We start from the raw sequence: 57671 nt of genomic DNA on the forward strand, positions 1-57671 counted from the left end.
TTTCTAATCTGAGTAGACTCACAGTGTGGACAATGCATAGTATAACACCTCAATTCCTCCCTATATTATGCAACGCCGATATTTGCACTTCTAAGGTACTGGGTTCGCGCTTAACATTTGCTGTCAGATGTGCAACTTGACCAAACTCCGTATGCGTGCCCGTAGCATAAACGACTGCAAGTCCCCGACCGGCGGCAACAGTGGAACCAGCAAATACTAAGTTAGCAGCATCCGAGGCACGTATATTTTCCGAAGCAACGGGTTCAGGCGATCGCTGAACAGGTAGCGACTCCCCAGTCAGAACGGAAACATCCACATAAAAAGACTGGCTTTCGACCAGTCGCGCATCGGCAGAGATTTTATCTCCCTCCTCTAACTGAATCACATCACCTGGAACTAACTCCCGTGCAGGTATGAGACACAGCCCACCATCACGATAAACTTTCACTTGAGCAGGTAATACCTGTTTTAATGCAGATAATGCTTTTTCTGCTTGAAACTCCTGCCAAAAACTGAAAATCGCATTAATCCAAATTACCGCCCAGATTGCCCAACCTAATTCAGGGTTTTGGGAAATAAAAGCTAAAATTCCTGCCACCCATAATAAAAATGCCATGAAATGAGTTAATTGGTCGATGAAGCGCAGTATTAAAGGGCGTGTTTGCGGTTTGGGTAATTCGTTGTAACCATATTGTTTGATGCGTAAATTAGCTTCAACCTCACTCAACCCTTGGAGAGTCGTTGTTAAGTTGTTGTAGACTTCTTCAGGTGTAAGTGACCAAATCGGATGATGTGAGTTCATGGCTGCATTCATTAGTTTACGAAGCTAGTCAAACCAATCGTTTCCGGTGTTGAAATGCTTGCGCTAATTCAATTCCTTGGTATCAAATTAGGAAAAATTTTTGAGGAACTTGTGAAGTACAAATCGGGGTGAGATGATTTTTAACTCGCAATCTTCACAAAATCCTCAAATACTTTCGATAAGTTGAAGCTGGAGCTAAGGAGCTAACTATGCAAAAGACAACGCAATTGGGAAGCGATCGCGCCTACGATATTTTACGTTCCGAACATCAACCCTTAGACGCAATCTTTGCTCCCCAAAGCATCGCCGTGATTGGTGCTAGCGAACATGAAGGTAGTGTGGGTAGAACCGTCCTCTGGAATCTCATCAGCCATCCATTTGGGGGAACGGTTTTTCCAGTTAACCCGAAACGTCACAGCGTCCTTGGTATTAAAGCTTACCCTAATATTGCTGCTGTGCCAGAACCAGTAGATTTAGCGATTGTAATCACACCTGCACCCACAGTTCCCAGTGTCATTGGCGAATGTGTAGATGCTGGAGTAAAAGGGGCGATCGTGATTTCGGCTGGCTTTAATGAAGCAGGCGATCGCGGGGCGGAATTAGAACAGCAATTATTACAGCATTTGCGTCGTAGCAAACTACGCTTAATTGGCCCTAACTGCTTGGGCATCCGTCCCGAAGACGAACCGCTGATGATTCAGTTTCATCAGACATTATCGGAGGAAAGCGTCTATTTTCGTTACTTTCACTTAATTAAACTCAGTCAACGAGTTGCCCACGAACGATTAACTCGTATATGTTTCATCGACTACGATCGCGAGATGGCACTGATAGCCGACTACAGAAATCCGCAAACCGAACAACATGAAATTCTTGCAGTCGGGCGATTGAGCAAATTGCACGGCACAAACGCAGCTGAATTTGCCATGCTAGTTAGCGATCGCTTTCAGTGTCGCGGATTAGGGACTCAGTTATTACAACAATTGCTGCAAGTAGGTCGTGACGAACACCTCGAGCGCATCTGTGCGGAGATTCTGAGCGATAACGGGGCAATGCAAAGGGTGTGTGAAAAACTTGGCTTTCAAATTTATCGTGCCCAAGATGCTTCTGTAGTCAGAGCAGAGATCGTTCTGTAATTTGTATCCCTCATAAGTTTCTCAAATTGTTTTCTTATAACAAAACCAAAGGAAAGACATTAAGGGCTATCTATGAAACCTTACGCCAACACGAATGTCTTCTCCACTTGTTTGGTGGCAAAAGAGTTTCCGGAGCATCGCCCCAGACTCCTGGACTATCTGCTAGGAAAACTGCATCGAACGATTAATGAGTGATTAGTTTAGTATTTTTACATAAGATATAGATAGAAGATAACCTCTTTGCAAACAAAATATATGTAAAGCTAAAAATATTTATAACTAATAATTAGATATACTAAATATAATTATCCTATTTGATTTGTGAAATATACGTAGAGCGGGCAATGTCCACCAAGTGCAGTAAGAGTTATCCTCAAAGAAATGAACAATGTGGGCAAATAGTTAGGAAAGATAAAGATGGCACATTTATTTGAACCACTCACTATTGGTACAGTCACTTTTCCCAATCGCATTGCTGTCTCACCGATGTGTCAATATTCCAGTACAGATGGTTATGCTAATGATTGGCATTTGGTTCATCAGGCAAGTCGTGCAGTTGGTGGTGCGGGTATAGTCTTGACAGAAGCAGCAGCAGTGGAACCACGCGGACGCATAAGTCCACAAGATTTAGGGATTTGGTCTGACGGACATATTGAAGAGCTTGCTAAAATTGTGACAGTAATTCATAACTTGGGTGCGATAAGCCGGGTACGGCTTGCGCTTCGCGAACGCGGGCATTCAACTCGCTCACGCAGGGAGAAAAGCGAGCACAGCAGCACCTTGGTTGGAGCGAAAAATTTTAGATGAATCAAATGGTGGTTGGCATCCTGTGGTTTCTAGTAGTGCGATAAGCTGGGTACAGCTTGCGCTTCGCGAACGCTTTTAATGAAAATCATCCCGTTCCTGAAGCTTTAGATACTGTTGGTATTCAAGAAATTACCACAGCTTTCGTACAAGCCGCCAAACGTTCTGTTGAAGCAGGGTTCAAGGTAATTGAAATTCACGCTGCTCACGGCTACCTCTTACACCAGTTCCTCTCACCTCTGAGTAACCACCGCGACGATGACTATGGAGGTAGTTTTGAAAACCGGACTCGTCTTCTGAGAGACATTGTGCGATAAGCCGGGTACGGCTTGCGCTTCGCGAACGATACGAGCAGTTATACCAGAAGGTTACCCCTTGTGGGTACGAATATCAGCAACTGATTGGGCTGAGAATGGTTGGGAGATCGAGCAAAGTATCGCGCTTACAGACAAACTCAAGTCACTAGGCGTAGACTTAATTGATTGCTCGAGTGGCGGTACTTTACCAAACGTAAAAATCCCCTTTGGACTTGGTTATCAAACTCAATTTGCTTCCAGAATCCGCAATGAAGCAAATATCTTAACTGGGGCTGTAGGTTTGATTACAACAGCAGAACAAGCCGACCATATTATCCGCACGGGTCAAGCTGATATTGTTTTAATAGGGAGAGAGTTTTTACGCAATCCTTACTGGGCATCCGACGCTGCTAAAAAGTTAGGACAAGATAAAGTTTGGCCCGTACAATACGATCGCGCTTGGTTATAAGCGCTCGCGAACATTAATACAGCGGTTCTCACTAGAATGAAGTACAGATTTATCTGCGTTTGTCTGCTACAGGGTGCGATTCCATAAAATTTCAAGGACAGAGTCGATGCCAACTTTTAAAATTCAAACAATATTATACTTAAACTACTTCGTACTTTCTATTTTTACAAGTAGTTTGAGTATTGTTATTCTTCAGTTAGTTGTTAACAATGGTGTTGACGAAGTTATAGCTGGAAATTTAATCAATTTCAAAAGTATTTTCGTCATAGTCATCTCTTTAGGAAGTTCCTATGTTGTGAAATTAGGTTATAAGAATTCAATGCTACTTGGTTTAATAGGTTTAACCACAGCTAGTGTACTCATGGCAACAGTCAGAGATTTTTGGGCTGTACCCATCCTGTTTGCTCTTACAGGTTTAAGTCATACATTCATAAAACTTTCAGTTTATTCAACCATTGGTTTAATTACCGACGAGCAGAAAAAGCATACTGGTTTAATGAATAGAGTAGAGTGAGCTTATATTATTGGAGGATTGGTTGGATCACTATTATTTTCATGGATGATTCAATGGTATCATTGGTATGATGCTTATTGGACGATCTCTATATTGACAACGCTAGCATTTTTGTTACTACTAATTACTAATATAGATGAAACAGCTGTAAATAAAGAATCAGAAAAACCTAGCTTATCACAAATATTGATGCTACTGAATTATCCCTTATTGTGGGTTTTGGTTATTTGCGTTTTACTATATGGAATGCTAGAGTTAGGTTTCAAAACTTGGTTACCGACATTTAATACGGAAGTTTTTAAGTTATCTGAGTCACAATCTGTTGTCTTTTTAAGTATTCACGCTGGAGCCATTGCTCTTGGTCGTTTTTTATTAGGCTATTTGCAGGAGAAATTTTCTTGGCTTTATATTCAGGTTGCTAATTTGGCTTTTGCCTTTATCTTAACACTTGCTGTTTTGTCATTAACAAGTTATCCAAGACAATATGTAATATTGCTAGCTGCAATCTTTTCTATAATAGGTTTTTTTTACGGCTCTATTTATCCAACTATTTGCTCAATTATGCTTAGTTATCTACCTAAAGTTCGTCACAGTGCCATGAGTGGAATTATTGTAATTTTTGTACAATTAGGTATAGCTTTAGGTGTATCAACTATCGGCTTTTTGTCAAAGAATTTTAATATTCATAATGCCTTTTACGTGATGCTATTACCGATGGGCATTTTACCCTTCCTGTTAATCTTTTACAACAAACTTTGTGTAACCATCAGCAAAACGCATTAGGGACTTCCAAATAAAAAAATATACAACTTTCTCTTGTGGTGCGGGGCGTCCCGCCCGCAACTAGCATAAGACGGGCGAGGACGCCCGTCCCACAAGATGGATAATTTATTTCTTGGAAATCCCTTAACCAAACCGATAGCCCGCCTAGGCGGGCTATCGGTTTGGTGCAAGATTTGAGTTACGCTACCACCAGGTTCTTGTCCACTTGTTTAGATTGGATGTTACCTACCTTAGATTCAATTGCCGTACCCTTGAAGAAATCTGGGTTGGCTTCGGTATAAAACTTGTAGGGATTAGCGAAGACATAGGACTTGAAGTCGTCTTCGGTCAGGACGCCTTCTTTCACGAGATCCCAGCTTTCGGCGAGTGGAGCGGTAAGATCCGGCACATCCCAATGACCAACATCCGAGGAATAGATCGCGTTGATCTTGACACCCAACGGATTGGCTTTGTCGTTGAATGCTGCTGCTATAGTGCGATCGTCAGACTCAGAACCAAAGAAGAAATTGTTTACCCAGCGATCGCGGATATCCTCAATTGTTTCAATTCCAGCCGCTGCAAAATCTTCCAATTCGCTACCAATTGGCTGTCGGCTATGACGGGTGAAGGAAGAACCCAGTACACTCTTGGTCAATTCCTCTTTGTTAAGGGAATACCCTTGGGTAATTTCGCCACCGTAGCGCTCAAACAGATCGAACAGTTCCGAGGCATTTGTCAAGTCTGGGTTGTAGTTTTGCAGTGCCTTGAGATTGCGCTTGGAGAAGCGATCTACTAAATGAATGTAGACGTGAGCACCCCAATCTGCACCACCTTCTAGCATACCTACGCGCAACTGTGGAAAACGCTTGGTCACACCGCCAAAGAATAGCGCTTTCGCAAATGCTTGCGAGCCGTCAGCAAAGTGACCGATATGGTTGTTCATGTAGTTACTGATGGAAGAGCGTCCAGTCCATCCTTGACTACCGTAATGGGTGGTAACGGGTACGCCCAGTTCGACGACTTTAGCCCAGAAGGGATCGTAGTCGTATTCACTATCTATTCCGTAAAAGTCGATATAACTTGCATACTTGGCAATTTCCGGAAATTTATCTGCCGGATACTTCTCAGCGATCGCCTTAATTGGTCGTTTCACACCACCAACGATATTAATTACCTTCAATCCCAGTGTTTTTACGGCAAACTCTAGCTCCTCAATGGCTTCTTGCGGAGTCGTTGTAGGGATGCCAGCCACTGGTGTTAGGCGATCGCTATATTTACGGTAGATATCAGCATGATAATGATTGACTGCACGTTGCAGTGCCTGACGGTTCTCTTGACTTGCTCCAGCAGGTGCGAGGACATTGTTCGGAAACAGCACCGAATAGTCCGATCCCTGCTCCGCCTGACGCTCATAGAACAGTTCTGGGAGGGTGTAAGTGGCGAGATCTAACGTGTTGCGAGTGACTCTTGCCCACCAAGGCGATCGAATTGTGCGGTTGTAATGACGTTCTTCTGGAGTTTGTTGATACCAATCTTTACCACCGCTCTTTGAGTTGAGACGGGAGGATTCCGCCTTGCGTAATTCATCCACGAGTTTTGCGCCGCCGTAATTAGCGATGTAATCCTCAAGAGCTGGGGTAAAATCATTGGTGTGAACGTCAGTGTCGATGACCGGATAATCAAGGGTTGCTTTGACGGCGGCAGAGCGCGAGGTTTTCAATCGGCTGTAGTCACTCATGTTTTTTTCCTTCAAAAAATTATAGGTTTTTGCTAACACTCACCTGTCAGGCAAGAGTAGGTAATTTACTTACGTCAACACCAATGTCTTATCCACTTGTTTGGTGGTAAAACGATTGCCGGGACGGCGCAGTCCCAAGTTTTCACGCAAGGTACTACCCTCGTATTCAACACGGAACAGTCCGCGTTTCTGTAGGACAGGAACGACTAGGGTAACGAAGTCATCTAATCCTGTGGGCAGGATTGGCGGCATGATATTAAAGCCATCTGCCGCACCGTTGTTGAACCATTCCTCTAGTTGATCGGCAATGGTTTCCGGAGTACCAAGTATGGTGCGATGACCTCGTGCGGTAGCAAGAGAGAGATACAACTGGCGCAGTGTCAGAGTGCCACGAGTAGCCAAATCTCTGACTAGTTTGAGGCGACTCTTGTTGGTGTTGGTGTCGCTAGGCAGTTCAGGAGCTACATCATCTAGGGAATATTTCGACAGATCGACGTTTTTGTAATAGTTCTTTAAAATACCCCAGGCTACATCGGGATGGATCAACGATTGCAGGAATTCGTACTTCTCCTGAGCTTCTTCTTCGGTACGTCCAACGATCGGGAAAGCACCAGGCATGATTTTTAGATCGTCTGGGGAGCGTCCATATTTCCCCAGTCTACCTTTCACATCAGCATAAAATTCTTGGGCATCGGCTAGGGTTTGATTGGCGGTAAAGATCACTTCCGCAGTGCGTGCAGCCAAATCGCGTCCGGATTCCGAGGCTCCAGCTTGAACGATCACCGGGTAGCCTTGGGGCGGACGACCGACGTTCAAAGGACCTTTTACAGAAAAATATTTGCCTTTGTGGTTGAGTGTATGCAGTTTGTTCTGATCGAAATAAACACCAGATTCTTTGTTGCGGATGAAGGCATCGTCTTCCCAACTATCCCACAGACCTTTCACCACTTCCACAAACTCTTCAGCGCGTTCATAACGCTGGCTGTGTTCCGGGTGATGCTCGAGTCCGAAATTACGTGCAGCATTCTCATTGCCTGTGGTGACTACATTCCACCCCGCTCGACCCTTACTCAAATAGTCCAGGGAGGCAAATTTACGTGCCAGGGTGTAGGGTTCTTCATAGGTAGTCGAGGCGGTCGAGATGAAGCCGATGTTTTGAGTCACCAAGGACAAAGCTGAGAAGAGGGTGACCGGCTCGAAATGGACGATTTTACCGTTGCGATGCTGAGTTTCCGGAGCATCGCCCCAGATTCCTGGGCTATCTGCTAGGAAAACTGCATCAAACAAGCCGCGTTCGGCAGTCTGGGTAATTTCCTTGTAATGCTCGAAATTCAGACCAGCATCTGCTTGTGAATCGGGGTGTCGCCAAGCAGAGACGTGATGTCCGGTGGCTTGAATAAATGCACCTAAACGAAACTTGCGTATTTGGCTCATAAGCTTTTTTCTTTTTACTGATTTGCGTTTATTTAGAGCCTTTTCATCTAATATCAGTTAAGAAGACGACAGCAGTCTTGCTTTCTGACATACGTCCAAAAATTCTGAGATGGCTGAGCGATAAAATTGTTTCCCATAAAGCTTTGAGGTACTCATGTTAACGTTAATACCACAGCAGAACTAGGAATGTTGTTGCTTGGCGATCGAGTTACCACAAATTTATTGAGTAATCTTACTCAGCAGATACAGCTTACACATATAGATACAAAAAAATCTGTACTGTTCATCACGAAATTATTATATACTAATATTTAGTCAATCAAACATTAAGTATTGCAAAATAACTAATATTAAGAAAGCTTGAGTTAATTCCAGAAGGGCAACGTATTCTGTCAACAACTAAACAACTTTTTGCAAGTGTCGTACACGAGGCATAACTTCTTGGGCAAAACGTGTCATCTCTGGTACAAAGGGATTAAATTGCAGCATGAAAGTATTGATACCTACATCAACGAAAGCTGCAACGCGAGCGGCTACTGTATCATAGCTGCCAACCAATCCTGCGGCTGTGCCACCATTGCCGCCAACAGCCGGATTTTTGGCGAAGAGTTGGAACATGACGGCTTCTGAGTCAACTCCTTTAGCAACATTTAATTTATATTGTTCTTCGAGCTTTTGCAGTGCCATGAGTCGTTCTAGTTCTGCTTGTGCTTCTTCGTCTGTGGGACGGGCAATGACAAAGGCTGACAGACCAAAGCGGATTGGTTTATGGTAGTTGCGGGGTCGGCTTAAAACTTGTTTAATTACTTTGCGAACATCTTCAATTGGCTGACCATTGATGAAATAAACATCGGCTTGTTGAGTTGCTAAAATCTGAGCTGGGTCTGACGCTCCTCCTAGATAAATACGAGGATAGGGTTGAGCAACACAAAAGGGTCGAAGACTCAAATCTTGGATTTTGAAATATTCACCCTCGAAGTTTACCTTCTCACCACTCCACAAAGCTCTAACAACCTGCAACCATTCACCAGAGTAGCGATAACGTTCATCGTGAGGTGGGAAGGGGATATTAATACGCTCCATTTCTGGGCGAAACCAAGCACTGATGAGGTTTATGGCAAAACGCCCGCGACTGATAGCATCAATTCCTAAAGACATCTTGGCTAGAACGGCTGGATGAAATAATAAAGGTTTAATTGCAGCGATAATCTCTATACTTTCTGTAGCTTCAGCCAACGCTGCACAAGCTGTCCAAGTTTCTAACTGGTCTAACTCTAGACTGCGGGGGTTGGCAAGGTGCTGTGCTACTAAGGTTGTGACATATCCTAAACGTTCTGCTTCTAATACTAGCGTGCGTTCATAACTAGCATCAATCGGTTCATCTGGCGTATTGAGAGGGCCAAAGTTACCGCCCACAGGCAACCAAATACCGTAGCGTGGTTGTGACATTTTTATCTCCTAATTAAGTAGGAACTGAATAGATACAGAATTTAGATATCCCCTTGTTTTTTCTCCTCATATACGATAATCTCACAAAATACTACTATAATTTTATCGATTTATCGTACTATACTGTAGCTACAAAAGTAAAGTTTTAGTGCCGACTACAAAGGTTCTGGACAGCTATGTCTAAACCACGCTATGGGATTTGAGATTTTTCATAGGATATTTGGAGATAGAAACTCATGATTAAAAGTCCAGAGAAACTTGCAGATACCACAATTCAGTTTTCGGCTCCTGTGAGAGCAAACTCGCCGGAACTCCAGCAGCTTTTTGATTTTATTGCTTTGGGGGCAAGTGAGCGCGAGCGCGATCGTATCCTGCCTTTTGATGTGGTTGAATTAATCCGGCGTTCTCGGTTGGGTGCATTGCGAATTCCCGTAGCTGAAGGTGGTGGTGGTAGCACCGCACGGGAACTATTTGAGGTCGTGATTAGACTGGGGGATACTGACCCAAATGTCGCTCACATTGTGCGGAATCATTTCTCTATAACAGAGCGGATTTTGCGTTCCGATCGCACCCAAAGGAATCGCCGATGGCTCAAGGCTGTTGCTGATGGTGCAATTATTGGACTCGCTTTCACCGAGCTAGAAGTCAAGCGGGCTGGTGGCGGTCAAGTCGTGAATACAAAATTAACACCCGATGGTAACGGCTATCGTTTGAATGGGACGAAATATTACAGCACTGGTAGCCTTTATGCGGACTTAATTTTTGTGCGCGTGTTAGTACCCGATGGCGCTACAGCTTTTATACTCATTTCTACCAAACAAGAGGGAATTGACCTTGTGGATGACTGGGATGGCTTCGGACAAAGACTTACAGGCACAGGAACGACTACATTCACTAATGTCCGTGTAGAGGCAGATGAAGTCATTTTTGAGACAGACACAGACAAAGACTACCTACCATACAACATCGTTCCGCAATTATTCCTGACAGCAATTAACGCTGGCATTATTCGCAACATTCTGCGTGATGCAACAGCCCTCGTCCGTACTAGACCCCGAACTTTCTACCATGCTGTAAGCGAGCAAGCAACAGAAGATCCTATTATACAGCAGACTGTTGGACAGATTGCCGCCAATGCTTTTGCTGCCGAAGCAATTGTTTTAGCAGCAGCTGATGGTCTCGATCGCCTTCCTGCTGCCAAAGCCCAGGGAGAGGAGGCAGAAACAGCTGCGGCACTGGCAACTTCTCTGAGTGCAGCTAAGGCTAAATTGATTGTTGATGATTTGGCATTACGTTCGGCTACCTTGTTGTTTGAAGTTGGTGGGGCTTCCACAACCAAGAAAAGCGCTAACTTGGATCGTCACTGGCGCAACGCCCGCACCTTGTCCTCACACAACCCAAATCACTTTAAGGCTCGTGCGATCGGCGACTACGAAATTAACGGTACACCATTGCCACAACGAGGGTTCTTCTAATTTTGTTGAGAACCGAAACCATATCGAAGTTTGATGAGACAGAAAAATTGCTATGTCTTGAATTTATCGTCAACTGGAATTTGATAGCCGTTGGCGAGACGATTGGTCATGTTTGCGGTAGCAACGATCGCCATCAATTCAGCGAACACATCATCACTCATTCCTTTAACACGTGCCGCAGCCGTGTGTGAGGCAATGCAGTATTCACAACCATTCGTTACGCTCACCGCAATATAAATTAACTCCCTCACCAATGGATCTATTTCTCCAGAACCCGCCATGACTTCCTTCAGGGTTTCCCAAGTTCGCCTTAGGGTGGGGGGATGATTAGCTAAGGCTTTCCAAAAGTTATTGATATAGTCAGAGGAGCGCGTGGCACGGATATCATCATAGATCGCACGCACTTCATCGCTACTGTCTTCGTATTCTATCAGATTGGTCATGTTTTGATTTAAGGATTTGTCTGAAAAGGAATTCAGAGACATTTTACAATGTTGTGTAACCAAGGATTTTTACAACACAATTTTGTATAGGTTGAAACTTGTGCCATCAGTGTTTCCCTTGCTGGAAAATGTTTACAGCCTTATCTTTAAGATGTTAATGTTTCCGCTTCTCAAACCTTGAAACAGATGCAATAGCAGCAATACATAGTATCAGGGCTGCGAAGCGAAAGGTTCCTTGAAACCCAGTAACGATCGCAACAGGAGGGGCAACCGATACATCTGCACCTGCGGCTACACTGGCGATTAACCCTCCAAAGACTGCCCCAATTAGAGAAACTCCTACGGTATTCCCTGAGGTTCGCGACAAAGATAATAGCCCAGAAGCAATACCGAGACGCTCCCGAGACGCTGCTCCCATAACAGCACTATTATTCGGTGATTGGAATAAACCCAGTCCAATCCCGTAAATGAAATAACGCTGTACATAACCCAACTCAGTCAGTTGAGCATCAAAGGTGCTGATCCCCAGACAGCCACCAATCATCAACGCTAACCCAATCGAGCTAATTAACCGAGAGCCAAACCGATCTGAAAGTAGACCAGCTAGTGGGGCAATTAACCCACTCAGTACAGGCGACACCGCTAGTAATAGTCCGACTTTTGCCGTTGGATATTCCTTAACCCGCTCTAAAAAGAATGGAGTAATGAGTAGTGCTCCACCAATGACAGTGAATGCTAACCAACCAGTGAACAAACCCATACTCAAATGGAGATTACGAAACAAGTTCAGTTCTAACAATGGCTGTTCTAAAATAGACTCAACTACTAAAAAACTCAGAAAACTTAGGACAGCAAGGGACAGTAACACCAGTGCGTTAACGCTACTGAAACCTTGACTTTGCCCAAAGGTCATGCCTAGCCCAAAATTGCCCAAAGTCAACACAGCCAACATAGCTCCAAAATAGTCAAATTTTTGTTTTCCAGCGATGCGTCCAGAAGGTGGGACTACTCGGGCTATGAGAAAACTAGTGACAATCCCTAAAGGTATATTGATTAAGAATATAGTCCGCCAGCCGAACCAATCTAGTAACAATCCTCCAGCAGAAGGACCTGAAGCGATTCCTAATGATACTACACTACCGATGATACCAACAGCCCGACCTCGTTCTGAAGAAGGAAAGATTTCTGTGACGATCGCCAAACCTAGCCCTGAAATGAAGACACCACCTAACCCTTGTAATGCTCGAAAGCCGATCAGCCATCCAATCCCAGGTGCCATACCACATAACAAAGAACTCAAGGTAAAGATAATGAGTCCCCCCAGGTAAAGATACTTTTTACCCCACATATCTCCTAATCGAGTCGCCCCCAAGACTAAACCAGAACTAACTAACTGGTAACTCAACACAGCCCACTGGGTTGTAGGGAAGTCAGTGTGAAAGGTTTGAACTAATGAAGGCAGAGCGACATTGACGATGCCCACATCAAGAGTTGACATGAACACCCCAAGTCCGACACCAACTAACACCCAAACTTTTTGAGAGTTTGACAAAGTCAGAGGTTGTGCTTGCAATTGTGACAATGTCTAGCCTCCCCTGTATAATTTATAATTGTAAATAATTTGTTTGCGTAATATTAGATTAGCATAATATTAACTTTAGGAAAGTCAGAAATTCTATGTAGACTTATGTACAATTGCTTGCTTTTCACAGCTGGCTGTGCGAAATTAATATCTAAATTAATACAAACTACGGTAATTTGATAAATTATAAGTAAATTTCAACTCAGGGATCGAGAACCCAGTAGTAATAACCGTGGAATCGTGCAGAAAAAACGATGTTAACAGATTCTCAAGAACTAGAAATCACCACTGACTCATTAGAGGCGGTAAATGCCATCAATGGCTTTTTTGAGCAGTTGCTCAGTGTTGGAAACAATTCCCAAGTTATCCTGAAGGCAGTTGAGGCAGATCCAACTTGTGCGATCGCCACAGACAAAGACTACCTGCCATACAACATCGTTCCGCAATTATTCCTGATTAGAGATTGTCAATTTGAAAGTTTTGAGGATTTTTGAGGAGAAAATGATTGTTCACTTTTACTAAATCACCTGTGCAGCGAATTGGTAAACGTTCCTGATAGGCTTTAATAGCTAAGATATAATCATTGTTTGCTAGTTCGGTTTTGACTTCTTGTAATTTCTCGAAAATTGAACAGAGTAAAGTAATTTCTCCACTCAGTTGATCGATTGGTGGAGTAGCGATTTGCACGACTATACCTAGAAAGGTGAAGTTGGGATAATTGGTAAGAAATTCGCTTAAGATCTCAACTTGGTCACGATTTTCTACCACTTCTAATGTGTTTAATATATCGCTGATTCTTTCGGCATAATCTCCTAAGCTATATTGGAGAGGTAGCAAGATTTCATATTCAGGAGCGGCATCCTTTTTAAGTCGCCAAATTGCCCCAGTATCATTATAAATCCGCCCGGTTTCATGCCAACCAGTAGCTAGTAAATGTGCCTGGAGCACATCAGGGTTAACAGTTTTGAGTATTTGACTATCTTTAATGGAAACTTTCATGGCAACCCTCCAAAACTAATGCGTTGAATGATGGCTTGAAGTGCATCTGGTGTCAACTGATTACTACGGGGTATTTCAATAGTAACATTGGTTGTATTTTCGGTGTCAGGTGCTCCGCGTAAGGATACCCAGTAAGCACAATATCTAAGACACAGCTCGTCTTCGGTTTGTTTTAACCAGTCGATTATTTTATCTGGAACTAAAACGACTACTAAAATCCGAGGGACTAGGGCGTTGATTTTTAATTCATTATAATTTTTCAGGTTAAGGGGATATTTAATATAGTTTTCATTGCTGAGATCTTTGGCTGTACATTTTAATTGTACTTCTAGTCTAGGAGAAAGGATTTTCCCTGTCCCACCTCTAAAAAGCGTTTAGTATCATCAGAACGTTTGACGATCGATAATACGCAACCATTCAAAGAAGAGACACGGAGACTGTGGGACGCGGGGACGACTTTTGGCTTCGGCAACTATCGACTATACACGATCGCGGCTCATGAGGGAAGCCCCTCAAGCGGGTGCGGGTATGGATTCGGTGGCGTCTTACTGAGGCGGGCTGCTTGCTGCCACCGTTGCGATCGCGCAAGTACTGCCAAATCTGCCGAATCTCGTTGCGAAATTCTTGGCGGTCAATTGCTGCTTGCTGCCTGTCTTGGGCTGCTTCGGCTGCTAGGCGATCCGTTCGTTCGCGAAAAGCAAGGCGGTCTTGGGCTGCTTGCTCGGCTAAGGAATCTACTCGTGTTGCAACAGTATTAACGTTAACCGTTAGTGTATCTACTCTCTCAGTAAGTTGCTGAATGTTTGCTACCAGTACATCAATAGTGGCATCATGTTCTACAACTTTTTCGCCTACGTTGGCAAACAGAGTTTCTAAGCGGCTGAGTCGTTCGTCAGTGGTTGGTGGTTGTCCTGCGTTAGTCATTTGTTTTTACCCCTTTCATATTCTGCTATCCGTTCAGCTAGCGCCACAGAAACAAGATTGCTAACTGAGCGTTGCTGTTCATCGGCGATCGTTTGCAGTTTGTCTAATATCTCCTGTGATGCCAAGTAAATTGTCAACCGTGGTTTTTTTGTAGCCATGACATACAAAATATGTTTTATGTAGCTATTAAATACCACTTTTCCGATTCGTATACCAAAAGTTCTTGCCACACAAGTCATGGAGCTAGCTCATAGACTTGATTCTGGGGAAATTTTTGAAAATGTGTCACAATCAAAATGAGTAGATTTTGACTTAATCACGCGCATCATCAGAAAAGCAAAGCGATAGCACTTTCATCAGTTGCGATCGCCAATGGAATAACCAAGCGAGTTATCGAGTTGGACATTGAAAAGTGCTTCGATAGGATAAGCCACTCGGCAATTATGGATAAACTCATTGCTACTCGTAGCATCAGGCAAGGAATCTTCCGATGCCTCAAAGCTGGAGTCAATCCAGAATTCCCAGAACAAGGAACCCCCCAGGGGGGCGTGGCGAGTCCCCTATTAGCGAATATTGCGCTCAATGGCATAGAGCATATTCACCAGTCCGTGCGTTATGCAGACGACATGGTGATTATACTCAAACCTAAAGACAACGCGCAACAGATACTTGATACAATCAACCAGTTCCTCGCCGACAGAGGAATGAACATCAGCCAAAAGAAGACTAAGCTAACCGCTACGACAGATGGCTTTGACTTCCTCGGTTGGCACTTCAAGGTGCAAGCCAACGGAAAATTTCGATGCGTCCCATCAACGGACAATTTCAAAAAGTTCCGTCAGAAACTAAAAGCCGTCGTCAACAACTCGAATTATGGTGCTCAGGCAAAAGCTGAGAAGCTAGCGCCAATAGTGAGAGGTTGGAGAAACTACCACCGCTACTGCAAGATGGACGGTTCCAGGTTTTCGCTGTACCACATCCAGCGCATTGCGTACAAGGTATTCAACAAGGAAGCCAAGCAAACCCGCTACTCTAGTAAGAAATTACTAAACAGAGCGTTTCCTTCGGTTCCTTACTCCGAAAACAAACACATCAACGTCAAAGGAACCAAATCCCCCTTTGATGGCGATGTCGCCTACTGGAGTGAGCGAAACAGCAAGCTCTACGACGGCGAAACCTCTTTTGCTTTAAAACGGCAAAACCATACGTGTGGTGCTTGTGGGTTGAAGTTTCTGACAGATGAGCGAGTGCATCTCCATCATGTGGACGGAAATCACGCCAACTGGAAAAAACAAAATCTGATAGCAATCCATGAAAGCTGTCATGATTACCTACACATGGGCAAAAGCAGTAGCTAAGAACATCGGAAGCTGGGTGCGGGAAAACTCGCACGCCCAGATTTAACAGAGAGGTGCGGCGGATAATACCGCCCATCGACTCTACCCAATGCCATTGTGGGATATCACCTAATACCCCTAGAGCAATCAAGCGGCTTGGGCATTGCCCTCATTTTTAAGAGCTAGATCCGAGGTCAACTTATCTTCTGCTTTTAAAATTGTAAATTTATTACCTTTTAAGCTATCAAAAATTTTTTCCCTATCCTCAACGTTTAACTCTAATGCTGTTTTCTTTTCTGTTATTCTAGCTTGGTTTAATTCTTCATGTATTATTTTGGTAACATGGAACCTATCGACCGTAATGACAGCGTTTGGGCAAATCTTATTGATTAAACTTTTATAATTTCCAGTCAGATCCAGACCTTTCTTCTTCTATTCGTTCTAAAACTTTTTCTCCCCACTTTTTCATAACATTTTCTATTTTCATTTGTTTTCTTTCTTTTACTAAACCTATTAATCTCCCTGAATCTATATCTACAAGTACAACAATAAATTTTCCTTGCCCTTTTACTAAACTTATTTCATCGATTCCTAACATAAGTCAAATTGTTTAGATTTATTGGTCATATATTTTTAGCTACATCTTCAAGCATTCACCTTGACTCTTCATCGGTTAATCCATTATTTTCCGCCACATTACTTACATTACTACTAATAAGTTGTTTAACAATATTTTCCGCATATCGATGCGTATATGTCTTTCTCGCTCCTACAAAATCAAGCTTTTCGTTAAACGTTTTTCGGCACGTTTTACATTTAAATCTTCGTCTATTTACATTTAATATTACTTCTTTATCCCCCATCGGTAAATCTTTTCCTAAGGAATTTTGATTTTGGTGTAAATGTTCTGACTTCTTACCGCACTGCGGACATATGGCGATTTTCGTCTTTTTACTTACTGATAAAAATAAGATCGAACCCTCTTGTAGACTTGATTCTACCACTAGAGCGGACAAATTTAATAGTTGAGTAAGGACTCTTTTCATAATTAATTTTACTTAAACGCTGAATGAATATTCTAATATTTTAGCACGTTAAGTACGCAAGAGCCGCTGACAAGTTGCCAGAAGCGTTGCCAGAAGCACTTCAAGCCGCTCGCTCCATTGCAGATGAATTTTATCGTGCTAAAGCCCTAACTGCCTTAGCTGACAAGTTGCCAGAAGCACTTCAAGCCGCTCGCTTCATTGCAGATGAATTTTATCGCGCCAAAGCCCTAACTGCCTTAGCTGACAAGCTGCCATCCGCATTAATGCCCGAAGCACTCCAAGCTGCTTGTTAGTTTGCAAATAAACAGTATTGCGTCAAAGCTCTAATTGCCTTAACTGACAAACTGCCATCCGCGTTGCTAGAAGCACTTCAAGCCGTTCGCTCATTTTGACGGGCTTACTTCCTCATCAAGTGCGGGTCAGCACTCTGTTTTGCCTGCTTGCTTAAGAATATCTAATCCATTACCGTTATTGCGAGGATCTCGATCGACTATTGAGATATATATTTCCTGAATGCGCGGCTCTTGAGAGATTGCCAAAGCACAGGAGAGTGTGCGTCCCTCAAAAGAACAAGGTTCAAAAGTAACGTACATTTGCAAAAGGACAGGAATTTTATCTGTCTGCGTTTTCTTTACCAAAAGATATTGCTGGTATCTTGCAAATTTACACTTTTCTTGACTCTACACCAGATCGACGGCAATTTTCTCAACCAGATTCGTTGGGTCTGAGCTTATTGACATATCAAGTTGAAGATATTCAAGACTTTCATCAACGTGTATCTACGTATATCTAATAATAGCGCTACTCACGTTACACTCTATGGCAGGATACGATCGCAGGAACATTTTTGATTTCCTTTACGAAATTTCCACCTGTTCGACTTCTTGTGTCTGTACTTGGTCGAGTTCTGGTAACTTTTGCCCTAAAATCATTACTATTACCATCATTAATAAACTCGTTACCATAATGATGCTCACCACATTTGGCTCGTCGAAATTACTCGTACCTATTAACAATGCGGCGGCAAAATTGCGTTGAGCAGTTCCTACTCCTAAGACTCTCTGGGTATCAATGCCAGGACCACCTAAAAGATAACCCACAGTAAAGGAGAATACAATAAAAATGGCACAAACAAAGATGACACCAGTTTTTAATAAAATAATAATCTCGTTGAAATGTACTATCAGCCTTATAGCTAAACCTAAAATCAAACCAAAACTAGATATTTTGAAAGCAATTGGTAGAATATTGATAGCGAACGCTTCATATTTTGCCTTAATTAATAACCCAATTCCTAAAGGTATTAACATCATAAATATTAAGGGTTTGGCAATATCCCAAGAGTTGACTTGTACGCCTTGTAAAACTAATGGTAGTACGAGCGGCATATAAAAGACTGTACCGAACATTAACAACATCATCAGTCCTGTAGAAAAAGCTAAATTTCCCTTCACTATTTGGGCAAGTTTAGGTAAAGCAGGAGGACCAGAGGCTAATGCCATGACAATTAAACCATCTTTTACGGGTTCTGTGAGAGGTATGACTTGCAGCAGTAAATACACAAAAAGTGGCACTAAGACAAAGTTTGTTAGCAAAGAGAAAATCACCAAACGTACATTACAAAGAGGTTGCCAGATTTGCTGTACAGTTAACTTTAAACCTGTTCCAAACATAGTGGCTACGACAAATGCTAAAAAGGCTATTTTGTCAAGTATTGGGATAATTTCGTTCATAAATTTTTGTTTGATGCTAAGTCTGTATATGTTGGGTTTCGTTCCGAATGGCACTAAGATAAGGGTCTCAAATTTTCTGAAAAGCTTATGAATTCAAGCTTTTATGAATTTTAAATCTTCACCAACCAATGAGACCACGATGGTTTGAGCAATTGCCCAGGGATATGGAAACCTGTTTAAACGCGGAAATACTATTTTGTTTTCCAACCTCAGAAACAAGCTTTATATCCCAAAGACTCCAGAAGCATTACCGGAGAATTGTTTGAGCTTATCTTAGTCCCATTCGGTTTCGTTCCTCAACCCAACCTACGTATTTTCTGTGGCATCTCTCCTTACCCCCCTTAATCCCCCCTTATAAAGGGGGGAAACAGGAAATTTATTTTCCTCCCCAATACATCGGGGAGGTTAGGAGGGGTAAAAATAATATGCAGCTTCATATTAAATTGGTATTACCTCCATATTATTTAATTCAAATTCAGCGTAACTTTCTGTAAATTACCTGTGAATGTAAACGGGACTTGATAAGTTTCACTTGCAGGAGTACCTGTATCTCGACCAACATCAAAGGTTTCATCTAATGCCAATCGATAGGGTACAGTTTGTTTAATTCGACCTTCAGCTACTTGTCGAGCGCTGATAAATAACTTCCCAATTCCTCCTGCACCAACTTTACAGCCATCGTAGTTAAAATCAAATCTGATTGTTGATTTACCTGGAGGTAATTTTTCAGGAGATTGAATTATGTAACGTTCTGCATTAACGAAGTTGTAGAGATATGTTGGTTTGCTATTTTCCAAGAAAAAGCTCCAACCAGCAAAACGTCCCCCTTGAGTCAATAGCACACCTTCTGCACCTCTTTCTGGAATTTCTACATCAGCCGTGATACTAAAGGATCTATTTTTCAAACTTGGTGCGCTACCTTCTGGAATGGGTGCTACACCAGGATAGTAAGTAAAAGTTTTCCGTCCGGCGGCTGGAGAAGGACGGCTAGTGACATCAAACCGTTCAGAAATGCGATCGTCTAATGGGAAAACTTGATATTGACGAGCTTGTGATAAAAACAATTCTTGCAGTTTTGCTAGTTTCTTAGGATTTTCAGCCGCTAGGTTATTGGCTTCACTAAAATCTTCCTCAATATTGTAAAGTTCCCAAGGGTCTTGTTGGAAGTCAGCATTAATTGTACCTTGCCAAGGTAATCGAGGATGACGAGCGGCGGCTATCCATCCCTCATCATAAATAGCGCGGTTGCCAAACATCTCGAAATACTGAGTTTTACGATGGGAAGGTGCATCAGGATTATCAAAGGTGTAGACTAGGCTAGTCCCTTCTAGTTTCTGTTGCTTTACTCCGTTAACTTCAGTCGGTACAGTTATTCCCGCAACCTCTAAGATAGTGGGGGTAATATCAATGACATGATGGAATTGACTTCGGATTCCACCGCGATCTTTAATGCGATCGCCCCAAGCTACAATCAAGGGATTACGAGTACCGCCAAAGTGAGAGGCGATTTGTTTTGTCCATTGAAAAGGGGTAGCGCCTGCCCATGCCCAAGCTGCATGATAGTGATTAAAGGTTTTGGAACTGCCCAAATCATTCAATGAAGCCAGCAGTTGCTCTCGACTTTCGGGTACTTTATTGAAAACTCTTAATTCATTGATACTACCTGCTAAACCGCCTTCTGCACTAGCGCCATTATCGCCAACAATATAGAAAATAATGGTGTTATCCAATTCACCAATTTGGTCGATCGCATTAATTAATCTGCCAACTTCATAGTCAGTCTGTGCTAAAAAGCCTGCAAAGACTTCCATTTCATGGGCATAAATTCTTTGTTCATCTTTGGATAAGGAATCCCAAGCTGGTAGTTCTTTAGGACGAGGTGTAAGCAGTGCATTAGCGGGAATTACACCCAGTTGTTTTTGACGGACAAAGGTTTGTTCTCGCAAGCGATCCCAGCCTTCATCAAATTTACCTTTATACTTGTCTATCCAAGCTTTGGGCGCATGGTGAGGCGCATGGGTAGCACCAGTCGCTAAATAGGTGAATATTGGCTTGTCAGGAGCTATGGATTGTTGAGAACGAATCCAGGCGAGCGCACGATCTACTAAATCTGGAGTCAAATGGTAATCGGGGTTATTAATTGGTGGTGCAACTCGCTTAGTATTTTCTACTAAAGCCGGACTCCATTGATTAGTATCACCACCTAAAAAACCGTAAAAATACTCGAATCCCAACCTTGTTGGCCAGCGATCGAAAGGACCAGCAGCGCTAGTTTCATAATCAGGCGTGTTGTGCCATTTACCAAAAGCAGCAGTATTATAACCATTTTGCCGTAATATTTCTGCTACTGTGGCAGCACTCTTAGGTAAGATAGTTGTGTAACCGGGAAAGCCTGTTGCTAATTCCTCAACAACTCCTGTACTCACCGAGTGATGGTTTCGTCCAGTTAACAAAGCTGCTCGTGTAGGCGAACAAAGGGCTGTGGTATGGAATTGGTTGTAACGCAATCCTTTTTCTGCTAGACGAGTCAGATTTGGGGTTTCTACAAGTCCACCAAAGGTACTTGCTTGCCCAAAGCCCACATCATCTAGCAGTACTAACAGCACATTCGGGGCTTTTTCTGGAGCAGCGATTGGAGCGGGAAAATCTGGTTTTGACTCGGCATAAGTGCTGCCGATTTTACCTTGAAAGAACGGTTGGGGAATAGGCAATACCTTGGCTGTATCTGCTAGGGCAGGGCTAATGAGCGTGACTAAGCTAATGACAACAGATACGGCGATACTTGTAGCAAGCAAAGCGATAAGCCGGGTACGGCTTGCGCCAAGGGCGATCGCCCGTAAAATTAAACGTAACATAACAATAACCTATTACTTAAAGTTTCGAGCTTCTACTTTTCTACAAGGGAACAGGAAGAAGGAAACAGAGCTTTAATTGTTTGAAAAGCTAATAATTAGAGTATCATATCTGTTACAGCTAATAATTAGGAATTGCTAAGAAGTCATTTATAAAGTAAATCTTAAATCGCCAAATGTATTGTGTAGGTTGGGTTGAGGAACGAAACCCAACAAAGCTGCCAAATAAGGAGGACAAGGAATTGTTAAGAGTCCATAGCGAAAATGAACTACAACTAAATGCTGACGTGCTAGTCATTGGTGGTGGTCCTGCTGCTGCCTGGGCAGCATGGGCAGCCGCATCCCAAGGAGTCAAAGTCATTGTTGTTGATAAAGGTTTTCTAGGTACGAGCGGTGCTGCTGCTGCTAGTGGTAATGGTATCATGGCTCCAACTCCTGAGAATTGGGACAAAGTTTTATCGGAGCGTTATTGCTTAGGCAAAAACCTAGCTAACTTACGTTGGCTCGAGCGTGTTATCGAAAAAACTTGGCTCAGTTTGCCACTCGTGGAAGATTGGGGCTATCGTTTCCCCAAAGAAAATGGAGAATCCGTGCGCCAGAGTTATTATGGTCTTGAATATATGCGGGTACTTCGCAAAACCCTCTTGCGTTTGGGCGTTCAGATTCTCGACCAAAGCCCTGCTCTAGAGCTTTTATTAGCTGACGACGGCTCAGTGGCTGGAGCAAGAGGCGTGCAACGGCAAAAACATTGTACCTATACCGTTCGCGCTAGTGCTGTAGTTATGGCAAATGGTGGCTGTGCATTCTTAAGTAAAGCATTGGGGTGCAATACCAATACAGGTGATGGACTGCTGATGGCAGTAGAAGCTGGTGGCGAACTTTCCAGTATGGAAGCATCCAATCACTATGCCATCTCAACTGCTTTCAATGCCACCGTGACAAGGGGAGTTCCTTTTGGCTGGGCTAGTTACACTGATGAAGCAGGCAACGATCTTGGTGGTTATATCAATGGTCGTCGCGATCCTTCCTTCCTCCCCAATGCCCTTCTAAAAGGCTCCGTTTATGCTCGTTTGGATCGAGCTACACCTGAAGTTAAAGCAGTTATTGAAAGGTCTCATTTCATAGCTTTTTTACCGTATAAAAAAGCTGGGATCGATCCTTACACGGAACGAGTACCTGTAACACTGGTTTTAGAAGGTACAGTTCGTGGTACGGGTGGAATTCGGATTGTGAATGATAGTTGTGCCACAAAAGTTCCTGGACTTTACGCTGCTGGGGATGCTGCATCGCGGGAGTTTTTATCTGGTCTAGCTTCTGGAGGTGGTGGTCCCAATGCCGCCTGGGCAATCTCCACAGGACAGTGGGCAGGGGTTGGAGCAGCTGCTTTTGCGAAAAGTCTGGGCGCGAGCGCCCACGAACGAGTTGTGTATCCTGTTGGTCAAGCTGGATTGCGTTCTCAGTCAAACACTGTTGAAACATTCGATAGCGAAGAGATTGTGCGCGGCGTACAAGCCCAGATGTTCCCGTTGGAAAAGAATTATTGGCGTTGCGAGCAAGGGCTTTTGGATTCCCTAGCCTCCTTAGAAACCCTGTGGCAGCAGGTACAAGCAAACCCAAAACAAGATACAGTAAGCGATGTAGAATTTTCTCGTCGAGCAGCTGCACTCACGGCTGTAGCGCGATGGGCATATTTTAGCGCTTTACATCGCACGGAAACGCGCAGCGAACATATTCGGGTGGACTATCCCGAAACCGATCCAAATCAACGTTATTATCAAGCGACTGGTGGTTTAGATAAGCTTTGGGTAAGACGCGATTGGATAAAGGATGCGATGTCTGGTGACAAGCCGCAAAACGTTAAAGTTGTAACAGGAGCAATAGACATCTCCGGAAAAGATGTAGGGGCGCAAGGCATTGCGCCCCTACCAAGACTTTCAGGTCATGCACAATTAATTTCTGGAGATGTCTAATATCATGATTGAGCTTGTTAGCCATAAACTGTGTATCAATTGCAATCTGTGCGTCCAAGTTTGTCCTACCAATGTTTTTGATTCTGTACCCAATCAACCACCTGCGATCGCTCGAAAAGACGACTGTCAGACTTGTTTCGTCTGTGAAGCATATTGTCCTGCTGATGCACTTTATGTTGCCCCTGAATCTCATACTGATGTTACAGTCAATGAAGATGATTTAATTGAAAGTGGCATAATGGGAGAATATCGTCGCATTTTGGGTTGGGGATATGGCAGAAAAAATAATAGTGAATTGGATACAGCTCATAAACTTCGCCATTTGCCACGCCCATATCAAAGTTGATTTGAGTGTTGAATTATTCAAGACCATGCATACGGAGGGCTAATGAGCAGTAAGAAGCAATTGAAACTAGGCGCTTTCATGCGTCCTGTCAGCATACATACAGGTGCTTGGCGCTATCCTGGAGCTTTGCCTGATGCTAATTTTAACTTTCCAGCATTGAAACGATTTATCCAAAAACTAGAGCAGGGCAAGTTCGACGCATTCTTTATGGCAGATCATTTGGCGGTTCTCAATATGCCGATTAATGCGCTCAAGCGCAGTCACACCGTCACCTCTTTCGAGCCTTTCACCCTGCTTTCTGCCCTCGCAAGTGTTACCGAACGTATTGGGTTGATAGCCAGCGCTTCCACAACCTACGATCAACCTTTCCACGTTGCTCGCCGCTTTGCCTCTCTAGACCACATCAGTGGCGGTCGCGCCGGATGGAACATTGTTACCACATACAATCCAGATGCAGCTCTCAACTTCGGTTTGGAAGAAGAGCTAGAGCATGACGAACGCTATCTCAGGGCTAGGGAATTCTATGATGTTGTAACAGGTCTTTGGGATTCCTTCGCTGACGATGCGTTTATCCGAGATGTGGAATCAGGAATTTATTTCGATCCTGCAAAACTTCACGTTTTAGGTCATAAGGGAAAACATCTCTCGGTACGGGGACCATTGAACATCGCTAGACCTGTCCAAGGTTGGCCAGTCATCGTCCAGGCGGGTGCCTCTCAAGCAGGACGGCAATTAGCTGCCGAAACTGCCGAAGCTGTATTTGCACCTGCTGGTAATTTGGAGGCAGGTAAGGCTTTATTTGCAGATATTAAAGGGCGAGCGCGGGCGAGCGGACGCGACCCAGAAAGCATTAAAATTCTTCCAGGTGCTTTAGTCATTGTGGGTGAAACCGTTGCAGAGGCGCGTGCCAAGCGTACACATTTGGACAGCTTAATACACTATGACAGTGGAATAGCTAGCCTAAATATTGCACTTGGCTATGATGTTTCCGGCTTCGATCCGGATGGACCTTTGCCTGAAATCCCGCACACTAACGGCAGTCATAGCGGGCGAGAACGAACGATCGCACTGGCGCAACGCGAGAATCTGACTATTCGACAGCTAGCTCAACGCATCGGCAGTTATGGTGGGCTGGCGTTTGTTGGTACTCCCCAAACTATCGCTGATGAAATGGAGCAATGGCTGACTGAGGAGGGTTCTGATGGCTTCAATGTCATATTTCCTTTTCTTCCTGAAGGGTTGGATGATTTTGTTGACAAGGTTGTGCCAGAACTCCAACGACGTGGGATCTTTCGTCAGGAATATGAGGGCAAGACGTTACGGGAAAATCTGGGACTCGTCCGCCCTGTTAATCGCTTCTTTGAGACTACAAATGAGTCTGTGGATTACAGGGATTTTCAACTGGGTGCAGTATATTAAATGATTAAGGAACCGCACCCTGTAGCAGATGCACGCGGATAAGTAATGGAATAATAATGGCTTGATTTAAAGCTATTAAGAGGCAAGTAGTTAGGTAGAAATAAACATAACTACTTGACAAAATTTAAAGATGCTAGAAATCCTTACCAATGACAAATGACTAATGACTAATGACAATCTTTTTTCAAACCCAAATATCGGAAGTGCAATCGCCACCAGGATAACGCATCTCATGAGCGCGAGATGCACCTTTTGGTTCTTTGCCAAAGTCAACGTAAAAGTTCTCGTTGATTTTTAATCCTCCGTTTTCAGTATCGCAGTCAACCTGCAATAAGTATGAACCACCCTTGGATAAGTCAGGATAAAATTGATTGTCCCAGGTACTAAATAGGGAGTTGGTGACATACAGCCGTTTGCCATCAAGACTTAATTGCAGCATCTGCGGTCCGCCAACTAGCTTTTTGCCCCGAACTTCACTACTTTTACCTAGTAAGCCACCGCACCAAACTTGACCTGTGAGTTTGGGAGCGAAGGGATCGGTGATATCATATTGACGAATGTCTCCGTGTAGCCAGTTGGAAAAGTAGACATAGCGATCGTCCATTGAAAGTAAAATATCGGTAATTAACGATGGTACGGGAATAGGCCACCCTTCCACTTCTTGTGATGGAATGTCAATGACTTTTTTCACATCCCAATGACCGTTAGACTTGTGCCAGTGCCAAACGTTGCTACTCAGTGCTGCACCAACAAATCCGTGAGTGCTATCAGGGTTATGGTGAAACCGGACTTCTAAAGGAATTAACCCCTCCTCGCCCAAGTTAACACTTTGAATAATTTCATGTTTAGACCAATCCCAAAAATGCAGCTGCTGACCGTAATTTCCAGCCGTCACATCGTTAAGATCGAAGCCGGGATAAAACGTTTTGGGTGCGCCCCACTCACTGCTCACCATAACATTATGACGGGGCTGATACCAAAAGTCATAATTAAAGCGCATACCATCAGCTTTGTGTTCCCAGCGCCCAGCAATTTCAAAATTTTCATCCAATAACAGAAAACCACCAGGACCATTCCCCTCGCTGTTACCCAACATTGAAATCATGACGTGACTATCAGCCAGACAGTGTACGGTATGGGGGGCGCTGAGGTTAGTTTTTTCCTTGATTTGTTCGGGTTCAATGACTTTATGAAGTTTTGGCGCTTTGGCATCTGCTGTATCAACAATGTAAATTCTGCTAGAGCGTAAACCAGGAATCACCAAAAATCGTCGGGATTTACTAGTGTCGTCGTGACAAGAGCTACATGCATTCCACCCAAAATGGTGCAGTTCGTCACCAATGTAAGGCATTGGTAGGCGATGGATAATTTGGGAGTAAGTTGGGGAATTAGGGTCAACGTCTATAGTTGCTAAATAATCTGGCTCTTGAATATTTGTACCTGTATAAAGTGCAATTGTATAGAGTATTTTTTCGCGATCTGCTTTGATCGCTGCTTCTGGAGAAGCGTAACCCGGACCACAACAAGCATGAGCCATATCTTTAGATCTCGAAGTACGTTAGTAAACAAGCCTACTGAATTAAAAGCACAGTAATATGATAGATATGAAGTATTATATAAGAGAAGATGTCAAAAATTCCAAACCACCACAAAAGATGACGAGTACACCAAGTAACAGAAGGGTTCGCTAAGGAGGGGGTATGTAGCGATAAGCTTCGCTTATCGGCTTAAGCCCTATCGCACTTGCAATCTTTCAACAGACTGCTCCTGGTGCGTGAAACTAGACATTGCAGGCGTCCTGCAAATTTATACTCCCGTTTACTCTACACCAGACCGACGGGAGTACTCCCAACCAGGTTCGCAAGGTTTGAGCTTATTTTTTTTAAGTAGAATCAGTGAATAAAAATAATAATTTCTGGCTCAGACTTGAGCAGCTTGTAGCTAGTTGTAATTTAAAAATAGACCGCCCAAAAGGAACACCACATCCACGGTATTCTTTTTTTGTTTATCCACTCGATTATGGAAATCTGGAAAACACTAGCTCTGGAGATGAAGACGGTATTGATGTCTGGTTGGGAAGCTTATCTGAGAGAAAAGTAACTGGTATCATATGTTGTATAGATTCTGAAAAGAAGGATTCAGAAATAAAGATACTTCTAGGTTGTACGTCTCAGGAAGCTCAAGACATTCTTAGCATTCACAACACTGGTTCACAATCAGCAATACTATTGAAACGTGGCGACTAGATGTCGCCTCTAACAACTTCAACCGCACTAACATAGGTGTGGAAGTAATAGATTTATCCGAAATTTATCTGCGTGCATCTGCTACAGGGTGCGGTTAATTATTTTTTTGGTATACCTCACGGAATTGGGAATTGCTATAAACGGGAGATTAAATCTCTAAATCAGCCTCCTTCATTAAAAATACGGTAAAATGATAAACATGAAGTACTATTTAAGGAAGATGTAAAAAACCCCAAACCACCACAAAGATGACAAATACAGCAATAGATGCAGCAATTCGCACTTCTTACGTTAAAATCCCTAATAACGGTTTGCAAATAGATGCTTATTTGGCGGAACCTTCAGGTGAAGGACGCTTCTCAGCAATAATCGTAGTTCAAGAAATTTTTGGCGTAAACATTCACATCCGAGAAGTGACAGAAAGGTTTGCTAAGGAGGGTTATGTCGCGATCGCACCTGCAATCTTTCAACGAACTGCTCCAGGTTTTGAAACTGGTTACACTCCCGAAGACATCCAGCTTGGTAGAAAATACAAAGAACAAACCACAGCAAGTGAGATATTAAGCGACATTCAAGCAACGATCGCAAAACTTAAAACTCTGCCAAATGTGAATGTTAATGCGATCGGCTCTATTGGTTTTTGTTTTGGAGGACATATTGTCTATTTAGCTGCAACACTACCTGAGATCAAAGCTACAGCTTCCTTTTATGGTGGTGGGATTACAAATTCCACTCCGGGCGGTGATGCGCCTACTATCACTCGTACCCCAGATATCAAAGGAACTCTCTACGCCTTCTTTGGCACTCAAGACAAAGGCATTCCCCAAGAACAAACAGAACAAATTGAAGCAGAGTTAGCAAAGTATCAAATTCCTCATCAAATCTTCCGCTATCCTGCAGAGCATGGTTTTTTCTGTAACCATCGTAGTAGTTACAATGCAGAGGCTGCGGCTGATGCTTGGAGCAAAGTTAAAGAACTATTTCAAAAGGAACTTCAGACAGCAGTGTAAGTATAGCAGTTTTCATCTGCGTGCATCCGCGTGCATCTGCGGTTCCATAACTTTTTTACGTACTGCACCCAAGCAAGAACCGCTATATACTGCATTATTAAGTTGATAAAGATAACCGCATGAAATACGTTAACCTTGGTAAAACTGGACTAAAAGTATCGCGCCTATCCTTAGGCACAATGACATATGGCTCTCGTAAATGGCGAGAATGGGTACTCGAAGAAGAAGAAAGCCGTCCGTTTATCAAACTCGCCTTAGAGTTAGGAATTAATTTCTTTGATACTGCCGATGTTTACTCCTTGGGTGTCAGTGAAGAAATAGTAGGGCGATCGCTCAAAGATTTTGCCAAAAGAGACCAAGTTATTATTGCTACCAAAGTCTATAACAAAGTGGGTGATGGTCCCAACGATCGCGGATTGTCCCGCAAACATATTTTTGACAGCATTGATGCGTCCTTACAAAGGTTACAAACAGACTACGTAGATTTATACCAAATTCATCGTTGGGACGACGAGACGCCGATTGAGGAAACCCTAGAGGCACTGCATGATGTTGTGAAGTCGGGTAAGGCTCGTTACATTGGTGCTTCGAGTATGTACGCATGGCAATTTGCCAAAGCGCTTTACCTAGCAGATAAACATGGTTGGACTCGCTTCGTCTCGATGCAAAACCACTACAACTTAGTTTATCGGGAAGAAGAACGAGAAGTGTTGCCTTTATCTCGCGCTGAGGGCATTGGGATTATTCCCTGGAGTCCTTTGGCGCGAGGTTTTCTTGCTGGAAATCGCGCTCAACAAGATCGGGGTGGAACCATACGGGCGAAAACCGACGAGTTCGCTCATAATCTCTACTATCAAGAGTCCGATTTTCAAATCGTCGCTCGCGTTGTGGAGTTGGCTCAAAAACGTGGCGTTAAACCAGCACAAATTGCTCTAGCTTGGTTGTTACACCAACCAGGAGTGACGGCTCCTATTATTGGTGCTAGTAAGATAGAACATCTTAAAGAAGCTGTTGAGGCTATAGACTTGGTTCTTTCTGAAGAAGAGCGGAAGTTCCTAGAGGAACTCTACAAACCCCATCCTATCTTAGGACATCGCTAAGCAGTTCTTTTGACACTCACTGGGCTTTTGCTAAATGATTAGTGGAATTTTTGAAAATTGCATTGGCACAATAGATGCTACCACTACCCTGAAATATTGGGCTGAGTTTGGTTATCAACCAATCCAGCAGGGACAATTGAGTGCAAACCAAGCAGAGGTATTGTATCAGCATTCAGCAGAGTTAACTTCATGGCGGCTGCAAAATGGAGATTTTGCAACACATGGATTGGTGCGGGTTATGTTATGGACGCAACTACGTAACTCGGGTTTAGAGAAAACATTGCCGGTGGTTGTGGGAAGTCGTTGGTTTGCTTCCCTCACGCAAGATATTTACACTCTTGCTGATGCTTTTACTGATGAAAACGCTAACGGTAGTGATTGGATTTACACCGAACCAATCCGTGGTATTGAAGGTTTTGGCAATCAAGGGACAGGCTTGTACAATCGCTTTGCTGGTGTGCGAGAAATGTTCGTTATTGGTAGGGAAACGCGGCAGGCTTTTTTTCAAAGATACAACTATACTCGTCCTGGTTATGGAGCGATCGCTTCTAGTTCTCCTTTAAAAGTCAGCGAAGGAACTCACTCTAGTTTAGTGAGTAATGACCATTATCTGACTTCTTTTTACACAGAAGTTTTTGGACTCATACCTAGTGAAATCAATAGTAAGCGTTCGGGCTATCAAAATCCCTCAACACGGCAAACATTAATACTTGAAGACGGGCAAGAGTTTTATCTATCGGTGTTTTCTTCGCCAAAAGACATTGCAGGCGTCCTGCAAATTTATACTCCCGTTTACTCTACACCAGATCGACGGGAATACTCCCAACCAGGTTCGCAAGGTTTGAGTTTATTTACATATCAAGTTGAAAACATTCAAGACTTTCACCAACGTGTCTCTAATAGCAACGCCACTCATGTTACACCCATTGTCAAGAACGAGTTTAACGAACCTTCATTTGGGTTGGTAGCACCTGATGGTTTCTACTGGGTGATTATTGGTTAGGTGGTTGTTATAACTGGAGTTTAGACTAAAAGTCGGTACTCACTGCCATAGCAGTTCAATTGTACTAAAAAGCGAAAATTGAGTATAGGTATAAAAAAGCGAAGGGGAGTCTGTGGTTGTTGCAGGCATCCTGGCAACGTTCGCGCTTGCACGCCCACTCGGATGGTCGAGCGCGATCGCACTTACCACAGGGATGGCAGAAGAGTCTTGCATTAACTGTAGGTGTTGGTGGTACAACATCTGCTCTAATTTGTACTGGACTTGGTATTGCTTATAGCGAGAAACACGATTCACTAATAAAAGCTACCGAAGATAAAATTCAATCTATCACCAATTATCTTTGCAACCAGACGCAATCCAGGATTAACAGAGGACGAACTACTCCCACACAATACACAAGAACAGTTAGCAGCTTTCGCCAATTCCTTGCAAGGTACACTACCGAAGTTCACTTTCAATTACCAACACAGGCTAACGCTGGTATCTGGCTCGATAAAGCTAAGACCATCACCAGTGAGGATAAGACCCGATTACTTGAACAGTACCGCAAGATTCAAGAGTACTGTTAATCAAATACTAGACTACTTACGAGACCGCAACGGTGGTAGCAGTCCGCCTCAAAATTAAAAACTGGCAATCCACAAAGACTACCAGTTTCTAATCCAAAATATAGAAGTCCTTCTACACGAGGGACTTTTTTCATTTTACCAGTGCCACATCAGGTATAGGCTGTGATACAGGGATAAAGTTGAACTTTAACTCTCACTAAAGTATTAAACCTAATTCTTGGAGAATTTTAATTAGAGTGAGGACTACTGTAGCTATAGAACCTACATCCCTCATTGTTCTAACTAGTTCTCGCCAATCCCATTGCGGTGGTTTCTTGTCAGAGTTCTCATCGGGTTTTTGCGATTTGTTTGAGTCAGAGGAATTTTCTCCTAAAATAGGAGTGTTGACGCTTTTGTTAGAAGCGTTAGTTTTTCGTTCTTTCATAATCTATTCTCCGTAGGTTGTTGAAATTTTTGGTTGAGTACCAGTCAAAGAAAATTGGACAAACTCTATTGATAGCCTCTAGTTGAGTACCAGTCAGCTAGAGGCTATTGAATTCTTCAACCTTGCTTTCTTTTGAAAAGCCATTTATTTTCTACTTTGATTTGAAGACAAGCTTTGAACATTGTAAGTAAGTGAAATCTAGTCATAATTTCAATCCAAAATTCACCTTTATCCTGCTGGAACCATGTATAGCGTAAAACTTCTAGTTCCCCACACCAGTCCTCTGGAATAATGTTAGTTACCCAGCCTTTTATATGACTTTTCTGTTTTATTTCTACTGATGACTTTTGTGTCATTAGATTAGAAATTAGATCCAGCTCCATCTCCCGCAGCTTCCGCAACTCCGACAGATCCATCTCCCGCAACTTCATCTCCTGCAGCTTCCGCATCTCCCGCAGCTTCAGCAGATCCCGCAGCTTCAGCTCCCGCAGCTCCAGATCCCGCAGCTTCAGAGCCCGCAGCTTCTGCAGCTCCCGCAGATCCCGCTTCCAGATCTCCAGTTCCCACCACTCCCGCCTCCACAGCAGCAGCCTCAGCAATATATGATTTAAATAAGGTATTTTTCTGATTACCTTCCAAAAGGTGTTTAGAGGTTGCATTTACTTAAGCTCCCTCAAAACTAGGTTGACTCTGTGCAGCACGATTGGCTAATTGTCCTCGATACACTTGAACTTCTGTAAGTGCATTAGCTCCAAGTCCTGTTACTTTGTAATATTTGCGTCTTGCACCACCTGTGTCATCTTGTTCATTACCCCATTTCCAAGTAATGAGTCCTTTTTTTTCAAGCCTGTTTAAAGTAGGGTATAAACTGCCAAATCCTATCGGGATTGGTCTACCTTCATTCAAACCCTCCAAAATTTCAAGTCCATACATCTTCCATTGCCCTAGCAGAGTAAGAATGTCTTCTTCTAAGGCTGAAATCTTTACTCCATCTGTTTCATCCCAGTTTTTGCCCATATCCTGATATAGTGAGGTATAGTTTACATTTTCTATAGTATTAGACAAACATATAAAACTATAAAACTATATAAAATTTATTCCTCTAGACGTAGAGAAGGATATTGTTGGAGGTTGCATTAGTTGTACCCTGTAACACAGGGTTTACAGTGGAGCGATGAAAGTCAACAGGCACGGTAGGGCGAAAGTGCTTACACAGGAGGAGATACAGCAAATTTTCAGTCACGGGCTAGATAATGACCGTGATAAAACCTCCACCTAAACCTCAAAGGATTGTCACCAGGCTGGAAATTAGGAAAGCCTCGTTTCCGTAAAACCTTCTATCCAACTGTTAAAAAAGACTAAGTAAGCCACGCAAAGAGCCATCTGTTGCGGTTTAATATCAAAACTTGTTCACACTTTTGGCAAGTCTCTTATTAATGAGAGCCGTGCTGGGTCGTTTTTCCTGACTTTTCACGGGAAGTCCTCAAACTGCAAAACAACGTGACTTTTTCCACAGGCTAATTCTCAATAGCTCTAAGTTAATGAAAATGTTTAACGTAAAAATCATGGTTTGAGAAAAGCTCAAAATGGCGTTTTCCAGATGCCGTGAAAAGTCAGGTCGTTTTTCATGTTTTAGTCTAAACTCCAGTTATAAGGGATGTCTAAGAAATAATTATCCATCTTGTGGTACGGGCTTCTAGCCCGTCACTCATAAAGAACGGGCTAGAAGCCCGTACCACAAGAGAAAGTTGGTTATTTTTTTATTTTGAAGTCCCTAAACAAACTATAGCAATGGCAGGATTTCATATTTTTCCCTATATGGCATCGGGAAAGTCTTTGTACAGTGATAGCTGATTAAACGTACCTAAGAAATATGGTGGTGAGAAAGCCTCCTGGGTAGTAAACTATAAGCTGAGGAATGTAGGAAACTGGTCACTCAATCATTAGTTACCTACGATTACGCAATACTCCTGAAAAGTTGCGATCGCTATGCCTAATGTTCGGTTTGATAAATATTACAATTACGAAGATTTAACACGTATTTTACACGATTATGCTCAAGAGTTTCCCCATCTGGTCACAATAGAAAGTATCGGTAAGAGTTACGAAAACCGTGACATCTGGCTGATGAAAGTCACGAATTTTGCTACTCTTTCCGATCTCCAAAAACCTGCTCTCTGGGTTGATGGAAATATCCATGCAACTGAACTAGCCGCATCAAGTGCTTGTCTGTACTTACTACAAACATTTGTGACGGGCTACGGAACCCACCCAGATATTACTCGTTGTCTGGACACTCGTGTCTTCTACATTTGCCCTCGCATTAATACTGATGGTTCTGAGTTAGCATTAGCTAATCAGCCAAGATTTATTCGCTCTAGCACCCGTCCATACCCCTACGATCGCGAAGAAAACAGCGGATTAGTCGTTGAAGATATAGATGGCGATCGCCGGATCTTGCTGATGCGAATTCCCGATCCTAATGGAGCTTGGAAAGTCTGCCCAACCGAACCACGTCTATTAGTACCTCGCGAGCCAACCGAAATAGGAGGTCAATATTACCGAGTCTTACCGGAAGGTAGTATAAAAAATTATGATGGAGTTCAGATTCGAGTCCAGCCAGCTAAAGAGGGGCTGGATTTGAACCGCAATTTTCCCAATAAGTGGCGTCAAGAGTATCAGCAGGTAGGGGCAGGACCTTATCCAACTTCTGAACCGGAAGTGCGAGCGATCGTACAATTTATCACCACCCATCCCAACATTACAGGAGCTCTGACCTTCCACACCTTCAGTGGTGTTTTAATTCGTGCCTATAGCTACCAAAGCGATGAGGAACTATCTGTTAAAGACTTACGTACCTATAAGCACATTGGTAAAAAAGGCACTGAACTAACTGATTACCCAGCTATTTCCGCATTTCATGAGTTTCGCTACGATCCCAAAGGCTTCATTGGTGGTACTTTTCATGATTGGGTTTACGAACATCTAGGTATATTTGGCTGGACAGTGGAAATTTGGAGCCCCCAGCGCCAAGCAGGAATTACTGAGTATAAATATATTGAATGGAATCAAGAACATCCTCTAGAAGATGACCTTAAGCTTTTACGCTGGAGCGATGAAAAACTAGCAGGAAAAGGCTATATTGACTGGTATCCGTTCGATCATCCCCAACTTGGTCAAGTCGAACTTGGTGGTTGGGATATTATGTATGCTTGGTCTAATCCACCACCAGAGTTTCTAGAGAAGGAAATTTCCTGTTTTCCAGACTGGTTAGTTTGGCACTTACTCATTTCTCCCTGCTTAGAGATTTACGAAGCGAGTGTTCATGACTTGGGTAATGGAACCTATCGAGTTAGACTGGTGATACATAACACAGGTTGGCTACCCACTTACGTGACTGAAAAAGCTTTAGAGAAAAAGCTAGTGCAGGGTTGTATTTGTGAAATTGAATTACCTGCTGGTGCAACTTTAGAAGTCGGTCAGCCGCGTGAAGATTTAGGTCAATTAGAAGGACGCGCTTATAAGCCTTCTTCATCTCCTATTCGGCGGGTAGCAGACTCTACCCTAGATAGGGGGAAGGTGGAATGGGTTGTCCAATCTACCCAAGGTGGTACAGTCAAATTATCAGCTCGTCATGAGCGTGCCGGATTTGTATCCGCTAAGGTGACTTTGCAGCCTTTATAGGGAGGGAAGAAAATATATAAGACATCACCAGTCATTAAAGACACTCAATTGCTTTCATCCGACGTAGCGCGAGAAATACGCTTGCTAAGTGTAACGATTGCGAGAAAGTACCATCCTCGATCGATTTGAACAGTTCGTCCATTGCAATGAACTGAAAATCCAACATTTCATCCTCGTCGAGCGATGGTTCTGTTACAGTAGCAGTATCGTAGCAAATGAAGCTATGAACTCGGTTAGTTTGCCGCCCAGGGTTCGCGAAGCTCGACCCAACAAGTTCAATACGAGCCGCCTCACAACCCTTAAAGTGTTAGGCAGCGATCGGCTCTAAGTGTGAGCCATATGTCAGAATGAATGTATCGGGATTCGAGAGTTTTCCACGGACTAACATACATATCTTAATTCCGATCCCCAGAAAAAGCATTTGTGTACTATCACATCGCGATCGGTTCGACTTTCCAACGCGATCGCTGGAATTGTCACTGCACGAGCTAAGACTTGATTTTCCGTAGTTTTCTATGGTAGCGTCTTAAATCATTAATAAAGTACGATTACTGGATAAACTTACAGTAGTTTAACATGACATAAACATAAAAATCCATCGCTACGTCTTACAGGCGATCTGTAAGAACAAGCCGTTCCGCACCTACGCTAAAAGCCTGTTACTAGGGCTTTTCATCTTAGCAGGTTGTAGCCTATGAGAAACTCAAAGGTCTAATTAAAGAGGCAGATTAATCGTTTCATGCTAGGGTAAATGTAGTTGAACTGTGAATGTGACAAAAGGTGCGTTCATGGAAAGGTTTCCTGGTGTCTTCTATAATTGAAGTGGAATGTTCATTTGAGGAGTCTGGCTTCATGCAACTAGAAGAGTATTTCAACGTGCTTGCACCCGACGACATCCGACTCAAAGGAACACGCATTGGAATTGAGAGTATTCTTTACGAGTACATCTATCGCTGCAAAACACCAGAAGAAATTGCCGAACAATTTCATACGGTGACCTTGGAACAAGTTTACGCCACGATTTTGTATTACTTGCACGCTCGGTCAAAAGTTGATGCGTATCTGGCAGATTGGTTAGAATTTTCAAGGAACCTGCGCTCTGAACAACAGCGCAATCCATCTCCTGCAAGAATAAGGTTTCGGCTGATGCGGCAAGAAAACATTCCAAAGCAGTTACAGGAAAGCTAATGGCAATCCAGTATCTGTTGGATGAACATCTCAATCCGGCATATCGTTCCCAACTTGTGCGGCGTAATCCTGATTTAGTCGTGCGGATCGTTGGAGATTTGGATGTACCACCCAAGGGCACTCCAGATCCAGAGATTTTGATTTGGTGTGAAACCAATGAATTTATTTTGGTGACGAACAACCGTAAGTCAATGCCCAGACATTTGGCTGACCATTTGGCTAATGGTCGCCATATTCCTGGTATTTTTACCATCGATCCAAACCAAAGTATTGGACAAACGGTAGAAGAATTGATTATTATTGCGGGGGCTACGTTTGAGAATGAATACCAAGATCGAATTGAATATCTACCCTTGATTTGACTGTATCATTCCTCTTATCACCACATCCGTTCTGTGTAACTAATTATACATGAATTTTCTTTTGACCCACATCTCCTGTCTTTTGTCAACCCTGATAACTGCTTTGACTTCTGTAATCCTTGCTCCTCGTAACTTCTTACGCTGTTGTTAATTCAACATCTAACTCAAAACCTTTAGCAATCAACTCTTTTCCCGAACTACATTTTTTGAATTTGCTTTACCTTACAACTCCCCCAATTCTTGCAAAATGCTCATACACATCTGAAAATTTAATATGTCGCCGCTCTGGACGTGGATGCACCGTAATGCCATGTGCACCTGCTCTAATGCATGTTTCTACAGCAGAAATAACACTCGGTCGTCCAATATTTCGGGCATTTCTAAGTAGAGCAACTTTATTTACATTTACACTTAGCTGAGTCATAATTTAATTAGCTATAATTCTTTCGCAAAAATCCTGATGAATGTATTTAACAACGCTATCTTCTGTGTTTGAGCCAATGACTAGTGTCGCGTAACGCTTCAGTTCAGCATCTGCGTTAGCAACAGCAATAGCACGGTCAGCAATTTTAAACATTTTGATGTCATTAATTTGATCTCCAAAGACCACAATCTCACTTTCCCTTAACCCATAATTCTCGACCAGAGTCTGAATAGCTTGGTCTTTAGTAGCTTTGTAGTCATGAATTGTTAACCAGTACCACCCAGGAGAGTATTGGTTCTCGATCGAGTGTGTCTCTACGCTAGCTCCATGTTTTTCAATAATCGCACTTTGAAGTTCAAGTAGTTGTTGTGCGTGACCAATCACCGTTAGACAAACGATTCGATCGCGGAAAGAATGCGTTAAATCTTCAATGGCTCGCCATCTTCGATCTTTGTTTGTTAGGCGATCGTTGAGGTACCAACGCATACCATCGTTGATAACATCTTTATAATAGGCGCAATCTTCTGTGCCATTAAAACTAGATACAAACGGAACACAGCCGAACTCAAGAATCACTTTGTAGATACTTTCAACCACGTCAGGACAAATAGAATTAATGATTTCGTGTTTGCCAGAATCAAAATCAGAAATAAAAGCACCATTAAATTCGATAACCGGGAGACGGAAATTCAAACCCTTCAGCATCACTTGCATAGAGACAACGCTCCGCGCACTTGCTACAGTAAACTGTAATCCTCGCTCTAAAAGTTTGTGAAGGACTTTTTTACTAAACGAACAAAGAATTGCATTATTTCCAAGCAATGTACCGTCTAAATCTGAAACATAGACAGTCTTCATAAACTAACTGGAGATACTGATTGAAAGTAAAATTATACCTTAATCTCCGTTATATTACAAGATTAACCGTAATATATAAGAGAACTCGGTATCTCTCCCAGATAAAAAAGCTCCTTTAACTTTAAATACGGTTTTTTTATCAAGTTAATTTATTTTAAGCAGATAAATTTTTTTTAAAATTCAGGTAAAATAATAATCGACACAGTTATTACTAAACTTTTCCGCAAAAGATTAGGCATCTCGATAAAAAAAATTGCATTGGGAGCATCGTGAAAATTCCTCTTAGCTCACCCCTAAGCGCTGTCTCCTATTTCAAGACAGTAGCGATCGCGAGCGCATATTTAACAACTCCTCCCTACTCTTTATTTTCAAACAATGACAGATAGTATTATTCAGGAACAAATTGCTTACTACAGTGCAAGAGCTAACGAATACGACGAATGGTTCTACAGAATTGGACGTTACAATCGCGGAGAAGAAATCAACCAGCGTTGGTTTAACGAAGCTGCTGTCATCAGAAATGCTTTGTACCAAATTGGGAATGTAGAACACGTTCTAGAGTTAGCATGTGGTACGGGAATTTGGACTCAGGAACTTTTAAAGATTGGCAAGAAAATTACTGCTCTTGATGCTTCTAGTGAAGTGATTGAGGTTAATCGCAGTAAATTAGGTGCTGCGAACGTTGAATATCAGCAAATCGATTTATTTAATTGGGAACCCGATACTGAGTACGATAAGAGTGTTTTTCTCCTTTTGGCTTTCTCATGTACCACCAAATTTAGTTGACTCATTTTTGAAAAAAGTCTATAAAGCGGTGCGTACTGACGGACAAGTCTTTATCGTTGACTCTTGCTTCGAGTCTACATCAACAGCTAAAAATCATGTTTTAGAAAATGACAGAAATATTTACATTACCAGAAAATTAAATGATGACCAAGAGTTTAAGATAGTCAAAATTTTTTATTCTCTCGAACAGCTTAATCACTTGTTAATACAAGCGGGATTTCAAGCAGATGTTAAGGTCACAGATAACTATTTTATTTATGCAAGCGGGATAAAAAGTGATATTTACTAACATCTCACTTTTAGCAACAGCCACTAGAAATATGAAAAGCTGTAATTGTTGCCCATGAGACATCACCAGTCATCAAAGATACTCAGTTGCTTTCATCCGACGTAGCGCGAGAAATACGCTTGCTAGGTGTAACGATTGTGAGAAAGTACCATCCTCGATTAATTTGAAAAGTTCGTCGATCGCAATGAACTGAAAATCCAACACTTCATTATCGTCGGGCGATGGTTCTCTTACAGTAGTGGTATCGTAGCAAATGAAGCTATGAACTCGGTTAGTTTGCCGCGCAGGGTTCGCGAAGCTTGACCCAACAAGTTCAATACGAGCAGCCTCACAACCTGTTTCTTCAAACAATTCCCTCTTTGCTGCCTCAACCACAGACATGTCCGTTTCCTCGACCTCGCCGCAAGGAAGCTCATAACAGACAACTCCAGCCCCATGTCGATATTGTCGTGTTATGAGAACTTCATACTGTTTGTTAATGGCGAAGATATTAACCCATTCTTTCGCCTCTATGACGTAGTATGGATCGATAGTATACCCTTCAGGTGTTAGGCAGCGATCCGCTCTAAGTGTGAGCCATTTGTCAGAATGAATGTATCGGGATTCAAGCGTTTTCCACGGACTAACATACATATCTTATTCCGATCCCCAGATAAAAGCATTTGTATACTACGATCTTGTGGAACGGGCGTCCCGCCCGTTTTAGGCAGACAAGATGACTGCCCCACAAGAATTGTATTGGATTCAAGTGAAAAGCGCTACATTGTAAGGTGGGTGTTCTCCCCTGCCCTCCGATTTAGTACGGGCGTCCTCGCCCGTACCACAAGAAGATGGTGTGGTTCATTTAGGTGAAAACTGCTGTAAGACTTGATTTTCTTTAGTTTTCTATGGTAGCGTCTTAAATTATTAACAAAATACTATTACTTGATAAATTTACAGTAGTTTAACATAACATAAACATGAAGATCCATCGCTATGTCTTACAGGCGATCTGTAAGAACAAGCCGTTCCGCACCTACGCTAAAAGCTTGTTAGTAGGGCTTTTCATTTTAGCAGGTTGTAGCACTCAAAAAAGTTCGCAAAGCAATAGTGCTAGTACAGTAGCACCAACTAACAGTGTTTCATCAAACCTAAAGGTGATTCATGTTGGTCACCAAAATGGTACGCCCGGTCTCAATTTACTAAAGGCGCGGGGGTTGTTGGAAAAGCGGCTTACCCCACAAGGCATTCAAGTCAAGTGGATTTCTTTTCAAGGCGGTCCTCCAATGATGGAGGCTATGGCAGCAGGCAGTATTGATATTGGAAATGTGGGAAACCTACCACCTGTTTTTGCTCAAGCTGGAGGTAATCCGATTGTTTATGTTGCAGCGACTGGTTCTAACGCAGGTGCTCAAGCAATTATTGTACCTAAAAATTCTTCCATTAAAACCCTTGCTGATTTAAGGGGCAAAAAATTGGCGATTCAGAAAGGAACGGCATTGCAATACTTTGTGCTGAGAGCCTTAGCAAGTGCAAAATTCAAATTGAATGATATTAAACCTGTTTACCTGAATATTCCCGATAGCACCACTGCCTTTGAAGGTGGTAATATTGATGCCTTACCTATTGGCGATCCTTATCTTGCTTCAAGAGAATTAAATGGTACTGTGCGTGTGTTAGTCAGAGGTTCAGATGTGGCACCTCAACGTGCCTTTTACATCGCTACGGAAAATTTCACCAAAAATCATCCCGATCTATTGAAGATTATTTTGGAAGAGCAACGGAATGCAGAAGAGTGGGCAAAAGCAAATTCTAATCAGGTTGCCAAACTGCTAGCAGACCAAACTAAATATAAGCCAGAGGCATGGGAATTTGCTTTAAAGCAGCGTCCTTACTTTGGTGTGTTTGAGATGAAAGATGAATTTGTTGCCGAACAACAGCAAGTCGTTGATTTGTTCTATAGTCAAAAGTTGATTCCAAAAACTTTTCAGGTTAAAGATGCGGTCTGGAAACCTTAATATGGTGATTTTCAGTTAAGCATAAATTAAAGTGTCATTGGTCATTGGTCTTTTGTCCTTAGTCATTTGTAAGAGTAGAGAGGTGTAGGTTGGGTTGAGGAACGAAACCCAACACTCAAAAATCTTGTCTAGGTTGGGTTGAACGAAGTGAAACCCAACCTAGATTTGTAAATTTAAATGAGTAAGTTGGTGTATAAAAAACATTTACTATAATCCTATCGACTTACTGTAGATTTTTAGGTTCGGCAATGTTACACTATTTAACAGATTCCAAAAAACAGGTGAAACACATGGCTGACATTGTTGATACTGCTGTTAATGCTGGTTCTTTTAACACTCTAGTTGCTGCAGTTAAAGCTGCCAATTTAGTAGATACATTAAAAGGCGCTGGTCCATTCACTGTTTTTGCGCCTACAGATGAAGCTTTTGCTAAGCTTCCAGAAGGCACAGTAGACGGATTACTTCAAGATATTCCAAAGCTCACACAAATCTTGACCTATCACGTTGTTCCCGGCAAAGTGACTTCATCTGAAGTAGTTAAGCTAGACTCAGCTAAGACTGTTGAAGGATCGTCTGTGAAAATAGATGCTTCTAACGGTGTCAAGGTGAATGATGCAACAGTTACAACACCTGATGTTACTGCTGATAACGGTGTTATCCATGTCATTGACAAAGTGTTGCTTCCTGCATAAGCGTTCATCTCATATAGTTAATTACTAAGGGGATAGCAACTACCTTTCAAATCAACCAAAGCCGAACGCCTTCACTCGTGAGCTATAAGATCCCCGATAATTCTTGCGAAGTCGGGGATTTTTATATTTCAGTTCACGTCCAATTGCGTACTACAGTAAATTTGGATCTAGCTTCATGGGATAAATCAAAGTCTAGAGAGCCAAAACGCTGCTTAGTCCACTCTTGCAAATCTTGAATAGCACGGGGAAAAATGTCTTCTGGAATATACCAAGAAGCACTATAAATCCTGTTTTCATAACATTTAAGTAATTCTCCTACTGTTAAATCAACTCTCCATTTAGCTGGTATAACTGTTTCTAAGGTTGCACCCTGTTCGCGTAGGGTTGCCAACACTTCGTCTTCCGTTGCGCCAAAGCGTGTAACTTGATGACCATAGCTAGCAAGGATATTTCGCCAATGTTCCTCAAAATCCAACTGAGCCGGAGTGATATCAGTTGCAGTATTCATACGTCCGTGACTGTAAAGGTAAATTCCTCCTGGTTTTAACACTCGTCGGACTTCTGCTAGTGCCTTTTGCCAATTAGCAATGAGATGAAATACGTGTACCGTAATAGCAACGTCAAAGGAGCGTTCGCTAAACGGTAAGTTAGTTGCATCACCAGCATACAATGTGGCTCGATGATTGATGCCTTGTAGCTTGCTACGTAACTCATCTAGCATTTTTTCGGAAATATCTATACCTGTATAAGAATAGCCTTTTTGGATAATCGGTAGAGCAATTCTGCCAGTACCAATACCCGTTTCAAAGAATTTAGTATCTGGTGTAGGTGAAACTATTTTGAGAATAGTTTCAGTGATTTGTTCGGAGACACCAGAAGGTAGTCCTCGTGTTGAGTCGTAAATATTAGAGACGCGATCGAATGAAACAGTTGCCGATTGAACAGAAGCATGAGGTGATGGTTGAGTCATGTTTTCCTTTTTATGATTGACAAGTAAAATTTTCAGACTTTCGTGGAAACCCAGTTTCTTTGCAAAGAACTCACGTTTACATATCTTCAAGACAGCAAGAGCACACATTCGTGAGTCTTATAATCTTAACTCACATCGATTTTCAGGTAAATAGACCACGTTGTTAGGGCTTTCAGTACTGTTTGCCCCTAATTTTGTTTAGGGTTCAAATGTATAAAAAATACTGTAAAAAATATATTGAATATTGACTCTCGATTTCTTAAATTAAAAATTGTATAAAAAGACTAAAGGACAAGGGAGTATCGATCGCATGAGTCAAAAAGTCAGCAAAGTGTTTCACCAGTCCGGGGTAATTCCCTACAGAGTCCAAGATGGAAAAATCGAAGTTTTGCTAATCACAACCCGTAACTATCAGCGCTGGGTGGTTCCGAAAGGGGGTATTTCTAATGGTATGAGTCCTCCCAATTCAGCTGCAAAAGAAGCGTGGGAAGAAGCTGGGATCGTTGGACAAGTAGACACTCATGAATTAGGCAGTTATAAATATCGTAAACGAGGTAAGAGTTACCAAGTCAAGATGTATTTGTTACCAGTACAAGAGGTGAGTGAAGATTATCCAGAAGTAGGTCAAAGACAACGGCAGTGGTTAGATGTTAATAAAGCCATCAAGCGGGTTAAGTTGACTTCACTTAAACGAATTCTTAGGCGGTGTCTCAAGAATAAATCACGCTTAAGTGTATTGACACATTACTCAAATTAAGAATTTATTTGGTTTGAACGGAACTGAAGAGATAATTGAGGCTCTTTAGCTTTCGTACAGCTATACCAAAAACGGTTTAGAATCTGACTTTTCAAAAATTGCCTAAGTAGGGGTGCAAGGCCGCCGCGCCCCTACAAATGGTATGAAACCTTTCAAAAAAGAACAGTATAATTAAAGTTCTAGATCGGAAGTAGATGAAGCTTCATCTTCTGTTGTTGTCGTCTGATTATAGTTATTAGAGCTTTTCAAGTTGGATTTTTTGAGTCGCTTCAGTCCACTCAAGACCACGAGCGTCAAAAGCGTTCCAATTAAACTCATTCGCCATAAACCACAACCTGCTGCTACTCCCAATCCACCCGCCAACCAAATACTTGCAGCGCTTGTTAGTCCTTTGACTTCTTCCCTACCTAGTTCCGGTCGAGCCTGTCGCAAAATTATTCCGGCTCCCAAAAATCCAACGCCTGTCGCTACCCCCTGTGCAATCCGAGCCATAGCGTTAAGAGCAGTAGAACGGGCGATCGCATTATTAGTAAAACTACCATCAGGCAAGACTTGCAAGGGAACCATCACAAACAGGGCAGAACCTAGGCTCACGATCGTAAAAGTTCTGACCCCAGCAGGTCTACCAGTTCGCTCGCGGTTCGCACCGATCGCTACACCAACTAACAGAGCTAAAATTAGCCGGAAAGCTATACTCTGCCAATCGCTTGGATTGAAAAACATTTCATTCATAGTCAAAACAGTAGGAAAATGAAAACTCGGTAAAGCTAGCCGACGTTATGCAGTACCTGCAACGTTGTCATCTTAGGTATTTTATATAACTACGGTAAGCCGAGCTAATTGTGGTATAATTAAGTTCAGTTTAAGTAAAAAGTTAAGCTATAGTTAACTAGTTTAACAAAAGGTTAACATATGAGGTGAATTGATGGAACACTCCGAGCGCAAAGACAAAAACAGTTTTCTTTATCCTCAGGGACGCTATTACGGTCCCATAAAGCCTGAAAATTTAATATTTAACGCTAATCTTCAAGAATTTGCTCAAAAAGTTAGCATTATTACTAGTTTAGAAACATCTGGGAAACTTTCAAACGTAGAAGCTTACCACCAAATTGAAGCACTATGGAAACAGTTAAAATATAGTAAAAAGGAACTGGGAATTGGCAACGAAACGCCAAGTTTAAAAGAACTTCCACCAGATGTGACCTAAAGTCTCTCTTTATCGTGATTATAACCGACTTCTTGACATCTGCAATTTTTACTTCTCAAATAGGATTGCTATACATAATCATATTAAGTGTTTGGGGAATCTGAGGCTGGCGTTCGCGAAGCGCAAGCTGTACCCAGCTTATCGCTCTTTTTTGCTATTGATATAAAAGTTTCCAGTTAACAAAGGTACGCAATCGCTAACATTGAAAGCTGCTGCTAATTCAACATCTAACTCAAAACCTTTGGCAATTAACTCTTTGCCCGAACTACATTTTTTTAAGTATCCTAACAAATCTTTCTTAAAAGTATGAAACGCTGTGACAGCAGTTTCTGCTTCTGGAGAAAAACTACCATTCAAAAAACTAAGAATTGCTCCAGCACCAACTAAATCTTCAAAAGCTGGTCTTAGTGAATCATCTTCCCACTTTTCACCTGCGGGAATAACTGCAATTCGATTTCCATATCTTTGAGCAAATTGTGCCACAGCTTCACAGTTTCGTAAACTACCAGCTATGGTAGGAGTCTGACCAGTCAGTAGTGTCAAGGATGAACCGTTAGGTGATGGTACAACCAGTTTAGTCCCTGGAGGAATTTTAGTTAACGATGCAGGGGAAAGTGAATACCCTTCTTGAGATAAACGACCTCTTGATAATTCTGCTTGTACAGATTTTGCATACTCAACTACAGAATCATCTCTCCATCGATAAGGGTAAATGACTGCTCCATTGTTTGTAGCAATTTCTACAGAGGTTGAGAAAGACAGAATATCGACTATGACAATAATATCACTAATGGGTGCTAGTTGATAAACACCTTGTAGACCCCACTCACAGCGTATATCAAATTCTGCTCGATCGTAAATCATGACTTTAATATTTTATCTTCTTGTTTTTTGCTAATAAGTATGATAACAATATTTATACTACTGTAAATCTATTGACTTATAATATATTGTTAAGTTTTGTTTGATTGAGAACATATTAGAGTCATAGTTTGGTGAAAATTGTAGACAACTCAGTTGTTATAAACGATTTTCAAAGAGGGAGCATCCCAATTTGGACTACACTCATTGGGATGCTCCCCTCAAAAAAAGGTTTCTTGCGCTTTTATAATTTTGGCGTGATGCCAGGGAAGAGCTATCTGTACATAGGGAGAATCATTAAAATGGCTTCTATTAAACGGCGTCATGTATTAGGCTTAAGCCTTTCAACAGTTGCTTCATTAGCCTATAAGTCCATCGCTGCTACACCCTTAGTAACCTCTGATACAATAGAGCCAACTCAAGCCTATTTAGCATCAACTAAGATAGGTTTAAATGCATCAAAATTACGTCTTGGTTTTCAACCACCTTATGTGACAGTGTTTGCGATGCGAGAGCAAAAACTATTGGAAAAAGCATTTGAGGGAAGTTCAACTAGTTTTGAATTCCGCCGATTGCTATCGCTCAAACCAGTGACCGAAGCATTAGCTGCAGGAGCATTGGATCTGGGTTTAGGTGGCACACCCATTCCAGCGTTCGCGAAGCGCAAGCCGTACCCGGCTTATCGCTGCAGGTCTACCTATTCGTGTCATTGCTCTTGTCGAACGTAGTCCCAAAACTCACGCTTTACTGGTTCGACCTAACTCATCAGTCAAAAGTATTCAAGATTTGAAAGGTAAGAAAATCGGGACACCCACTGGAAGAAGCCACTTATTGGTAGTGCGAGTACTAGAACGCATTGGATTAAAAGATACTGATATAAAGTGGGTTCAATTAGAAAATGATGTAGGTCGTGCAGCATTGCTATCAGGTGCGATTGATGTTTGGGCAACTTGGGACCCCTTCTATGCCAGTGTAGAAGTTGCGAAAGAGGCAATTCCAATAGTAGACGGAACTCAATATACTTTGAATTATGTGGCGCTGTTTGGACGCACAGAATACATAGAACAGAAGTCACAAAAGTCTTGGAAAAGCGTCTGGAACCTTTGGGTGTTAAGGTGGAGTGGGCGCAATTTGCCCAAGGTCCGCAGTTGATGGAAGCTATGAATGTAGGCAAAATAGACTTAGGTTCTGTGGGTGAAACTCCTCCTATCTTTGCTCAGGCAGCTGGTGCTCAAATCGTCTATGTTGTTGGTACGCGACGTACTGAAAAGAGTGGTCAAGGAAGTGCAATTGTTGTGCCACCAAATTCTCCTATTAAGAGTGTCAAAGATATCAAAGGGCAAAAAGTCGTTTTCCAAAAAGCTTCTGCATCTCACTACTTCATCATTAGAGCTTTAGAAGATGTAGGCTTGAAATATAGCGATATTCAAGTTCTGAGTATACCCAATGTAGAAGCTAGTAGTGCATTTCTGGAAGGAAAAATTCCTGTTTGGGTAACTGGAGATCCCCATTTAGCTCGAGCTGAAATATTGCGTAAGGCACGGGTTCTCAGAACATCTCAAGGGCTTGATACACCTGGTAGCTACTATATCGGAGCAAAGCAGTTCGTAATAGATAATCCTGAATTATTGCGAATTGTTATTGAAGAGATTGATAAAATTTAACTTTGGGCTGAGGCACATCTTAAAGAGACTGTAAAGCTAATCATGCCATACCAAAAACTACCTCCAGATGTGATGGATTTGGTCATTAGCCGTCGCTCTTATGGGTTAAGAGCTATTTCCCCAAATTTAATCAAGGAACAACAGAGGATCGCAGATTATTTCTATAAAAATGGTTTGTTGCCTAAACCTCTAAATGTCCAGGAAGCTATGCTGACACCCGAACAGTATGCAGCGCTTACTCCGCCAACACTCAGTCAAAAATAGCACGAGTAGTGCTTGAACAGTGACCCCCACTTCGTTCCCAGGCAGAGCCTGGGAATGCCTTGGAGCAGAGGCTCCGCCTCCTGAATGTCGAAGCAGCACCAGAACCAAGTAAACCGACAATCCGCGTTCCTACAACAGGTCTTGTGCTCATAGCTAAAATATCTTTTCCTGACTTCAAGAAGTAAGCTTTTTATCGTTAGGCAACTAAATTTTTAGCTCCCAAATTAATCGAGCAGAGGTGAAACGTTTCCCCATTGCCCAGTAAACACAAATTCCTATAAGGGTTTGCGAACACGGGGAGCCAGTTCTCGATCGCGTAGACCATCAGGAAGACTATGCGGATCGCCTAAATACCCGATCGCGAGTGCCGTGACAGGTTCATAGTTTTCTGGTATTTGGTATGTATTCTTAGCCTTATCTACATTAAATCCCGCTATCTGATGAGCAAATAAACCGAGAGAAGTTGCTTGAAGAACTAGATTTTCTAACGCGAGTCCGACATCATGAAACGCATGGCGATTCACCTTGCCATCATCAGAATGGAGTTTGGCAACAGCAATCAGCAGCACCGGAGCATTTTTCGCCCATCCTTGATTAAACTCAACCAAGGTACTAAGTAGACGATTATGTAAGGATACGATGGTTTTGCGCTCGCGATCGTTACTACTGAGCAGGAACAAATATCTAAAGATACTGTTTAAAAAGCTTCAGCTTATCTCAGCTACTACATAAGCTATTTTGTAAAAATTAATACTTTATGATACTTTGACAAATCATCTGTAAAATTTATGACAATTTTATACTTCTATAACTTGATTCTTTAACCGTATTTATAGTAAAGTTTTACGGTGTGTCGTAGATACATCTTTTGTAGATAAATAAAAGCTTTTATCTAGAAAACCAGTCTCGATCTTCAGTGTGAAAAAATGCTGATGAATTCCATACGAGCGCTTCATTTTGCGCTTTGATTTGGAAGTTCTATTAACTTACACAAACTCACAACGACTTTATCAACTCAATCGAGTTGGTCACAAAGTCTTGTATAGATAGTTTCATACACCTGAACGAGGATATTTCATGATGAAGAAGTTTTTCCTTCCGTTCCTATTTTTTATTGGGATTGTTTGGGTTGTATTTACTCAAGTCCCGCTCTCAGTCTACAACAATTTTTCTCTATCAGCCTCAGCCAAACAACCAAGCAATTCATCCACTTATGAGGTGTGGTCTATCGATCAAGCAGATTCCTTAGATGGCACTCCTTTAGGAGGCAATCTCTATGTTCTGTCAGGTGATGACCAAGACTTTTTGACAGGTCGTGCAAAGGTTGAACAAATTAACTTGGCTGCTAGTGCTAAAAGTAAGGGTCTTGCAGCAGGTCAAAAACCTCACTGGATTGCTTTCAACACAGGAGCAAAATACGCAATTGTAGGATACGCCACAACGGCTCCAGTGTACGCAATTGACGCTGACAGACGAGAAGTTGTAGATTCGATTCTTCCACCAGGATTAGCAACCTCAAACTCCCACACTGTTTACATCTCAAAGGATAACAAGTTTGTATTTGTTGCTGATACTCCCGGTCAACGAATTCATAAGATTGCCACTAATTATGAAGCACCTGGAGGAAAAATTTTTGGTGAAGTGAAAACGTTAGACTTTAACGTTTCAGAAACAAAGACAGCCTTGGGAACTCCAACTGCTCGACCAGTGGTAGCTGTAGTTGATGATTCGGGACAGTTTATGTATGTTACTTTTGCTGATGGTGGTGTGGCGATTGTCAATGCAGAAACACTGACAATAGCACACATTTACACTAAAGAAGAAGTTACTTTCAATGGATTACTTGCTTCTCAAGTTGGCGACAGCTTTATTACTAACGCGGGTAATGCAGATCCCCAAATAGCTGACTTTGTTTATGTTTACGACAACAAGTCCTTGCTCGAAAATCCTTCTAAACGTCCAGATTTTATTAAAGTTCCTCAATCCGGTAATGATGTTCATGGTGCGGTATTCGTTCGTGACAAATACTTATGGCAACTCAATCGTGCATCAAATACCATTACAATACATGAGATCCAGCCTAACCTCTTCGATCCAGATATTGATGGTTCAAACAAAGTTCGTGCAGTTAATCTTGTAGAACTAACAGATACAGCTTTAGGTCCCGATCCCGCGCCAGACATAATAGAAACATCGCCCTCCCAAGAAGTTGCTTTTATTTCACAGCGCGGACCGAATCCCATTTCTGGAAACGATCCAGCATTTTTCAACAGTGTAGGTGCTACTCCAGGAATAGGGGTCGTGCAAATTAAAAAAGACGGTCAAGATGCTAAACCCGTTTATCTTTACAGGTTCGATAATGTTGTGAATGGAGTTAACATTGGTGATTTCCACGCACTCACTGTTCGCAAATAGAGTTTGTTTCAATTAGTTCAGAGAAGGTTGTATATCCAAATCTGAGCCTTAACAGAAGATGCAAAATTTGAGGGAGCCAATGTTATTGCTCGAATTTCAGGATGCAGTCTTAGTGTAGCTAGAAACTTGATGAAAAACTTACCTGAAACCTTACCCGTGCAACTCTACAAACATCAAGCTCAACGTTTGGTTCTAGAACTTGGGAAAGCTCAAGTTGTTGGCTATTTGCTTACACTTAAGTAAGTTAATATAATCAAACAAGAATTCGGATTCCTTTACCTAGCTTGTTGCAGTTGAGCTTGTTGCACAGAAAATTCATTTAGGGACTTCCAAATAAAAAAATAACTAACTTTCTCTTGTGGTACGGAGAGCAGCCCCGTGCGGAGAGCAGTGCGTTGCGGGCGTTCCCCCCGTTGAAGCGACTGCGGGGCTTCTAGCCCGTCACTCACAAAGAACGGGCGAGGACGCCCGTACCACAAGATGGATAATTTATTTCTTGGACAGCCCTTATAGTCTTTAGCCTACAGCTTGTAGAAGTGATTGCAATTTCAATAAGCGCTCTCCTGCCTTTGCTAAAGTTTCGGGTTTCTTGCTAAAACAAAATCTAATGAATTTCTGCCCCTTTTCTGACTGTGCAAAAAAGCTAGAACCGGGAACTACAGCAACACCAATTTCTTTAATTAAATATTCACAAAATTCCACATCGTTCTTGTAACCAAAGTCTGAAATATCAGCAAACACGTAGTAAGCTCCTTGAGGAACAAAATAGGGAATTCCCACTGCAGCCAGTATTTGCAAAATCTTGTCTCTTTTTTGGTGATAAAGCTTTGACAGGTCTTCGTAATAGCTCACAGGAAGTTGCATTGCTGCTACTCCCGCCCTTTGCAAGGGTGCAGGTGCGCCAACAGTCAGAAAATCATGAACTTTGCGAATTGCTCCTGTTAATTCTGAATTGGCTAAAATGTAGCCAACTCGCCAACCAGTTACGCTGTAGGTTTTAGAAAGACCATTGATAGTGACAGTTCTCTCAAACATTCCAGGCAGAGTTGCCATTGCAATGTGCTGCGTTCCATCATAGAGAATGTGTTCGTATATTTCATCTGTAAAGACTAGCACATCCCACTTTTGACAAAGTTCAGCAATTAGGTTGAGTTCTTCACGAGTAAAGACTTTACCAGTTGGGTTATGGGGTGTATTAATAATAATGGCTTTCGTATGTTCGTTGAAGCTGTTGCGTAATTCTGCTTCATCAAATGTCCACTCTGGCGGATGCAGCGACACATAACGAGGTGTTGCACCAGCCAAAACTGCATCGGGACCATAGTTTTCATAGTACGGCTCAAACACTATCACTTCATCACCAGGATTTAAAGTAGCCAACATGACCGCAGCCATTGCTTCTGTTGAACCACAAGTCACAGTCATATGTCGTTCGGGATCGACGTTCAATCCCAAATACCAACAGACTTTTTCTGCGATCGCATGACGAAAAGCTTTATCTCCCCAAGTAATAGCGTACTGATTAACATCTTCCTCAATTGCTGCACAGGCTGCTTGTTTTAACTCAAGCGGACATGGAAAATCAGGAAATCCCTGCGCTAAATTCACAGCATTGTATTGTAATGCAACTCTGGTCATTTCGCGAATGACTGACTCTGTAAACTGGTTTGCCTTCTGGGAAATCTTCTGCTTTCCTGTCTGAGTCACGCTTATTCCTCCATTAAGGAAATTTATGTTAAGTTGGTCGATCTACAGTATATTTTACTATTAAGTAAGTCAGCATAACTAAAATTAATTAGTAAAGATCGTCATTTGTCATTCGTTGTTGCTAAGGTTTTTCTTAGCGTTTGTTCTCGTTAACGGACGAAGCCAGGAAAGCTTAGAGCGAGCAGTTGCGGGTGAAATTCTCAACGGTGGTGGGGAGATATTGGGCTTTTTGAGTGGAGCGGGTTCAGTAGGTTCATTTTTCATGTATGCGTGTTGAAGTATCTGGCAGTTCCGATTCTACAAACCTGAGAGGGGGATATTGGTAAGCAACAACTGTTGTTAGCATAGTGAGAACTCCTATGATGATGAATAATAGACCAATACCTCGACCCAGTCCGATGCCAATGATTTGTCCTATGCTTCGAGCTAAGGGACTGTTGGTAGCCATTAGGGGTTCAAAGATACGGTCAGCTAAAGGTCCGGCTAGAGCATAACCAAGGAGCAAAGATGCTCCAGTCAAGGCTGAATTTAAGGCGAAAACCCTTCCTTGGATAGCAACCGGAACTTTCTTTTGAAAGATAACTACGGCTCCGCCGTTGACCGGGGGAATGCAAAGGAGGAAGAAAAAAGTGGCAGTGGCTAAGAGTGGGGCAGAGGGACGCAATCCGGCAACTAGAACGGACAGTCCGCACAGCAGCATGAAGCCAAACACTCTGTTGATACGGTGCTGTCCTCCCCTCCAAACACCCATGACCAGACTACCAACCACCATGCCGATACCGCCAATTGATAGGATTGTCCCAAGAACAGCAGGCGAGGTGAAGGATAGCACCAGTGGTGTGGTTAGGACGCTAACAAATCCCAAAAGAAAGTTGGTGGTAGCCAAAAAAATGAGTAGCCCTAATAGTCCGGGTCTTTTCATAATGTAGGAAAAACCATAAGCAGCCTCGCTAAGTAACGCTCCTTTCCCCAATTTTTCTGCTCCTGTAGTCTTAATATCGGGAAATCGAACCAAAAGCAAGGTGAGGAGGGCGCATAGGAAGCTGGCAAAGTCGAGGAGAATAACACCTTGAAGTTGAATGGTTACTACTAATAGACCTCCTAACACGGGTGAGATCAACCGGGCAATAGCTTGCCCCAGTTGGATCGTCCCACTAGCGCGGTCAAGATGTTGCGACGGTACGAGTTGGGTAGTGGCAGCAGTATAAGCTGGCAACTGAAAGGCATTAAAGGTGTAACTGATAGCAGCTAACAAGTAAATATGCCACATTTCCAGTCGATGCATGGCGAGTAGGAGGGCGATGGTCGCAATACTTACAGCAGCACCAGAGTTACTGACAATCATACAAGAACGGCGATTCCAACGGTCTACTAACGCACCAGCCAAGGGAGAGATGGCAATGCGCGGTATAGTAGCGAATAGTAAAATGAGGGCTAAGTCAGTAGCTGACCCAGTGCGTTGATATACCCAGATACTCAAGGCAAAGCTAGTGAGACCAGAGCCGATCTCAGAGACGATCTGTCCAAACCAAATGATGATGAACAGACGCATTCCTATAGTTGTTGGATGTTGCGCCATCCCTGATTCCTTAATCATCTGCTTGTGACCGTTCAATACAGATTGTTAGCTGTTCTGCTAGAACCTGGACGTGAGGTTCATTCAACATTGTGTTATGATTACCAGGAACAAAGTGGAGCTTTAAAGGTTGAGCAGAAAACTTGTCCCAGTCCAATCCCAATTCATCTAACATCTCAGAGTAGTCATTACTAACAGCATCAATCTCGCTAGCCTTGAAAAACGTAACCCGAGCGGGATAAATTGCTTGTGGCATATAAACAGAAGCAGATTGATAGTTAGTTTTGAAGACTTGCATCATACGTCGAAGTTGCTTGATGCCAACATCGGCAGGCAGTAGATTCACCATTTGCAATCGCTGTTTGAAGTAGTTCAGTTGCTCGTCTGGAGCAAGAACTTTGAGAGCTTCTTCAGATACGTTTAAGCTTTTTCCGTAAATGTTTTCATATATGCTAGCGATCGCGTTCAGCCATGCAGCATCATCGCCATCAAAATCGAGTTTATTTGTTTTGTAACCAGGTGCACTAGAATCTAAAAGGGCTAGTAAAGCCACCTCATATCCCTGCTGATGTAACTGAGTCGCCATCTCAAAAGCTACCATTCCGCCAAAGGAATGACCGCCCAAAAGGTACGGTCCAGAGGGTTGAATGGACTGTATTGCTTCAATGAAATAAGCTGCCATATCCTCGATTCGTCTGTGCGGCTTTGATTGCCCATCAAGACCGAGTGGTTGCAATCCATAAAATGGTTGCTCTTTACCTAAATGATGTGCCAGATTGTATAAATAGGTAGTATTGCCCTCAACTCCAGGCACGCAGAAGAAAGGTCGCTGAGAACCATTAGGCTGAATAGGTACTAAAGCAGACCAATCTAAATCATCTATCGGTTGGCGAAGAATAGTCGCTAGTCGTTCAATAGTTGAGTTTTGGAAGAGTGTTGCTAAGGGTAGATTTTTCTTGAATTGCTGCTCAATCCGAGTCATGAGTTGCACGGCTAAAAGAGAATGACCACCCAAATCAAAGAAGTCATCCTTTACTCCAACAGGATGGACATTTAGAACTTCTGCCCAGATTTGTGCTAGTTGTTGTTCCACGATGTCAAGAGGTGGGACAAAACTAGTTTCTACAGCGAGTCGATTTGTATCAGGTGTTGGCAGGGCACGGATGTCTAGCTTGCCGTTGGGAGTTAGTGGGAGGGACTCCAGGATGACGAATGCTGCTGGTATCATGTACTCAGGTAGCTTTGTTTTCAGGAAGGAGCGCAGTTCACTCTTGGTTACTGAGGTATCTATATCAAATACGACATACGCAATTAAGCGCTTGTCTCCAGGAGTATCTTCGCGAACGATAGCACAGCAACTGTTGACACCAGGGTGTTGAGTTAGTACTGCCTCAATTTCTCCTAGCTCAATGCGGAAACCGCGTATTTTGACTTGGTAGTCCCTGCGACCTAGATACTCTATATTGCCATCTCCTAAGTAGCGTGCTAAATCTCCAGTGCGATATAATCGAGAACCTGGTTCTGGACTAAAGGGGTTGGGGATGAATTTTTCCGCTGTTGTTTCTGGGCGGTTGAGGTAGCCTAGAGCTAGACCTGCACCACTGATGTATAGTTCTCCTGGTACACCTATCGGTACTGGTTGCAAATCGGGGTTGAGTATGTAAATTTGCGTATTGGCAATTGGGCGACCTATGGGTACTGTTGTGAAATGACTCTGCGATCGGCATCGCCAAAATGTCACATCAATCGCTGCTTCTGTCGGACCATAGAGGTTATGCAGTTCGCATCCTAGATGGGCAAAGAAACGTTCTTGCAGTTCGATACTCAAGGGTTCTCCGCCACAAAATACATTTTTGAGAGATTGGCAGTTTGCCACTCGATCGTTTTCCAAAAGCATTCGCAGCAAGGAGGGCACAAGTTGCAATGTTGTAATCTTTTGCTCGACAATTGTCTGGATAAGATAATCACTGTCTTGATGTCCTCCTGGTCGAGCCATGACTAATTGTGCCCCAACTAATAAGGGTGCGTAAAATTCCCAAACCGAAGCATCAAAGCTAAAGGGAGTTTTTTGCAGGACTTTATCTGTCTCGGTCAAGGGAAAGTTTGTTTGCATCCAGAGCATGTGATTGCAAATTGCTTGGTGCGGTAACATTACCCCTTTAGGTTTACCAGTCGTGCCAGAAGTATAAATAACATATACCAGGTTAGTTGGTAGCACATCACTACTAGGATTGTCCTCAGACTGAGAAGTCCATGCATCGCCAGAAATATCTAAACAAACTACACCATCTGTGCGTGCAGCTTTTGGCAAGAGGTGTTGTTGAGTCAACACTAACGACACTTGTGCATCACTAAGTATGAACTCTAAACGCTCTTGAGGTAATTGCGGGTCGATTGGTACATAAGCCCCACCCGCTTTGAGAATACCCAACACTCCCACCACCATCTCGATAGAACGTTCCACACACAGACCAACCAACACCTCCGGTTCTACACCCAAACTCTGTAGGTAATGTGCTAGTTGGTTGGCACGGTTATTTAACTCTCGGTATGTCAGTTGTTGATTTTCAAACACAACTGCCACTGCATCCAGCGTGCGCTCTACTTGCTCCTCAAACAACTGATGGATGCACTTATCCTGGGGATAATCTTTTTGAGTATCGTTCCATTCTACGAGCAACTGCTGTCGCTCGTCTTGTGTGAGCAAGGGCAATTGCCAAATTTCCTGCTGTGGATTCGCCACAATCGCTGCGAGCAATGTTTGGAAATGTTCTGCCATCCGCTCGATAGTGCTGGCATCAAACAAGTCAGTATTATATGTCCAAATACCTCTGAGTGGTCTTGTAATATCAAAAATGAGCAAACTTAAATCCAAGATAGCTGCTCGTGACTCTATAATAATGGACTCTACTATTAATCCATCACTATCCATGAGTGATACTTGTCCCTCACTCTGGTGAGAGCGCTCCCAAGTGATTGCCACTTGTTCGAGTGGTGAACGGCTTAGATCGCGAAACGGTTGCACTCGCTTGACCAGCAGGCCATAAGGATAGTCTTGGTGTTCTAGCGCATCTAACACACAAGCGCGGACTCGGTAAAGCAAATCTCGAAATGTCGGATTTCCAGAAAGATCCGCTCGCAAAACAACAGGATTAGCAAAGAAACCAACAATCTTTTCAAATTCAGCAAAGCTGCGACCAGCCGTTGGTGAGCCAATTAGGATATCTTCTTGATTTGTATAGTGTAGTAACAGTACCTGGAATGCTGCTAGTATAATTGTATAAAGAGTTACGCCTTCTACTTTTGCTAGATCTAAGAGCTTGTGGGTTAGTTTTTCTTCCAGAACGAAAGGGTAGGAAGCACCTTCATAAGTCTGTACTGGTGGTCTTGGTCGATCTGTTGGCAGATTCAGTATCGGTAACTCACCAGTTAACTGCTTTTGCCAGTAGTTCCACAACCGCTCTCCTTCCTGACTCGCTAGCATTTGGTTTTCCCACTGCACGTAATCTTTGTATTGCAGGTTTTGGGGTGGGAGTGCTACCCGTTGACCTGTCTTGAAAGCTTCATAAAACATCCTGAGTTCACTGACAAGCAATTCCAAAGACCAGAAATCCACTACTATGTGGTGTGCCGTCATTAGTAGAATCACTTCCTTTACAACTGACGTATCTGTTAAGGTGTTTTTAATCAACAAATTAAAGCGGATTACAGGTCCGTTGCTCAAGTCGAAGGGGCGATCGCTTTCACTCACAATCCAGTTGTGGAAGTCATCTTTGCTCCCATTAGTAGCTTCTTGCACGCTAAAGCAGACTTCTTGATTTTCTTGAATTGTTTGCACTGGTTCACCGTGCTGTGCGGTGTAAGTAGTTCTCAGAATTGAATGGCGCTCAATTAAGGCTTGAGCTGCCTGTCGCAATGCTGGAATGTCTACATTCAACATTAAGCGTGCTGCATATCGAACGTTGTAAGCAGAACTATTGGGTGCCAATTGATAGAAGAACCAAAGTGCTTTTTGCCTATGGGAAAGAGGGTCAGTTTTTGCAGTGTCAGTACGCTTTTGCAGCGAGTAAATAATTTCTTCTTTATGT

56 protein-coding genes and 5 pseudogenes (1 of these 61 running past the window's edge) are annotated in these 57671 nt (G+C 42.6%); 30 read left to right on the forward strand and 31 right to left on the reverse strand.

Features of this window, described 5'->3' with window-relative positions:
* Nucleotides 1–49: 49 nt before the first annotated feature.
* Entirely contained in the window at nt 50–802 is a 753-nt protein-coding gene (locus ACKTT2_RS21370) for an HAD-IC family P-type ATPase (RefSeq protein ID WP_407890456.1), read from the reverse strand.
* A gap of 209 nt (nt 803–1011) precedes the next feature.
* Between ACKTT2_RS21370 and ACKTT2_RS21375 the strand changes: the two genes are divergently transcribed.
* The 4 genes and pseudogenes from ACKTT2_RS21375 (at nt 1012) to ACKTT2_RS21390 (ending at nt 4804) form a co-directional block, all read left to right on the forward strand.
* The gene (locus ACKTT2_RS21375) at nt 1012–1938 is read left to right on the forward strand and encodes a GNAT family N-acetyltransferase (RefSeq protein ID WP_407890457.1); all 927 of its coding nucleotides are present in this window, start codon (nt 1012–1014) and stop codon (nt 1936–1938) included.
* 417 nt (nt 1939–2355) lie between these two features.
* A pseudogene (locus ACKTT2_RS21380) lies at nt 2356–3507 on the forward strand (NADH:flavin oxidoreductase/NADH oxidase).
* Nucleotides 3508–3613: 106 nt separating this feature from the next.
* Nucleotides 3614–4021, forward strand: a complete 408-nt coding sequence (locus tag ACKTT2_RS21385) for a hypothetical protein (RefSeq protein ID WP_407890458.1) — start codon at nt 3614–3616, stop codon at nt 4019–4021.
* Nucleotides 4022–4030: 9 nt separating this feature from the next.
* Nucleotides 4031–4804 carry an MFS transporter gene (locus ACKTT2_RS21390; protein ID WP_407890517.1) on the forward strand — a complete coding sequence of 258 codons (774 nt, stop codon included), beginning with the start codon at nt 4031–4033 and terminating at the stop codon, nt 4802–4804.
* Between the two features lie 178 nt (nt 4805–4982).
* Here the strand turns inward: ACKTT2_RS21390 and ACKTT2_RS21395 are convergent, their stop codons facing one another.
* The 3 genes from ACKTT2_RS21395 to ACKTT2_RS21405 all read right to left on the reverse strand — a co-directional run bounded on the left by ACKTT2_RS21395 (nt 4983) and on the right by ACKTT2_RS21405 (nt 9404).
* Entirely contained in the window at nt 4983–6521 is a 1539-nt protein-coding gene (locus ACKTT2_RS21395) for an amidohydrolase family protein (protein WP_407890459.1), read from the reverse strand.
* Between the two features lie 69 nt (nt 6522–6590).
* The gene (locus ACKTT2_RS21400; RefSeq protein ID WP_407890460.1) at nt 6591–7955 is read right to left on the reverse strand and encodes an LLM class flavin-dependent oxidoreductase; all 1365 of its coding nucleotides are present in this window, start codon (nt 7953–7955) and stop codon (nt 6591–6593) included.
* A gap of 399 nt (nt 7956–8354) precedes the next feature.
* On the reverse strand, nt 8355–9404 hold the full coding sequence (locus tag ACKTT2_RS21405) for an LLM class flavin-dependent oxidoreductase (RefSeq protein ID WP_407890461.1): 1050 nt from the start codon (nt 9402–9404) through the stop codon (nt 8355–8357).
* A gap of 236 nt (nt 9405–9640) precedes the next feature.
* Here ACKTT2_RS21405 and ACKTT2_RS21410 point away from each other — a divergent pair, with 236 nt between their 5' ends.
* Nucleotides 9641–10879, forward strand: coding sequence for an acyl-CoA dehydrogenase family protein (locus ACKTT2_RS21410; RefSeq protein ID WP_407890462.1), 1239 nt, complete (start codon nt 9641–9643; stop codon nt 10877–10879).
* 50 nt (nt 10880–10929) lie between these two features.
* Here the strand turns inward: ACKTT2_RS21410 and ACKTT2_RS21415 are convergent, their stop codons facing one another.
* Together ACKTT2_RS21415 and ACKTT2_RS21420 are read right to left on the reverse strand one after the other, a co-directional pair.
* Nucleotides 10930–11322 carry a carboxymuconolactone decarboxylase family protein gene (locus ACKTT2_RS21415; RefSeq protein ID WP_407890463.1) on the reverse strand — a complete coding sequence of 131 codons (393 nt, stop codon included), beginning with the start codon at nt 11320–11322 and terminating at the stop codon, nt 10930–10932.
* A gap of 154 nt (nt 11323–11476) precedes the next feature.
* Nucleotides 11477–12904, reverse strand: coding sequence for an MFS transporter (locus ACKTT2_RS21420; protein ID WP_407890464.1), 1428 nt, complete (start codon nt 12902–12904; stop codon nt 11477–11479).
* Between the two features lie 254 nt (nt 12905–13158).
* Here ACKTT2_RS21420 and ACKTT2_RS21425 point away from each other — a divergent pair, with 254 nt between their 5' ends.
* On the forward strand, nt 13159–13398 hold the full coding sequence (locus tag ACKTT2_RS21425) for a hypothetical protein (protein WP_407890465.1): 240 nt from the start codon (nt 13159–13161) through the stop codon (nt 13396–13398).
* Here the strand turns inward: ACKTT2_RS21425 and ACKTT2_RS21430 are convergent.
* From ACKTT2_RS21430 to ACKTT2_RS21445, 4 genes and pseudogenes are all read right to left on the reverse strand, one after another.
* Entirely contained in the window at nt 13361–13903 is a 543-nt protein-coding gene (locus ACKTT2_RS21430; protein ID WP_407890466.1) for a hypothetical protein, read from the reverse strand. The genes ACKTT2_RS21425 and ACKTT2_RS21430 overlap by 38 nt on opposite strands.
* Nucleotides 13900–14250, reverse strand: coding sequence for a DUF4365 domain-containing protein (locus ACKTT2_RS21435; RefSeq protein ID WP_407890518.1), 351 nt, complete (start codon nt 14248–14250; stop codon nt 13900–13902). The genes ACKTT2_RS21430 and ACKTT2_RS21435 overlap by 4 nt, the downstream gene beginning before the upstream one ends.
* Before the next feature lie 208 nt (nt 14251–14458).
* Nucleotides 14459–14827, reverse strand: a pseudogene (locus ACKTT2_RS21440) (hypothetical protein); the annotation flags it as partial.
* Entirely contained in the window at nt 14824–14985 is a 162-nt protein-coding gene (locus tag ACKTT2_RS21445) for a ribbon-helix-helix domain-containing protein (protein WP_407890467.1), read from the reverse strand. The pseudogene ACKTT2_RS21440 and the gene ACKTT2_RS21445, both read right to left, overlap by 4 nt.
* A 210-nt stretch (nt 14986–15195) precedes the next feature.
* On the opposite strand from ACKTT2_RS21445, the pseudogene ACKTT2_RS21450 reads away from it, so the two are divergent.
* Nucleotides 15196–16185: pseudogene (locus ACKTT2_RS21450) on the forward strand (group II intron reverse transcriptase); the annotation flags it as partial.
* Nucleotides 16186–16338: 153 nt separating this feature from the next.
* Here ACKTT2_RS21450 and ACKTT2_RS52360 read toward each other — a convergent pair.
* Nucleotides 16339–17210 (reverse strand): annotated as a pseudogene (locus tag ACKTT2_RS52360) (ISL3 family transposase); the annotation flags it as partial.
* Between the two features lie 74 nt (nt 17211–17284).
* On the opposite strand from ACKTT2_RS52360, the gene ACKTT2_RS21470 reads away from it, so the two are divergent.
* Entirely contained in the window at nt 17285–17503 is a 219-nt protein-coding gene (locus ACKTT2_RS21470; protein ID WP_407890470.1) for a hypothetical protein, read from the forward strand.
* A gap of 126 nt (nt 17504–17629) precedes the next feature.
* Here the strand turns inward: ACKTT2_RS21470 and ACKTT2_RS21475 are convergent, their stop codons facing one another.
* The 3 genes from ACKTT2_RS21475 to ACKTT2_RS21485 all read right to left on the reverse strand — a co-directional run bounded on the left by ACKTT2_RS21475 (nt 17630) and on the right by ACKTT2_RS21485 (nt 21798).
* Nucleotides 17630–17848, reverse strand: a complete 219-nt coding sequence (locus ACKTT2_RS21475; protein WP_407890471.1) for a cytidine/deoxycytidylate deaminase family protein — start codon at nt 17846–17848, stop codon at nt 17630–17632.
* A gap of 219 nt (nt 17849–18067) precedes the next feature.
* Nucleotides 18068–18943, reverse strand: coding sequence for a bile acid:sodium symporter family protein (locus ACKTT2_RS21480; RefSeq protein ID WP_407890472.1), 876 nt, complete (start codon nt 18941–18943; stop codon nt 18068–18070).
* A 464-nt stretch (nt 18944–19407) separates the two neighbouring features.
* On the reverse strand, nt 19408–21798 hold the full coding sequence (locus ACKTT2_RS21485; RefSeq protein ID WP_407890473.1) for an arylsulfatase: 2391 nt from the start codon (nt 21796–21798) through the stop codon (nt 19408–19410).
* 239 nt (nt 21799–22037) lie between these two features.
* On the opposite strand from ACKTT2_RS21485, the gene ACKTT2_RS21490 reads away from it, so the two are divergent.
* The 3 genes from ACKTT2_RS21490 to ACKTT2_RS21500 are packed head-to-tail and all read left to right on the forward strand — an operon-like array spanning nt 22038 to nt 25530.
* Nucleotides 22038–23765 carry an FAD-dependent oxidoreductase gene (locus tag ACKTT2_RS21490; RefSeq protein WP_407890474.1) on the forward strand — a complete coding sequence of 576 codons (1728 nt, stop codon included), beginning with the start codon at nt 22038–22040 and terminating at the stop codon, nt 23763–23765.
* A 4-nt stretch (nt 23766–23769) separates the two neighbouring features.
* Nucleotides 23770–24111, forward strand: a complete 342-nt coding sequence (locus ACKTT2_RS21495) for a 4Fe-4S binding protein (protein ID WP_407890475.1) — start codon at nt 23770–23772, stop codon at nt 24109–24111.
* Nucleotides 24112–24153: 42 nt separating this feature from the next.
* On the forward strand, nt 24154–25530 hold the full coding sequence (locus tag ACKTT2_RS21500) for an LLM class flavin-dependent oxidoreductase (protein WP_407890476.1): 1377 nt from the start codon (nt 24154–24156) through the stop codon (nt 25528–25530).
* Nucleotides 25531–25714: 184 nt separating this feature from the next.
* Here ACKTT2_RS21500 and ACKTT2_RS21505 read toward each other — a convergent pair whose 3' ends face one another.
* Entirely contained in the window at nt 25715–27067 is a 1353-nt protein-coding gene (locus tag ACKTT2_RS21505) for a selenium-binding family protein (RefSeq protein ID WP_407890477.1), read from the reverse strand.
* Between the two features lie 358 nt (nt 27068–27425).
* Here ACKTT2_RS21505 and ACKTT2_RS21510 point away from each other — a divergent pair, with 358 nt between their 5' ends.
* From ACKTT2_RS21510 to ACKTT2_RS21530, 5 genes are all read left to right on the forward strand, one after another.
* The gene (locus tag ACKTT2_RS21510) at nt 27426–27776 is read left to right on the forward strand and encodes an Inorganic pyrophosphatase (protein ID WP_407890478.1); all 351 of its coding nucleotides are present in this window, start codon (nt 27426–27428) and stop codon (nt 27774–27776) included.
* A 248-nt stretch (nt 27777–28024) separates the two neighbouring features.
* Nucleotides 28025–28786: a dienelactone hydrolase family protein gene (locus tag ACKTT2_RS21515; RefSeq protein ID WP_407890479.1), complete on the forward strand. Its 762-nt coding sequence runs from the start codon at nt 28025–28027 to the stop codon at nt 28784–28786.
* Nucleotides 28787–28905: 119 nt separating this feature from the next.
* The gene (locus tag ACKTT2_RS21520; protein ID WP_407890480.1) at nt 28906–29886 is read left to right on the forward strand and encodes an aldo/keto reductase; all 981 of its coding nucleotides are present in this window, start codon (nt 28906–28908) and stop codon (nt 29884–29886) included.
* A 34-nt stretch (nt 29887–29920) separates the two neighbouring features.
* Nucleotides 29921–30889 (forward strand): hypothetical protein, encoded by a 969-nt coding sequence (locus ACKTT2_RS21525; RefSeq protein ID WP_407890481.1) that lies wholly within the window; start codon nt 29921–29923, stop codon nt 30887–30889.
* Between the two features lie 116 nt (nt 30890–31005).
* Nucleotides 31006–31458 carry a hypothetical protein gene (locus tag ACKTT2_RS21530; protein WP_407890482.1) on the forward strand — a complete coding sequence of 151 codons (453 nt, stop codon included), beginning with the start codon at nt 31006–31008 and terminating at the stop codon, nt 31456–31458.
* A gap of 196 nt (nt 31459–31654) precedes the next feature.
* Here the strand turns inward: ACKTT2_RS21530 and ACKTT2_RS21535 are convergent, their stop codons facing one another.
* The 4 genes from ACKTT2_RS21535 to ACKTT2_RS21550 all read right to left on the reverse strand — a co-directional run bounded on the left by ACKTT2_RS21535 (nt 31655) and on the right by ACKTT2_RS21550 (nt 32899).
* Entirely contained in the window at nt 31655–31882 is a 228-nt protein-coding gene (locus ACKTT2_RS21535; protein ID WP_407890483.1) for a hypothetical protein, read from the reverse strand.
* Between the two features lie 116 nt (nt 31883–31998).
* On the reverse strand, nt 31999–32238 hold the full coding sequence (locus ACKTT2_RS21540) for an MBT domain-containing protein (RefSeq protein ID WP_407890484.1): 240 nt from the start codon (nt 32236–32238) through the stop codon (nt 31999–32001).
* A gap of 4 nt (nt 32239–32242) precedes the next feature.
* Entirely contained in the window at nt 32243–32521 is a 279-nt protein-coding gene (locus tag ACKTT2_RS21545; RefSeq protein ID WP_407890485.1) for a hypothetical protein, read from the reverse strand.
* Between the two features lie 24 nt (nt 32522–32545).
* The gene (locus ACKTT2_RS21550; RefSeq protein ID WP_407890486.1) at nt 32546–32899 is read right to left on the reverse strand and encodes a PadR family transcriptional regulator; all 354 of its coding nucleotides are present in this window, start codon (nt 32897–32899) and stop codon (nt 32546–32548) included.
* Between the two features lie 972 nt (nt 32900–33871).
* Here ACKTT2_RS21550 and ACKTT2_RS21555 point away from each other — a divergent pair.
* Together ACKTT2_RS21555 and ACKTT2_RS21560 are read left to right on the forward strand one after the other, a co-directional pair.
* Complete coding sequence (locus ACKTT2_RS21555; RefSeq protein ID WP_407890487.1) at nt 33872–35566, forward strand: M14 family metallopeptidase; 1695 nt, start codon at nt 33872–33874, stop codon at nt 35564–35566.
* A 97-nt stretch (nt 35567–35663) separates the two neighbouring features.
* Nucleotides 35664–35894, forward strand: a complete 231-nt coding sequence (locus ACKTT2_RS21560) for a hypothetical protein (RefSeq protein ID WP_407890488.1) — start codon at nt 35664–35666, stop codon at nt 35892–35894.
* Here ACKTT2_RS21560 and ACKTT2_RS52365 read toward each other — a convergent pair.
* A complete protein-coding gene (locus ACKTT2_RS52365; RefSeq protein ID WP_500691391.1) occupies nt 35866–35958 on the reverse strand; it encodes a hypothetical protein in 93 nt (30 codons plus the stop codon). The genes ACKTT2_RS21560 and ACKTT2_RS52365 overlap by 29 nt on opposite strands.
* Nucleotides 35959–36418: 460 nt before the next feature.
* Between ACKTT2_RS52365 and ACKTT2_RS21565 the strand changes: the two genes are divergently transcribed.
* Both ACKTT2_RS21565 and ACKTT2_RS21570 read left to right on the forward strand, forming a co-directional pair.
* Nucleotides 36419–36754 (forward strand): DUF433 domain-containing protein, encoded by a 336-nt coding sequence (locus ACKTT2_RS21565; protein ID WP_407890520.1) that lies wholly within the window; start codon nt 36419–36421, stop codon nt 36752–36754.
* A complete protein-coding gene (locus tag ACKTT2_RS21570; protein WP_407890489.1) occupies nt 36754–37116 on the forward strand; it encodes a DUF5615 family PIN-like protein in 363 nt (120 codons plus the stop codon). Before ACKTT2_RS21565 ends, ACKTT2_RS21570 begins: the two co-directional genes overlap by 1 nt.
* Nucleotides 37117–37333: 217 nt before the next feature.
* Here ACKTT2_RS21570 and ACKTT2_RS21575 read toward each other — a convergent pair whose 3' ends face one another.
* Entirely contained in the window at nt 37334–37540 is a 207-nt protein-coding gene (locus ACKTT2_RS21575) for a pyridoxine 5'-phosphate synthase (RefSeq protein WP_407890490.1), read from the reverse strand.
* 3 nt (nt 37541–37543) lie between these two features.
* Nucleotides 37544–38398, reverse strand: coding sequence for an HAD-IIB family hydrolase (locus ACKTT2_RS21580; RefSeq protein WP_407890491.1), 855 nt, complete (start codon nt 38396–38398; stop codon nt 37544–37546).
* Nucleotides 38399–38773: 375 nt separating this feature from the next.
* On the opposite strand from ACKTT2_RS21580, the gene ACKTT2_RS21585 reads away from it, so the two are divergent.
* A complete protein-coding gene (locus ACKTT2_RS21585) occupies nt 38774–39184 on the forward strand; it encodes a methyltransferase domain-containing protein (protein ID WP_407890492.1) in 411 nt (136 codons plus the stop codon).
* A 28-nt stretch (nt 39185–39212) separates the two neighbouring features.
* Nucleotides 39213–39473 carry a hypothetical protein gene (locus ACKTT2_RS21590; RefSeq protein WP_407890493.1) on the forward strand — a complete coding sequence of 87 codons (261 nt, stop codon included), beginning with the start codon at nt 39213–39215 and terminating at the stop codon, nt 39471–39473.
* Between the two features lie 72 nt (nt 39474–39545).
* On the opposite strand, the gene ACKTT2_RS21595 is transcribed toward ACKTT2_RS21590, so the two are convergent.
* Complete coding sequence (locus ACKTT2_RS21595; RefSeq protein WP_407890494.1) at nt 39546–40106, reverse strand: NUDIX hydrolase; 561 nt, start codon at nt 40104–40106, stop codon at nt 39546–39548.
* Nucleotides 40107–40432: 326 nt separating this feature from the next.
* Between ACKTT2_RS21595 and ACKTT2_RS21600 the strand changes: the two genes are divergently transcribed.
* Both ACKTT2_RS21600 and ACKTT2_RS21605 read left to right on the forward strand, forming a co-directional pair.
* Complete coding sequence (locus tag ACKTT2_RS21600) at nt 40433–41470, forward strand: aliphatic sulfonate ABC transporter substrate-binding protein (protein ID WP_407890495.1); 1038 nt, start codon at nt 40433–40435, stop codon at nt 41468–41470.
* A 290-nt stretch (nt 41471–41760) separates the two neighbouring features.
* The gene (locus tag ACKTT2_RS21605; RefSeq protein ID WP_407890496.1) at nt 41761–42162 is read left to right on the forward strand and encodes a fasciclin domain-containing protein; all 402 of its coding nucleotides are present in this window, start codon (nt 41761–41763) and stop codon (nt 42160–42162) included.
* Nucleotides 42163–42295: 133 nt separating this feature from the next.
* On the opposite strand, the gene ACKTT2_RS21610 is transcribed toward ACKTT2_RS21605, so the two are convergent.
* The gene (locus ACKTT2_RS21610) at nt 42296–43132 is read right to left on the reverse strand and encodes a class I SAM-dependent methyltransferase (protein WP_407890497.1); all 837 of its coding nucleotides are present in this window, start codon (nt 43130–43132) and stop codon (nt 42296–42298) included.
* Nucleotides 43133–43442: 310 nt separating this feature from the next.
* Between ACKTT2_RS21610 and ACKTT2_RS21615 the strand changes: the two genes are divergently transcribed.
* Nucleotides 43443–43889 (forward strand): NUDIX hydrolase, encoded by a 447-nt coding sequence (locus ACKTT2_RS21615; RefSeq protein WP_407890521.1) that lies wholly within the window; start codon nt 43443–43445, stop codon nt 43887–43889.
* A 171-nt stretch (nt 43890–44060) separates the two neighbouring features.
* On the opposite strand, the gene ACKTT2_RS21620 is transcribed toward ACKTT2_RS21615, so the two are convergent.
* A complete protein-coding gene (locus ACKTT2_RS21620) occupies nt 44061–44621 on the reverse strand; it encodes an MgtC/SapB family protein (RefSeq protein WP_407890498.1) in 561 nt (186 codons plus the stop codon).
* Nucleotides 44622–44814: 193 nt separating this feature from the next.
* Between ACKTT2_RS21620 and ACKTT2_RS21625 the strand changes: the two genes are divergently transcribed.
* The gene (locus ACKTT2_RS21625) at nt 44815–45096 is read left to right on the forward strand and encodes a DUF7219 family protein (protein WP_407890499.1); all 282 of its coding nucleotides are present in this window, start codon (nt 44815–44817) and stop codon (nt 45094–45096) included.
* 138 nt (nt 45097–45234) lie between these two features.
* On the opposite strand, the gene ACKTT2_RS21630 is transcribed toward ACKTT2_RS21625, so the two are convergent.
* Nucleotides 45235–45960: a 2-phosphosulfolactate phosphatase gene (locus ACKTT2_RS21630; RefSeq protein ID WP_407890500.1), complete on the reverse strand. Its 726-nt coding sequence runs from the start codon at nt 45958–45960 to the stop codon at nt 45235–45237.
* A 299-nt stretch (nt 45961–46259) separates the two neighbouring features.
* On the opposite strand from ACKTT2_RS21630, the gene ACKTT2_RS21635 reads away from it, so the two are divergent.
* The 3 genes and pseudogenes from ACKTT2_RS21635 to ACKTT2_RS21645 all read left to right on the forward strand — a co-directional run.
* Complete coding sequence (locus ACKTT2_RS21635) at nt 46260–46685, forward strand: type 2 periplasmic-binding domain-containing protein (RefSeq protein ID WP_407890501.1); 426 nt, start codon at nt 46260–46262, stop codon at nt 46683–46685.
* Nucleotides 46591–47109, forward strand: a complete 519-nt coding sequence (locus ACKTT2_RS21640; protein WP_407890502.1) for an ABC transporter substrate-binding protein — start codon at nt 46591–46593, stop codon at nt 47107–47109. The genes ACKTT2_RS21635 and ACKTT2_RS21640 overlap by 95 nt, the downstream gene beginning before the upstream one ends.
* A pseudogene (locus tag ACKTT2_RS21645) lies at nt 47028–47885 on the forward strand (aliphatic sulfonate ABC transporter substrate-binding protein); the annotation flags it as partial. The gene ACKTT2_RS21640 and the pseudogene ACKTT2_RS21645, both read left to right, overlap by 82 nt.
* A gap of 275 nt (nt 47886–48160) precedes the next feature.
* On the opposite strand, the gene ACKTT2_RS21650 reads toward ACKTT2_RS21645, so the two are convergent.
* Complete coding sequence (locus ACKTT2_RS21650; RefSeq protein ID WP_407890503.1) at nt 48161–48565, reverse strand: nitroreductase family protein; 405 nt, start codon at nt 48563–48565, stop codon at nt 48161–48163.
* A gap of 397 nt (nt 48566–48962) precedes the next feature.
* On the opposite strand from ACKTT2_RS21650, the gene ACKTT2_RS21655 reads away from it, so the two are divergent.
* The gene (locus ACKTT2_RS21655) at nt 48963–50300 is read left to right on the forward strand and encodes a YncE family protein (RefSeq protein WP_407890504.1); all 1338 of its coding nucleotides are present in this window, start codon (nt 48963–48965) and stop codon (nt 50298–50300) included.
* Nucleotides 50301–50575: 275 nt separating this feature from the next.
* On the opposite strand, the gene ACKTT2_RS21660 is transcribed toward ACKTT2_RS21655, so the two are convergent.
* From ACKTT2_RS21660 to ACKTT2_RS21675, 4 genes are all read right to left on the reverse strand, one after another.
* Nucleotides 50576–50779, reverse strand: coding sequence for a hypothetical protein (locus ACKTT2_RS21660; protein WP_407890505.1), 204 nt, complete (start codon nt 50777–50779; stop codon nt 50576–50578).
* 37 nt (nt 50780–50816) lie between these two features.
* Entirely contained in the window at nt 50817–52007 is a 1191-nt protein-coding gene (locus tag ACKTT2_RS21665) for a pyridoxal phosphate-dependent aminotransferase (RefSeq protein ID WP_407890506.1), read from the reverse strand.
* Nucleotides 52008–52260: 253 nt separating this feature from the next.
* Complete coding sequence (locus tag ACKTT2_RS21670) at nt 52261–53604, reverse strand: MFS transporter (RefSeq protein ID WP_407890507.1); 1344 nt, start codon at nt 53602–53604, stop codon at nt 52261–52263.
* On the reverse strand, nt 53597–57671 hold the 3' portion of the coding sequence (locus ACKTT2_RS21675; RefSeq protein ID WP_407890508.1) for a non-ribosomal peptide synthetase. It continues 128 nt past the right edge of the window; 4075 of the gene's 4203 nt are visible here — the last part of the coding sequence; its start codon lies off the right edge, out of view; it ends in the stop codon at nt 53597–53599. The genes ACKTT2_RS21670 and ACKTT2_RS21675 overlap by 8 nt, the downstream gene beginning before the upstream one ends.

The sequence above is a fragment of the Scytonema hankhaensis NUACC26 genome, from assembly GCF_045865695.1.
Taxonomy (GTDB): Bacteria; Cyanobacteriota; Cyanobacteriia; order Cyanobacteriales; family Nostocaceae; genus Scytonema.

Excerpts from the sequence above, each read along its gene's own strand:
- ACKTT2_RS21600 (WP_407890495.1), top strand. The coding sequence starts at position 40,433 with ATGAAGATCCATCGCTATGTCTTACAGGCGATCTGTAAGAACAAGCCG.
- ACKTT2_RS21620 (WP_407890498.1), bottom strand. The coding sequence starts at position 44,621 with ATGAATGAAATGTTTTTCAATCCAAGCGATTGGCAGAGTATAGCTTTC.
- ACKTT2_RS21395 (WP_407890459.1), bottom strand. The coding sequence starts at position 6,521 with ATGAGTGACTACAGCCGATTGAAAACCTCGCGCTCTGCCGCCGTCAAA.
- ACKTT2_RS21370 (WP_407890456.1), bottom strand. The coding sequence starts at position 802 with ATGAACTCACATCATCCGATTTGGTCACTTACACCTGAAGAAGTCTAC.
- ACKTT2_RS21580 (WP_407890491.1), bottom strand. The coding sequence starts at position 38,398 with ATGAAGACTGTCTATGTTTCAGATTTAGACGGTACATTGCTTGGAAAT.
- ACKTT2_RS21415 (WP_407890463.1), bottom strand. The coding sequence starts at position 11,322 with ATGACCAATCTGATAGAATACGAAGACAGTAGCGATGAAGTGCGTGCG.
- ACKTT2_RS21485 (WP_407890473.1), bottom strand. The coding sequence starts at position 21,798 with ATGTTACGTTTAATTTTACGGGCGATCGCCCTTGGCGCAAGCCGTACC.
- ACKTT2_RS21605 (WP_407890496.1), top strand. The coding sequence starts at position 41,761 with ATGGCTGACATTGTTGATACTGCTGTTAATGCTGGTTCTTTTAACACT.
- ACKTT2_RS21445 (WP_407890467.1), bottom strand. The coding sequence starts at position 14,985 with ATGGCTACAAAAAAACCACGGTTGACAATTTACTTGGCATCACAGGAG.
- ACKTT2_RS21480 (WP_407890472.1), bottom strand. The coding sequence starts at position 18,943 with ATGAACGAAATTATCCCAATACTTGACAAAATAGCCTTTTTAGCATTT.
- ACKTT2_RS21520 (WP_407890480.1), top strand. The coding sequence starts at position 28,906 with ATGAAATACGTTAACCTTGGTAAAACTGGACTAAAAGTATCGCGCCTA.
- ACKTT2_RS21550 (WP_407890486.1), bottom strand. The coding sequence starts at position 32,899 with ATGGGCAAAAACTGGGATGAAACAGATGGAGTAAAGATTTCAGCCTTA.
- ACKTT2_RS21405 (WP_407890461.1), bottom strand. The coding sequence starts at position 9,404 with ATGTCACAACCACGCTACGGTATTTGGTTGCCTGTGGGCGGTAACTTT.
- ACKTT2_RS21425 (WP_407890465.1), top strand. The coding sequence starts at position 13,159 with ATGTTAACAGATTCTCAAGAACTAGAAATCACCACTGACTCATTAGAG.
- ACKTT2_RS21385 (WP_407890458.1), top strand. The coding sequence starts at position 3,614 with ATGCCAACTTTTAAAATTCAAACAATATTATACTTAAACTACTTCGTA.
- ACKTT2_RS21595 (WP_407890494.1), bottom strand. The coding sequence starts at position 40,106 with ATGTATGTTAGTCCGTGGAAAACGCTTGAATCCCGATACATTCATTCT.
- ACKTT2_RS21525 (WP_407890481.1), top strand. The coding sequence starts at position 29,921 with ATGATTAGTGGAATTTTTGAAAATTGCATTGGCACAATAGATGCTACC.
- ACKTT2_RS21555 (WP_407890487.1), top strand. The coding sequence starts at position 33,872 with ATGCCTAATGTTCGGTTTGATAAATATTACAATTACGAAGATTTAACA.
- ACKTT2_RS21375 (WP_407890457.1), top strand. The coding sequence starts at position 1,012 with ATGCAAAAGACAACGCAATTGGGAAGCGATCGCGCCTACGATATTTTA.
- ACKTT2_RS21585 (WP_407890492.1), top strand. The coding sequence starts at position 38,774 with ATGACAGATAGTATTATTCAGGAACAAATTGCTTACTACAGTGCAAGA.
- ACKTT2_RS21505 (WP_407890477.1), bottom strand. The coding sequence starts at position 27,067 with ATGGCTCATGCTTGTTGTGGTCCGGGTTACGCTTCTCCAGAAGCAGCG.
- ACKTT2_RS21670 (WP_407890507.1), bottom strand. The coding sequence starts at position 53,604 with ATGATTAAGGAATCAGGGATGGCGCAACATCCAACAACTATAGGAATG.
- ACKTT2_RS21565 (WP_407890520.1), top strand. The coding sequence starts at position 36,419 with ATGCAACTAGAAGAGTATTTCAACGTGCTTGCACCCGACGACATCCGA.
- ACKTT2_RS21535 (WP_407890483.1), bottom strand. The coding sequence starts at position 31,882 with ATGAAAGAACGAAAAACTAACGCTTCTAACAAAAGCGTCAACACTCCT.
- ACKTT2_RS21400 (WP_407890460.1), bottom strand. The coding sequence starts at position 7,955 with ATGAGCCAAATACGCAAGTTTCGTTTAGGTGCATTTATTCAAGCCACC.
- ACKTT2_RS21495 (WP_407890475.1), top strand. The coding sequence starts at position 23,770 with ATGATTGAGCTTGTTAGCCATAAACTGTGTATCAATTGCAATCTGTGC.
- ACKTT2_RS21410 (WP_407890462.1), top strand. The coding sequence starts at position 9,641 with ATGATTAAAAGTCCAGAGAAACTTGCAGATACCACAATTCAGTTTTCG.
- ACKTT2_RS21610 (WP_407890497.1), bottom strand. The coding sequence starts at position 43,132 with ATGACTCAACCATCACCTCATGCTTCTGTTCAATCGGCAACTGTTTCA.
- ACKTT2_RS21570 (WP_407890489.1), top strand. The coding sequence starts at position 36,754 with ATGGCAATCCAGTATCTGTTGGATGAACATCTCAATCCGGCATATCGT.
- ACKTT2_RS21540 (WP_407890484.1), bottom strand. The coding sequence starts at position 32,238 with ATGACACAAAAGTCATCAGTAGAAATAAAACAGAAAAGTCATATAAAA.
- ACKTT2_RS21515 (WP_407890479.1), top strand. The coding sequence starts at position 28,025 with ATGACAAATACAGCAATAGATGCAGCAATTCGCACTTCTTACGTTAAA.
- ACKTT2_RS21430 (WP_407890466.1), bottom strand. The coding sequence starts at position 13,903 with ATGAAAGTTTCCATTAAAGATAGTCAAATACTCAAAACTGTTAACCCT.
- ACKTT2_RS21630 (WP_407890500.1), bottom strand. The coding sequence starts at position 45,960 with ATGATTTACGATCGAGCAGAATTTGATATACGCTGTGAGTGGGGTCTA.
- ACKTT2_RS21635 (WP_407890501.1), top strand. The coding sequence starts at position 46,260 with ATGGCTTCTATTAAACGGCGTCATGTATTAGGCTTAAGCCTTTCAACA.
- ACKTT2_RS21575 (WP_407890490.1), bottom strand. The coding sequence starts at position 37,540 with ATGACTCAGCTAAGTGTAAATGTAAATAAAGTTGCTCTACTTAGAAAT.
- ACKTT2_RS21615 (WP_407890521.1), top strand. The coding sequence starts at position 43,443 with ATGAGTCAAAAAGTCAGCAAAGTGTTTCACCAGTCCGGGGTAATTCCC.
- ACKTT2_RS21655 (WP_407890504.1), top strand. The coding sequence starts at position 48,963 with ATGATGAAGAAGTTTTTCCTTCCGTTCCTATTTTTTATTGGGATTGTT.
- ACKTT2_RS52365 (WP_500691391.1), bottom strand. The coding sequence starts at position 35,958 with ATGTATGTTAGTCCGTGGAAAACTCTCGAATCCCGATACATTCATTCT.
- ACKTT2_RS21500 (WP_407890476.1), top strand. The coding sequence starts at position 24,154 with ATGAGCAGTAAGAAGCAATTGAAACTAGGCGCTTTCATGCGTCCTGTC.
- ACKTT2_RS21625 (WP_407890499.1), top strand. The coding sequence starts at position 44,815 with ATGGAACACTCCGAGCGCAAAGACAAAAACAGTTTTCTTTATCCTCAG.